General features: G+C 40.4%; 42 protein-coding genes and 2 pseudogenes (2 of these 44 only partly in view). 21 read left to right on the forward strand and 23 right to left on the reverse strand.

The annotated features are described in order from the left end of the window. Positions 1-2,518, reverse strand: partial view of a SusC/RagA family TonB-linked outer membrane protein gene (locus tag ACGE0T_RS03080; RefSeq protein WP_459189075.1) — the 5' portion only. It extends 611 nt beyond the left edge of the window; 2,518 of the gene's 3,129 nt are visible here — the first part of the coding sequence; it begins with the start codon at positions 2,516-2,518; its stop codon lies beyond the left edge, outside the window. A gap of 1,444 nt (positions 2,519-3,962) precedes the next feature. Between ACGE0T_RS03080 and ACGE0T_RS03085 the strand changes: the two genes are divergently transcribed. The 3 genes from ACGE0T_RS03085 (at position 3,963) to ACGE0T_RS03095 (ending at position 9,159) form a co-directional block, all read left to right on the forward strand. Beyond that, positions 3,963-6,950, forward strand: a complete 2,988-nt coding sequence (locus tag ACGE0T_RS03085) for a SusC/RagA family TonB-linked outer membrane protein (RefSeq protein ID WP_459189076.1) — start codon at positions 3,963-3,965, stop codon at positions 6,948-6,950. Between the two features lie 22 nt (positions 6,951-6,972). Beyond that, positions 6,973-8,400 carry a RagB/SusD family nutrient uptake outer membrane protein gene (locus ACGE0T_RS03090; protein ID WP_459189077.1) on the forward strand — a complete coding sequence of 476 codons (1,428 nt, stop codon included), beginning with the start codon at positions 6,973-6,975 and terminating at the stop codon, positions 8,398-8,400. A gap of 69 nt (positions 8,401-8,469) precedes the next feature. Then, positions 8,470-9,159, forward strand: coding sequence for a hypothetical protein (locus tag ACGE0T_RS03095; RefSeq protein ID WP_459189078.1), 690 nt, complete (start codon positions 8,470-8,472; stop codon positions 9,157-9,159). Between the two features lie 88 nt (positions 9,160-9,247). Here ACGE0T_RS03095 and ACGE0T_RS03100 read toward each other — a convergent pair whose 3' ends face one another. The 9 genes from ACGE0T_RS03100 to ACGE0T_RS03140 all read right to left on the reverse strand — a co-directional run bounded on the left by ACGE0T_RS03100 (position 9,248) and on the right by ACGE0T_RS03140 (position 21,358). Then, positions 9,248-10,360, reverse strand: a complete 1,113-nt coding sequence (locus ACGE0T_RS03100; protein WP_459189079.1) for a glycoside hydrolase family 10 protein — start codon at positions 10,358-10,360, stop codon at positions 9,248-9,250. 202 nt (positions 10,361-10,562) lie between these two features. Next, positions 10,563-13,415: an aminomethyl-transferring glycine dehydrogenase gene (gene gcvP, locus ACGE0T_RS03105; RefSeq protein ID WP_459189080.1), complete on the reverse strand. Its 2,853-nt coding sequence runs from the start codon at positions 13,413-13,415 to the stop codon at positions 10,563-10,565. Between the two features lie 14 nt (positions 13,416-13,429). Beyond that, complete coding sequence (locus tag ACGE0T_RS03110; RefSeq protein WP_459189081.1) at positions 13,430-14,068, reverse strand: MBL fold metallo-hydrolase; 639 nt, start codon at positions 14,066-14,068, stop codon at positions 13,430-13,432. Next, positions 14,065-14,733 carry a 16S rRNA (guanine(527)-N(7))-methyltransferase RsmG gene (rsmG, locus tag ACGE0T_RS03115; protein WP_459189082.1) on the reverse strand — a complete coding sequence of 223 codons (669 nt, stop codon included), beginning with the start codon at positions 14,731-14,733 and terminating at the stop codon, positions 14,065-14,067. Before rsmG ends, ACGE0T_RS03110 begins: the two co-directional genes overlap by 4 nt. A 17-nt stretch (positions 14,734-14,750) precedes the next feature. Next, positions 14,751-15,602, reverse strand: a complete 852-nt coding sequence (locus ACGE0T_RS03120; RefSeq protein WP_459189083.1) for a DUF3298 and DUF4163 domain-containing protein — start codon at positions 15,600-15,602, stop codon at positions 14,751-14,753. A gap of 325 nt (positions 15,603-15,927) precedes the next feature. Next, positions 15,928-16,212, reverse strand: a complete 285-nt coding sequence (locus tag ACGE0T_RS03125) for an HU family DNA-binding protein (RefSeq protein WP_459189084.1) — start codon at positions 16,210-16,212, stop codon at positions 15,928-15,930. A 112-nt stretch (positions 16,213-16,324) separates the two neighbouring features. After that, on the reverse strand, positions 16,325-18,214 hold the full coding sequence (locus ACGE0T_RS03130; RefSeq protein WP_459189085.1) for an InlB B-repeat-containing protein: 1,890 nt from the start codon (positions 18,212-18,214) through the stop codon (positions 16,325-16,327). Positions 18,215-19,083: 869 nt separating this feature from the next. Then, a complete protein-coding gene (locus tag ACGE0T_RS03135) occupies positions 19,084-19,374 on the reverse strand; it encodes an HU family DNA-binding protein (RefSeq protein WP_459189086.1) in 291 nt (96 codons plus the stop codon). Positions 19,375-19,489: 115 nt separating this feature from the next. Beyond that, entirely contained in the window at positions 19,490-21,358 is a 1,869-nt protein-coding gene (locus tag ACGE0T_RS03140; protein WP_459189087.1) for an InlB B-repeat-containing protein, read from the reverse strand. Positions 21,359-22,473: 1,115 nt separating this feature from the next. Between ACGE0T_RS03140 and ACGE0T_RS03145 the strand changes: the two genes are divergently transcribed. The 6 genes from ACGE0T_RS03145 (at position 22,474) to ACGE0T_RS03170 (ending at position 28,571) form a co-directional block, all read left to right on the forward strand. Further along, positions 22,474-23,280: an FAD:protein FMN transferase gene (locus tag ACGE0T_RS03145; protein WP_459189088.1), complete on the forward strand. Its 807-nt coding sequence runs from the start codon at positions 22,474-22,476 to the stop codon at positions 23,278-23,280. Further along, complete coding sequence (locus ACGE0T_RS03150) at positions 23,277-24,599, forward strand: Gfo/Idh/MocA family protein (RefSeq protein WP_459189089.1); 1,323 nt, start codon at positions 23,277-23,279, stop codon at positions 24,597-24,599. Before ACGE0T_RS03145 ends, ACGE0T_RS03150 begins: the two co-directional genes overlap by 4 nt. Before the next feature lie 2 nt (positions 24,600-24,601). Then, on the forward strand, positions 24,602-24,832 hold the full coding sequence (locus tag ACGE0T_RS03155) for a hypothetical protein (protein ID WP_459189090.1): 231 nt from the start codon (positions 24,602-24,604) through the stop codon (positions 24,830-24,832). A 110-nt stretch (positions 24,833-24,942) separates the two neighbouring features. Further along, complete coding sequence (locus ACGE0T_RS03160; protein ID WP_459189091.1) at positions 24,943-25,494, forward strand: RNA polymerase sigma-70 factor; 552 nt, start codon at positions 24,943-24,945, stop codon at positions 25,492-25,494. An 83-nt stretch (positions 25,495-25,577) separates the two neighbouring features. After that, on the forward strand, positions 25,578-26,531 hold the full coding sequence (locus ACGE0T_RS03165; protein WP_459189092.1) for a glycoside hydrolase family 43 protein: 954 nt from the start codon (positions 25,578-25,580) through the stop codon (positions 26,529-26,531). Between the two features lie 51 nt (positions 26,532-26,582). Next, positions 26,583-28,571, forward strand: a complete 1,989-nt coding sequence (locus ACGE0T_RS03170; protein ID WP_459190410.1) for a beta-L-arabinofuranosidase domain-containing protein — start codon at positions 26,583-26,585, stop codon at positions 28,569-28,571. On the opposite strand, the gene ACGE0T_RS03175 is transcribed toward ACGE0T_RS03170, so the two are convergent. The 5 genes and pseudogenes from ACGE0T_RS03175 to ACGE0T_RS03195 form a co-directional block, all read right to left on the reverse strand. Next, complete coding sequence (locus ACGE0T_RS03175; protein ID WP_459189093.1) at positions 28,472-28,783, reverse strand: hypothetical protein; 312 nt, start codon at positions 28,781-28,783, stop codon at positions 28,472-28,474. The genes ACGE0T_RS03170 and ACGE0T_RS03175 overlap by 100 nt on opposite strands. Positions 28,784-29,090: 307 nt before the next feature. Next, a complete protein-coding gene (locus ACGE0T_RS03180) occupies positions 29,091-32,183 on the reverse strand; it encodes an FISUMP domain-containing protein (protein WP_459189094.1) in 3,093 nt (1,030 codons plus the stop codon). A gap of 452 nt (positions 32,184-32,635) precedes the next feature. Continuing rightward, positions 32,636-34,255, reverse strand: a complete 1,620-nt coding sequence (locus ACGE0T_RS03185; protein ID WP_459190411.1) for an RluA family pseudouridine synthase — start codon at positions 34,253-34,255, stop codon at positions 32,636-32,638. 21 nt (positions 34,256-34,276) lie between these two features. Continuing rightward, positions 34,277-34,741 carry a GNAT family N-acetyltransferase gene (locus ACGE0T_RS03190; protein WP_459190412.1) on the reverse strand — a complete coding sequence of 155 codons (465 nt, stop codon included), beginning with the start codon at positions 34,739-34,741 and terminating at the stop codon, positions 34,277-34,279. Continuing rightward, positions 34,718-35,158, reverse strand: a pseudogene (locus tag ACGE0T_RS03195) (GNAT family N-acetyltransferase); the annotation flags it as partial. The gene ACGE0T_RS03190 and the pseudogene ACGE0T_RS03195, both read right to left, overlap by 24 nt. Before the next feature lie 141 nt (positions 35,159-35,299). On the opposite strand from ACGE0T_RS03195, the gene ACGE0T_RS03200 reads away from it, so the two are divergent. Beyond that, complete coding sequence (locus tag ACGE0T_RS03200; RefSeq protein ID WP_459189095.1) at positions 35,300-36,061, forward strand: hypothetical protein; 762 nt, start codon at positions 35,300-35,302, stop codon at positions 36,059-36,061. A gap of 3 nt (positions 36,062-36,064) precedes the next feature. Here the strand turns inward: ACGE0T_RS03200 and ACGE0T_RS03205 are convergent, their stop codons facing one another. Next, positions 36,065-36,706, reverse strand: coding sequence for a DUF1847 domain-containing protein (locus ACGE0T_RS03205; protein ID WP_459189096.1), 642 nt, complete (start codon positions 36,704-36,706; stop codon positions 36,065-36,067). Between the two features lie 9 nt (positions 36,707-36,715). Further along, complete coding sequence (locus tag ACGE0T_RS03210; protein ID WP_459189097.1) at positions 36,716-37,588, reverse strand: SDR family NAD(P)-dependent oxidoreductase; 873 nt, start codon at positions 37,586-37,588, stop codon at positions 36,716-36,718. A 247-nt stretch (positions 37,589-37,835) separates the two neighbouring features. On the opposite strand from ACGE0T_RS03210, the gene ACGE0T_RS03215 reads away from it, so the two are divergent. The 11 genes from ACGE0T_RS03215 (at position 37,836) to ACGE0T_RS03265 (ending at position 51,491) form a co-directional block, all read left to right on the forward strand. Beyond that, the gene (locus tag ACGE0T_RS03215) at positions 37,836-38,531 is read left to right on the forward strand and encodes a hypothetical protein (protein WP_459189098.1); all 696 of its coding nucleotides are present in this window, start codon (positions 37,836-37,838) and stop codon (positions 38,529-38,531) included. A gap of 699 nt (positions 38,532-39,230) precedes the next feature. Further along, complete coding sequence (locus ACGE0T_RS03220; protein WP_459189099.1) at positions 39,231-39,551, forward strand: helix-turn-helix domain-containing protein; 321 nt, start codon at positions 39,231-39,233, stop codon at positions 39,549-39,551. A gap of 3 nt (positions 39,552-39,554) precedes the next feature. Beyond that, the gene (locus tag ACGE0T_RS03225) at positions 39,555-40,817 is read left to right on the forward strand and encodes a type II toxin-antitoxin system HipA family toxin (RefSeq protein WP_459189100.1); all 1,263 of its coding nucleotides are present in this window, start codon (positions 39,555-39,557) and stop codon (positions 40,815-40,817) included. A 158-nt stretch (positions 40,818-40,975) separates the two neighbouring features. Then, a complete protein-coding gene (locus tag ACGE0T_RS03230; RefSeq protein ID WP_459189101.1) occupies positions 40,976-41,101 on the forward strand; it encodes a hypothetical protein in 126 nt (41 codons plus the stop codon). 43 nt (positions 41,102-41,144) lie between these two features. Next, entirely contained in the window at positions 41,145-41,366 is a 222-nt protein-coding gene (locus tag ACGE0T_RS03235; protein ID WP_459189102.1) for a helix-turn-helix transcriptional regulator, read from the forward strand. 2 nt (positions 41,367-41,368) lie between these two features. Further along, a complete protein-coding gene (locus ACGE0T_RS03240) occupies positions 41,369-44,041 on the forward strand; it encodes a type I restriction-modification system subunit M (protein ID WP_459189103.1) in 2,673 nt (890 codons plus the stop codon). Beyond that, positions 44,038-45,303: a restriction endonuclease subunit S gene (locus ACGE0T_RS03245; protein WP_459189104.1), complete on the forward strand. Its 1,266-nt coding sequence runs from the start codon at positions 44,038-44,040 to the stop codon at positions 45,301-45,303. The genes ACGE0T_RS03240 and ACGE0T_RS03245 overlap by 4 nt, the downstream gene beginning before the upstream one ends. Next, complete coding sequence (locus ACGE0T_RS03250; RefSeq protein ID WP_459189105.1) at positions 45,300-48,494, forward strand: type I restriction endonuclease subunit R; 3,195 nt, start codon at positions 45,300-45,302, stop codon at positions 48,492-48,494. Before ACGE0T_RS03245 ends, ACGE0T_RS03250 begins: the two co-directional genes overlap by 4 nt. Next, on the forward strand, positions 48,494-49,204 hold the full coding sequence (locus ACGE0T_RS03255; protein ID WP_459189106.1) for a M48 family metallopeptidase: 711 nt from the start codon (positions 48,494-48,496) through the stop codon (positions 49,202-49,204). The genes ACGE0T_RS03250 and ACGE0T_RS03255 overlap by 1 nt, the downstream gene beginning before the upstream one ends. A 9-nt stretch (positions 49,205-49,213) precedes the next feature. Next, on the forward strand, positions 49,214-50,461 hold the full coding sequence (locus ACGE0T_RS03260) for an AbiH family protein (RefSeq protein WP_459189107.1): 1,248 nt from the start codon (positions 49,214-49,216) through the stop codon (positions 50,459-50,461). Positions 50,462-50,468: 7 nt separating this feature from the next. Continuing rightward, entirely contained in the window at positions 50,469-51,491 is a 1,023-nt protein-coding gene (locus ACGE0T_RS03265) for a virulence RhuM family protein (RefSeq protein WP_459189108.1), read from the forward strand. Positions 51,492-52,536: 1,045 nt separating this feature from the next. Here the strand turns inward: ACGE0T_RS03265 and ACGE0T_RS03270 are convergent. From ACGE0T_RS03270 to mnmE, 6 genes and pseudogenes are all read right to left on the reverse strand, one after another. Continuing rightward, positions 52,537-53,610 (reverse strand): AAA family ATPase, encoded by a 1,074-nt coding sequence (locus tag ACGE0T_RS03270; protein ID WP_459189109.1) that lies wholly within the window; start codon positions 53,608-53,610, stop codon positions 52,537-52,539. A 2-nt stretch (positions 53,611-53,612) separates the two neighbouring features. Further along, positions 53,613-53,990, reverse strand: coding sequence for a helix-turn-helix domain-containing protein (locus tag ACGE0T_RS03275; protein WP_459189110.1), 378 nt, complete (start codon positions 53,988-53,990; stop codon positions 53,613-53,615). 101 nt (positions 53,991-54,091) lie between these two features. Further along, positions 54,092-54,912, reverse strand: a pseudogene (locus ACGE0T_RS03280) (hypothetical protein). A gap of 174 nt (positions 54,913-55,086) precedes the next feature. Further along, a complete protein-coding gene (locus ACGE0T_RS03285; RefSeq protein WP_459189111.1) occupies positions 55,087-56,199 on the reverse strand; it encodes a tyrosine-type recombinase/integrase in 1,113 nt (370 codons plus the stop codon). A 115-nt stretch (positions 56,200-56,314) separates the two neighbouring features. Continuing rightward, positions 56,315-57,193: a helix-turn-helix domain-containing protein gene (locus tag ACGE0T_RS03290; RefSeq protein ID WP_459189112.1), complete on the reverse strand. Its 879-nt coding sequence runs from the start codon at positions 57,191-57,193 to the stop codon at positions 56,315-56,317. Between the two features lie 272 nt (positions 57,194-57,465). Next, positions 57,466-57,671 carry the end of a tRNA uridine-5-carboxymethylaminomethyl(34) synthesis GTPase MnmE gene (gene mnmE, locus ACGE0T_RS03295; protein WP_459189113.1) on the reverse strand. The gene runs 1,180 nt beyond the window's last position, so only the last 206 of its 1,386 coding nucleotides appear in the window; its start codon lies beyond the right edge, outside the window; it ends in the stop codon at positions 57,466-57,468.

Raw genomic sequence — 57,671 nt, forward strand, 5'->3', positions numbered from 1 at the left:
CTGCATCTACAATTACTTTTCCATCCGGACTGCGTTTCCAGTCAGAACCTTTAATCATAGGATATTTTTCACCTACAATAGCATAGCCGCCATCACCCAGGGAAAGTTCCTTTTCATCACCTGCCAATGCGACAACCCGTGTATCGATGAGAGTCAGATTACCGCTTACATTCCAGTAGAAGTCACCAAATCTTAAAAGCGGGGTCAGATGTAAATCAAATTCCAAGCCTTTACCACGCATGGTACCGGCGTTGATGTAACGAGAACTAAAACCAGTAGAGTAGGGAATGCTGACGTTTGTTGTTTGGTCCGTAGTTGTTTGTGTATAAGCGGCGGCTTCCAGTGTGATACGGTTATTCAAAAATCCGAATTCTGCACCAACTTCATATTCGGTCGTGAACTCTGGCTTAATATCGCGTGTGCGTAAATTCGGGCTTAAAGAGAATGCGGTCAATGTTCCATAAGGGAAATAGTCTGCTTTATTCACAATATTCTCCAAATTGTAGGCTCCGACATTCACAGTTCCGACTTTGGCGGCCGAAGCACGCAATTTCAGGTGATTCATAATATCGCTCTTTATTGCAGGGATGGCATCTGTTAATACTACAGACAGATTGGCTCCGGGATAAAAGAAAGACCAATGTGAGGGATCGAGCAATGAAGTCCAGTCATTACGTCCGGTGATTTGCAGGAAAGCCCAATCTCTGAAACTTAAATCCAAACTGCCATATACGCCAAGTTTACGGGTACGGGTCCAACTATTCGAACCGCCTAATTCGCCTGCACGGTTGGCTACATTGAAAACGTCGTCAACAATCAAACTGCCTGCACTAACCGTTTTAGTTTCATAATAGTATTCGTTGAGAGAATAACCAACCATTGCTTTCATTGCAAAATCATCATTGAATTTATGTTCTCCAAAGGCCATAAAATCAAGGTTTAATGTACTGCTTAAAGTACTGTATGTAGAGAAGCTTCCAATTTCATCGCTGGAAGCATATACATAATATTTCTTAGCCCAATCAGTGTAGTGATAAGCATTAGCCTTAGTATTGCCATGCGTATTATTCACATTTATACCTGCACGTCCCATGAAGCGTAACCATTTTGTAGCTTGATATTCAAAATCGGCAGAACCGGTTATGCGGTCTTGACGTGCGCTACGACGATAAAGATCAACAGAGTGCCATGGGTTTTTATAATAACTGTTCACCCATTCGTTCGGTGATGCGCCGGTCCCTATTTCAGTTGTATTCCAGTCTTTATAATCTGCCATATCTATATTTCCGGATACGTTGAGCAAGTCCTGAATACCATTCTGAGTATCATTAGTCAAGTCGAAAGAAGTGTTGATATAAGATAGCCTGGCGCTCACTTTGAGGTTCTTGTAATTTCTGCTGGCATTGAAACGAACCGTTTGACGCGTTCTTTCATCATGAATTGTTGTACCAGTCTGATCCAGGCGCTGGTAGGATAAATACATGCTGCCCCGGTCATCGGCAGAAGAATAAGAAATATCATTTTGTATACTTGCGCCGGTTTGATAGAAATTCTTACGACCATTTTTTACATAGGTGTATGGTAATTGTCGATAGTAGCCATCCTCTGTTCCATCGTTAATCGGATTTCCGACGTTGACCATTTCTCCATTGAACTCTGGTCCATATTGTTGATTCTCATCAGACACATATCCGCTCCAAAGCGGGAGCCCGCTTAGTGCATCCGGTTGGCCGGCACCGAAACGTGTCTGATATTTGGGAAAATAAGCTGCATTATCAAATGTTGTGGTCAATGAATAAGTAATACTGGGCTTACCTTTTGTACCACTTTTGGTGGTTACGATTAATACGCCGTTAGCTGCATCCGAACCATAAAGTGCAGCAGCCGAAGCTCCTTTTAAAACGGAAATGTTGTCAATATCATTCGGGTTCATTGCTTGTAAAACATTAGTAGGGGTCGGCACTCCGTCCAGAACCAACAAGGCTTGATTGTCCCCTTTAAAAGATCGTGCTCCACGCAGGGTAATGCGGGTTGTTTGATCCAATCTTGGAGAGGTGATATTAATAGACAGACCGGATACTTTTCCACTTAATGCTGCGGTGGCGTCCGAACCTTTTGCCATAGTCAACTGCTCTGCGTCCACTTTAGCGGTGGCATAACCAATAGCTTTTGCCTGCCGCTGGATACCCAAAGCCGTAACAACAACTTCGTCTATCAATTGTGCGTCTGCTTTCAGGCTAACCTTTAGATTCTCCACAGCTCTCACTACCTGCGGAATCATTCCCACAAATGAAATTTTCAATTGTGCACCTTGCGGAACATTGTCAAGTACGAATTTACCTTCTATATCGGTAATCGTTCCTTTAGATGTACCCACAATTAATACAGAAGCGCCAATAACAGCTTCATTGTTATCGGACGATAACACAGTACCTGCAACGGTAATTGTCTGTTGCGCAAAGACAACCCCAACTCCCATAAGGAGGAAAGTGATTAAGGCGAAGAATCTGTTTTTCATAAATCCTTGTTTCGTTTGTTCTTTACTATTTTGCTACTCTCTGTTACATAAACTTTTTATCATAGTATATAGGTTGGTTTGTTACCTGCCCATGTTGCACAATTCAGAAAGGTTTGATTGTTGCATTCCGGCTATCCATTCCTACAAATGAAATCATCATAGTCTTTGCAGAACTTGGTATATAAGGAATTACTTATAATAGTTTATCTTTGATTTTCAGGTTAATAAGATATTTCTTTCTATGAGAATCATGCTTGAATCTATCAATTGGTAGAAAATGAATTGTGTAAGTCCTGTTTATAGCTATCATCGAGCACTGTTAGTAGTCAAGTTTTTATATAAAGATTTATTGTCAAAAAGATTATTTTTTCTTGAGTAGTATAACAATATTTTAGAATAGTGCTATGTTTACTTACTTATAAAAAGATAGATACTGTAATTAAGATTTATTTGTAATATAATGATAAAATAAACCTTTCACTGTGATCGTTTCTTTAGTAAAACTAATCCGTTCGTAAGGTTGAAAAAGTTCTTTTGGTAAGATAACGGAATTTTAAAAGAAACATATATCGTTTTTCTGAAAAATCAACCATCATACTATCATTTTTTTATTAAATATCATTTAATCAGTATATTACGCTATGATAGTTCCCTTTTTGACTGTCATAGCATCTATCATAACTGTCATTTTATATTAAGATAGCATATCTATGTTTTTTAATCGATATACTGTTATATATTAATAGTATAACGACTAAACCTTCTTTGCACCCGGGTGTTGGAAGTATGAACACCCGGGTGTTCGTATCATCCAGACGGGGGTGTGAAATGTCTTTATACCTGCATTCCGACAACAAAAGTAAGTGCCCCCGTAAAATAATAGAGCAGCCTTTAAATAAATAGTATAGAGATGTATTGAATAAATATAGTAAGCTCTTTATAACTACTTCTTCTTTGCAGTGAAAAGAACGATATTTTAGGGGAAAAATCACATTATGATGGTTATAATGATAGTTCAAAAAACGACTATCATAATATATAACATTGATTCTTTGATGGTTAGCAAAGATATGATAGTATGATAGTTGATTAGTGAATAACTTTATATAGATATGTCGTATATATGCTATCAGTGCATTTTTCTGTCATCACTTCGTTAAAATCCATATATTGCGTAATTTTATATTTTGATTATATATATTATATGTATTCAAAAAAGGTGAATTTCAGATTTGCTCATTGAATATCATTTTATAAAGGATGCTGGAATATCCTGATTGTTTCATTTTCGACCATAGAAAGTCATGGATATTTTAGATATCAATGTTTATTTTTAATTATAACTTCATTTTTTTATAAATATATGCACTGAATTAAAATATTTTTGTATAAATTGCGCCGTGTCTAAAAACAAAGCTGTTATAATTAATTTAAAAATGTGTTTATGGAAAGGAAATTAGTGTTGTTGTTGGTCTACCTATTAGTAGGTATAGGCATTTTGACGGCTCAAACCTCCCAAGTAACAGGTATGGTAAAATCTTCAGAAGATGGATTACCTATTATTGGAGCCACAGTATTGATACAAGGGACATCACAGGGAACTGTAACTGATGCCGATGGTAAATTTGTTATCACAAATGTACCAAGTTCTGCAAAGACTCTGATGATTTCATTTGTTGGAATGATAACTCAGGAAGTGCAAATAAAACCTGGGTTTATGACGATAACCTTAAGTGGTGATAATAGAATTCTGGATGAAGTTGTTGTTGTAGGTTATGGAACAACACGCCGTGAAGCTAAGACCGGCTCTATTGTGTCTGTAAAGAGTGATGAACTTGCAGAGTTGTCTGCTACATCATTTGATAAAATGTTGTCAGGTAAAATGGCGGGTGTGCAGATTACTTCCAATACCGGTCAGCCTGGTGGAAATTCACAAATACGTATTCGTGGTATCAGTTCTATCAACGCCAAGAACGATCCGTTGTATGTAGTGGATGGTGTAGCTGTAATGTCCGGAGACCAGAGCTACTTTACCAACAGTAACAACGCGATAGCTATGATTAACCCGAATGATATCGAAAGTATTACTGTATTGAAAGATGCCGCAGCTGCTTCCGTTTATGGTTCACGTGCAGCTAATGGGGTAATCTTGGTTACTACAAAATCAGGAAAAGAAGGAAAAAGCCGCTTTACGGCTCGTGCTAAGTTCGGTTTTTCCAATTTGGCAAACGATAATGATTTCGGATACATGAACGGTGAAGAATTATTAAGCTACCGTCGTCAGGCTGTAAGAAATGCAGGCTATGATCCGGATGATCCAAATGCAATGAAAGGTGCTTATTATTTCCCGGAAAGTATTTTACAACGCGAAATGACTGATTGGATTAAGTTGTTAACACGTACAGGTAAAACCCAGGAATATGAAATTTCAGCAACCGGAGGAAGTAATAAAACTTCATATTTCAGTTCTTTCTCTTATCATAAAACAGAAGGTATTTTTGAAGGTGTCGATTTTCAAAGAATGCAAGGCCGTGTAAATGTGGACCATGAGTTGAATAAATATTTAAAGACAGGTGTTCGTATCAATGTAGGTTATATGAATAACAATGACGTGCCGATGCAGTCTTTGTACTATGCAAACCCAATGTGGGGTGGTGCTATTCTTCAGCCTTGGACTCCTCTGTATAATGAAGATGGTTCATATAATATGAAGATGTCGGAAAATGGTAATACAAATCCCGTGGCTACTTCTATTTATGATAAACAATGGGAAAAACAATATCGTTTCAACGGTAGTATGTATTTGCAATGGACTCCGATTAAAGGATTAGTTATCAAAACAACTAATGCTGCTGAAATGAATTTCACCGAAGGTTTACGTTATTGGGATGCCATTACCAATTCAGGCGTGGCAACTTATCAGGGTTCAAATCGCCAGTATCGTTTACTTACTACATCAAATACAATTACTTATGAAAATAAATTCCTCGAAGACCATAACTATCGCGTATTAGTTGGTCAGGAAGCAACTCATCAGACAAACCATTATACTTATCTTTCTGCCAGAAATGTAGACCCGGCTATTCCTTATCCAAATACTGCTCCGGACGGTGAAACTTCCGCTGAATATGGAATTTATACCAATACATTGATGTCATTCTTCGGTATATTGGATTATAATTATGCCGGCCGGTATTACTTACAGGCATCAGTCCGTGGTGATGGTAGCTCTCGTTTCGGTAAAAACAGCGTTTGGGGAGCATTCTATTCTATCGGTGCTTCTTGGAATGCACATAATGAAGCCTTTATGGAAGATGTGGATTGGGTGGATTTGCTGAAAGTACGTGCCAGCTATGGTGTGAACGGTAATAATAATATTGATGATTACAAACAGTACGCAGTATACGAACCTTCTACTTATAACGGTTATCCGGGGTATCGTCCTTCTACTCCAGTTAATGATGATTTGTCATGGGAAAGAAACGGTGCTTGGAATATCGGTATCGACTATAGCTTCTTACAACGTTTTAGCGGTAGTATTGATTTTTATTCCCGTAAAACAACAGATATGTTGCTTGACAGACCTTTGTCCAGTACTTCCGGATTTACAAAACAGATGCAGAACGTAGGTTCTTTGCGGAATAGCGGTTTTGAATTCCAGTTTGATGCAAATATTATTAATACGAAAGCTGTTCAATGGAATGCCGGTATTAATCTCTCTACCAATAAGAGTAAAATTCTTGATTTGGATGGCGACGAAATGATTGCTAACGCTGATTATAGCGCACTACGACATATCAAGGGGGAAAGATTGTTTAGCTTCTATTTACGTGAATATGCCGGTGTAAATCCGGATAACGGTGAAGCTCTTTGGGTAGCGGAAGATGGTTCTATTACAAATAACTTTAATAAAGCTCGTTATATCAACGCCGGCAGTCCTGAACCTACAGTTACAGGTGGTTTGCATACAGATATAACCTGGAACGGTATTTCTTTAGGCGTTCAGTTTGAAGGTAAATTCGGTAATAAAGTCCTGATATTCGAAAACCGCTATTCTCATTCTGATGGAAACCAAATGGCGATGAATCAGGCTAAGAGCGCATTGAATTATTGGAAACAGCCGGGTGATACGGATTGTAATCCGAAACCGGTAGCAGGTAATACCAGCAGTTCTTATGATGGATATTCAACCCGTTTCCTTGAAAATGGCAGCTATGTACGTATTAAAGACATTACATTATCTTATACATTACCTAAAAAATGGTTGAATCCGATAGGATTGAACAATCTGAAGGTTTATGCAAGCGGTTCGAATGTTTATACATTCCATAATGTTGATTTCTGGGATCCTGAACGTGGTGTTGAAGGTGTTGGCAATGGTATTTATCCGATGACCCGTTCATTTGTGTTTGGTATTGATTTGTCATTTTAATTAACTTAACTAATAAGAGTATATGAAAAATATATTGATATATGGTTTAACAGCATTGGCAATAGGCTGTGTTTCCTGCAATGACTTTTTGACGGAGGAACCGGTTGTTAAATTGAAAACAGAAACCATGTTGTCTAATTATGATGGTTTGAGAAAAGCTACTCAAGGTGCTTATACTTATCTCTATGATGGTACATGGTATGGTTCGGAATTTGTTCTGAGCTGTGAATTGAGATCCGGTAATGCAAAGAACCCTACTAATACGAATTTTACTTCAGGACGTTTGACGAAAGAATATAGTTGGAACTATGTTCCGAGTTCAACTTCCAACTTGTGGAATTATGCTTATTATACAATTGCAGCAGCCAATAATGTGCTTAATAATGCAGACGGTAAAGAATCTACAGATGTAACGACTCAGGATTTGAATGATTTGAAAGCAGAATGTTTATTCTTGCGTGCTTTAAGTTATTTTGATTTGGTTCGTACGTATTCACAACCTTATACCTCTGACCCGAATAGTTTAGGTGTTCCTCTTGTTTTTGTTACAGAAAACGGACTTCCGGCACGTAATACAGTAAAAGAGGTATATGACCAGGTTGAGAAAGACTTGCTGAATGCGGAAACATTGATAGCTTCCGGCCGCTATAATCGTTCTGAAATAACGGACTCATTTGCAATGGCAAGTAAACCGGCTATTCAGGCTTTGTTGTCGAGAGTTTATTTATACATGGGCGAATGGCAGAAATCAGCAGACTATGCGACTAAAGTGATAAACGATTATCATTTTACGCTGTATACGAAGGAAGAGTTTACTAAATTCTGGGGACGGGAAGTTGCAGAAGATGGTAAAGAAGTGATTTTTGAAGTTTATGGTTCTTTGAATAATGAATACAATGAATATTGGGAAGAAATTTCCTGGATGACGAATCCGGATGGTTATGCAGATGCCGCATCCAGTGCTGATTTGCGCGATCTTTATGAACCGGGAGATGTACGTGGTACATTATTTAAGAATCATGAAAATGCGAAAGATCATTATTGGACAACAAAGTATCCTGGTAAAAACAATAACAGACCGACTGCTAATAATATCATCGTACTTCGTTTCGCTGAAATGTATTTAAACCGTGCGGAAGCAATCGTTCGCGGTGCTACAGTTGCAGGTGTTACTGCTGCTAGTGATTTGTTGCAAATCACATCAAATCGTGGTGCATCTACAGTTCCTGCAACATTGGAAAATATATTGTTGGAACGTCGCAAAGAGTTGGCATTTGAAGGTCACTTGATTTATGATATGGCAAGAACCGGTACTGCTCTTCACCGTGTGGATTATCAGGGCTCTGCTACTGCAAAAGACATACCTTTCCCGGATTACAGATGGGCATTGCCTATTCCGAAACGTGAAATGGATGCCAACCCGAATATGGTACAAAATCCTGAATATTAATTTTACAGGAAGGCTTACATTTTCCGTTATCCGGGAAGGTAAGCCTTCTTATTTATAAAACATATGAATATGAAGTCAATCATTCGGTTTTTATTTTGTTTCATATGGATGTCGTATGTTACTGTTTCAACGGCTTTGGCTTATACTCCGACAACAAAGTGGCCTTATTTGTATGAGAATTTCCAAGAGGGGGTGGTCTTTTTTTCTCAAGGTGAAAAAACAAGCCATCTTAAATTGAACATACATCTTCAAAATGCCACACTTCATCATCTGGACGGAGATAATATTATTCAGGTAAACCCTTCACGTATTACAAAAGTCGAAATCGGAAACGATACTTTTATCTATATGAACGGAGTTCTTGTCCAGGTAATAAAATCAGATAATGATCATATGCTGGTGAAGCTTGTAAAGGCTGATTTTAAGGCCTTGACAAAAGGTGGAACCGGGGCTTATGGCATGACGACAGAAGTTTCAGCTACTGACGATTTAAGTTCTTTTCGATTAGGGGAAGGTAGCACTACGAACCTGAACTATAGCCAAATGAAATTGGAACAGAGTGATGGCAAAGAATTGCCTTTAATTAAAGAATACTATTTTATTTTAGGAGATAAAATTATTGAGGCAACCCGGAAAGATGTAACGAAATCGCTTACGGAAGCGGGGCAGGCACAATTAAAAGCCTTTATCAAACAGCATAAAATAAAATGGAAAGACGAGTCCGGTTTGATTAAACTATTGGATTTCTATAAGAGATAAAAATATTTCCAGTCTTAAATAGACACACACACTTAGACTTAAGGCCAGGATTTGTAGTGATTACAAAGCCTGGCCGTTTTTTGTATGTCTATTTCTTAACCTGATAAGATTGGTGGATTGCCTTGTCAAATGCGGCCCAATGTTCATCCGTCATACTGTTAGGTGTGAACAGGCAAACACCGGCAGCACCGCTTTCCATAGAGCCTTTTACCGCTTCTTCTATTTCAGAAGGCAACAGTCCATGTCCTTCCGGGTCTTTAATCTGAGCTTTGTTTTTCCAATCATGGCAGATGAATAAACCGCTGTAAACCGGTTTTTCTCCGTTCACGGAATTTACTTCTTCCTCAACAACTTTCCCAACCCATTCAGGACCTTCTAAGTAAAAGTCGTTATAGTTCATTGGGAATATAGCATCTATATTCCATTTGTTCCATTCCTGGCGTACCATCTTTTTTGCATATGAGTCCGGACCAGGGAATACTGCAGCACTGATTTTTTTGCCTTTTGCATGTACGGAATCCGCAATACGGTTTACCAGTTTGGTAATCAGGTCACAACGGAACTGTGCCCATTCTTTGCATTTGGAAGGATCTTCCACGCTTTTAATATCGATACCTGTCGCAGCTTTAAAATCTGCAACGCATTTGTCGCAATAGCAATAATCGGCTACAGGATATTCTTCATTCATAATAAGCCCGTATTTATCCCATAAGCCCCGAGCCAGTATAACGTCTACGAAACGGATATAATCGAGATGTACATAATCGACTTCGGGAATATCTGCTACTTTTCCATACATGTCAACCAAATAGTTGGCAACCTCTTCACGATTGGGACACATGAATTTGTAGTAAGGTACATAAGCCTGTACGTTGTAGGTGGATTCACCGTTACGGTTTACAGCATACCAGGTGGAATCCACATCACCCTGGACCATTGCCGGTATCCATCCGTGATATTCCAATCCGTTTGCATGGGCTACTTTAGCTGCACGGCGATGTTTTTCCACATCATGTCCGGCGTTATAACAAACGCCATCCAGTCCGTGCGCTTTCCATTTGCTGAAATCAGCTTGTAAAGTTTCTTCGGTGGTATTTTGTCCTTCACCTTGCCACCCGTAAGCTTTGATTTTTGTTTCCGGCGTTTTCGAGCAGGCTGTCATCAGGGCAACTGTTGTAAAAGCAAGTAATAATTTGTTCATCAGATATTTTTTAGTTGTGTTTTTTTAGATGTTCCAGAGAAAAAAGGGGAGTGTGTCGAGAGTCGAAATTAAGGAACGCAGACTACGCAGACGGAGCGCAGAAGAACGCAGACCTTATTATTAATAAAATAAGTCCGCGTTTCTCTGCGTGTCTTGCGTCATCTGCGTTCGGCAATAGCTTCTTGACACAAAAACAAGAATATTACAGTTCGCAAGCGCAAAGAGAAGGTATCAGGTTGCGATCGCCATATGCGTTGTCTACGCGGGCGACATTAATCCAGAATTTACCTTCATGCAACCATTCCAGCGGGAAGGCGGCTTTACTGCGAGGATATTCATGTTTCCATTCATCAGCAGTGATTTCGTATTCAGGATGAGGAGCATTTTTCAGCACGTTATCTTCTTTAGAAGCTTTACCTTCTTCCACCTCTTTGATTTCCTTCCAGATACATTCCAATACCTCAACAAAACGGTCAAGTTCCGCTTTGCTCTCACTTTCGGTAGGTTCTACCATTAAGGTACCGTGAACCGGGAATGAAAGAGTCGGTGCATGATAGCCGAAATCCATCAGACGTTTTGCTACATCACCTTCATCGATACCGGAACGTTCTTTAATTGTACGGCATTCCAGTATAAGTTCGTGACCTACGCGGCCTGTAGCACCTGTATAAACGATGCCATATGTATCTTTCAGCTTAGCAGCCAGATAATTGGCATTCAGGATAGCTGTTTTTGTAACAGTTTCCAGTCCTTCCGCACCTAACATACGAATGTAAGCATAGGTAATCGGTAAGATACCTGCACTGCCATAAGGAGCGGCAGACACCGTATTCAAATCACTGCCCCATGTTACCGGATGAGAAGGCAGGAACGGAACCAGATGAGCGGCTACGCAAATCGGACCTACACCGGGACCACCACCACCGTGAGGGGAAGCAAATGTTTTGTGAAGGTTCAGGTGACAAACATCGGCACCAATTGTGCCCGGATTTGTCAAACCGACCTGTGCATTCATATTGGCACCGTCCATATAAACTTGTCCGCCACATGCATGAACAATATCACACATCTCTTTGATGTCTACTTCAAAAATACCGTGAGTAGACGGATAAGTAATCATGGTTGCTGCAAGATTATCCTTGTTTGCTTCTGCTTTTTCGCGGAAGTCAGCCAGATCGATATTACCATTGTCATCACATTTAACTGTTACAGTAGAGAAACCGCACTGGATAGCACTTGCCGGATTTGTACCGTGTGCAGATGACGGTAAAAGGACGATACTACGATGTCCCTGACCGATACTTTCCAGATAAGTACGGATTACACGTAAACCGGTATATTCTCCGGCGGCACCTGAGTTCGGTTGTAAAGTAACCCCCTTAAATCCTGTGATTTCAGCCAGATAGCAGCACAGGTTTTCAATTAGTTCTTTATATCCTTCAACTTGTTCTTCCGGAGCGTACGGATGGATGTTCTGGAATTCCGGACGGCTCAATGGCAGCATTTCAGATGCGGCATTCAGTTTCATTGTACAAGAACCCAAAGAAATCATGGACTGAGCCAATGAAATATCTTTGCGTCCCAAGCGAGTGATATAGCGCATCAATTCGGTTTCCGTATGGTATTTTTTGAATACGTCTTCCTGTAAGAAATCAGATGTACGCGCAAATTTCGCATCAAAATAAGTTTTTTCAGGCACGGCTTCTTTCAGCATATAATCTTTACCGGCAGCACCTGCAAAGATATATAGCAATACGCCTATGTCGGTTGGTTGTGTTGTTTCGTCTACACTGATACCAACCTGTCCGCCTTCAAAGTAGCGCAGATTCACTTTACATTCCAATGCAATTTCACGCAAAGCATTAATGGACACATGAGACGGCAGTTCGATTTTCAGTGTATCGAAATAATCTTTGTTGAGCTGTCTGTAACCCAGTTTTTCAAGTTCGGAAGCCAGGAAGCCGGCAGAAGCATGGATACGCCCTGCTATGTTCTTCAGTCCTTCAGCACCATGGTATACAGCATAGAAACCAGCCATTGTTGCCAATAAAGCCTGAGCCGTACAAATATTGGATGTTGCTTTTTCACGTTTGATGTGCTGTTCGCGGGTTTGCAGAGCTAAGCGGTAAGCAGCATGGCCGTAAGCATCTTTGGAGATACCGATAATACGTCCCGGAATCGTACGTTTATAATCCGCTTTAGTTGCGAAAAAGGCTGCGGACGGACCTCCGTAAAACATCGGGATACCGAACCGTTGGCTGCTTCCGAATACAACATCTGCACCCCATTCTCCCGGAGGTGTAAGCAATACCAGGCTCATCAGGTCTGCTGCAACAGCAACACGGGTTTCGTTCGCATTTGCACGAGAGATAAATTCTTTATAATCTTCAATAGAACCGTCTGCATTCGGATATTGTACAATAGCACCGAATACTTCCGGTGTGAATTCAAATGTCTTATAGTTACCAACAACCACCTTGATACCTTGGGGAACCATGCGTGTATTGATTACTGCCAAAGTGGAAGCAAATACATTTTCGTCTACAAATAATACATTGGCTCCGGCTTTTGCCTGTGCACGGCTCCGGCTTCCGAAGAACATCGTTGCAGCTTCGGCGGCGGCAGTTGCTTCATCCAGCAATGAGCAGTTTGCAAGAGGCAGTCCTGTCAGTTCACAAATAACAGTCTGGAAATTCAGTAACGCTTCCAGACGTCCTTGCGAGATTTCAGCCTGATAAGGAGTATAAGAAGTATACCAGACCGGGTTTTCAAAAACATTACGCTGGATAGGAGCCGGGCAAACAGTGTCGTACCATCCCATTCCAATGTAGGAAGTAAATACTTCGTTTTTTGAAGCCAGTTCGGCAATGTGTTCTGCGAACTCACGTTCAGTCATGGGTTCAGGAAGATTCAAAGGCTCTTTTAAGCGGATGTTCGACGGAATTGTCTGGTTAATCAATTCGTCTACCGATTCCACGCCAATAGCTTGCAACATAGAAGGAATATCTTCTGTTGCGACGCCTACATGACGGTTTACAAATTTATTTGTATCCATAATATTAATGTAGTTTATAAATAGGGATTATTTAATTTTTCATCAATGATACGTGTTTCCGGTCCATGTCCGGGATATACCACAGTTTCGTCCGGTAATGCCATCAGTTTGTCGTTGATAGCTGCTATCAGAATATCATGATTGCCTTCCCAAAGGTCCGTACGTCCGATGCTTCCTGCAAATAAGGCATCCCCGACAATGACAAAACCATTTTTTTCATTATAAAAGGCAACACTTCCGGGGGAATGTCCCGGTACTGTTAAAACTTTTAATTCGGATTTGCCGAACTTGATAATTTCGTTACCGACTAATAGCTTTTCTACCGGAATATTCTCTATATGAAAACTTAGTCCGAACAACTTGGCTTGTGCATCCGGTGACGGAAGAAGTTCCACATCCAGCCTATGTGCCTGCGGTTTTAATCCATATTTCTTATATACAAACGGATTTCCGAAGATATGGTCCAGATGGAGATGGGTACAAAGGAGATGTTTTACTATCAGATTATTCTCTGTGATAAAGTTTTCCAATTCAATTTCTTCTTCCCGCCGGCAACAACCACAGTCAATGATTACCGCTTCACGGGTCTCATCGTAAAGTACAAATGTGTTTTCCTGGAAGTAGTTAAATTCAAATGCTTTTATTGATATCATAATGGCACGTATACTACTTTTTTAGTTTTGAAAAATTCTTCTTTGAAATAGTCTCCCAATTCGATGGTAACAGCTTGGTTGCGAAAAGGAAATACTTCACTTTGCAATTCTCCGCCCTTCAAACAGATTAAACCGTTCGGCAACGCGTTGTGTTGCTGTTTTTTTATGTTTTTACGAGCTATCTTTACCAGATCGGAGAGGGGCATTACAGCGCGGCTGACAACGAAATCGAATAATTGTTTTTCTTCTTCGGCCCGGCAATGGCGGAATGTTACATTTTTCAGTCCGATGGCCTCTGCTACTGCTTGCCCGACTTTTATTTTCTTCCCTATGCTGTCTACCAAATGGAAATTTACTTCCGGGAATAATATGGCAAGAGGAATACCGGGAAAACCGCCTCCTGTACCGATATCCATGACAGACGAGCCTTCTTTGAACTTCAACATCCGGGCAATTCCCAGAGAATGAAGCACATGATTCAGGTATAGATTGACAATATCTTTGCGTGAAATCACATTTATTTTGGCATTCCAGTCGGCATACAGGTCATAAAGAGCATCTATCTGCGTTCTTTGTTGTTCTGTAAGCTCCGGAAAATAAGATTTAATCGCTTCTAACTGGGAATGGATAATAGACAAATCACTATCAGTATCTTTCACTTCCATGCGTTTGAGATGTTGTTTCAATTATTAATAAACGGAGCGATAATGCTATCCTTTTTCAACAAATGCTGTATATCCTTATAAGGAAGGAACACATTGATTGTTCCCACTACATAAGCGGCAATTTCATATTCGTTGAAAGTATAGTTAATACCGTCTTCCTCAATTAATATATTTCCGTTGGGGAAAATTTCATCCACACTGAAGAATCCCAGATTTTCCAGATCTTTGGGATTTTCCACCTCATTTTGCTTGGCAATATGATCGGTCAATATTTTAGCCAGTTCATCCTGGTAGTTTTCTACGAAAATCTCTTCCTCTGTAATCGGGTCGCCGGTATTCAGGTTGATAGAATGATTATTGGCAGAATGTGAACCATGCGCTCCACCTGTATAGTTTTCGAAATATACAGTAAAACTGAGGATATCGTTTTTATTGAGTGCAATTTTGTCGGACGACATTTCATAGTAGGAATACCAGGCTTCTACCGGGGCATCTTCTTTCTTTGTCAGTTCATCCTTGAAATCTTTTTCCAGGTCTTTGTATGCATTCAGGTAATCTTCCGTGTATTTAGCAATTGCATCTGCAGGAGCTAAAGTCTCATAAGTCTCTCCGAAATAAGCCAGTACAAACTGTTTTTGAACATTCTTCAGTACCTCTTTATTCGTATATTTAACAGGATATACGAAATTCATTTGGAGGTTGCAGTTCGGGTTGTCCTGATTTTCCAATAAATGGTAGGTTTTATCTACCTGGATTGAATCGAACGTAATATTGTTTTCAGCCACTTGTTTCGTTTTCGGGTTACAGCCTGCCGCAAATATTCCAATAAGAAAAACTGCGATAACAGCTTTGTACAATTGTGTATTCATCGTAATTACGGATTTAATATTTATGATGCAAAGATAAAAACATATTATTTAGGAAAACGCGATTTGCCAAAAATAATGCAAATAGCATAGGCCTAAATATTTATGTTTTTTAGATGCAAATGAGATAAAGTAGAATTTACTAAGTATGAACATCTTTCCGGTCAAAGTATATAAAGGATTCGTCAGCCCCCTATAAACGGAAAATGGCAACCATCCATACAGATAGCTGCCATTTAACACTGATTGTGAAAATGTGGAAATACCCGGACTTCACAGTCGGGGCACTTTCCTTTTATTTGGTAATGTGATATCGTTAAAGCTCTGGTTAACTTTTGTCCTGATTCAGTTTCCCAAGAAGGATTTTTCCCGGTCGGAACTTGATACTCATTTTTGATGGTATCATACATTTCTCCCCCGTCTTGGGATTGTGTCCTTTCCGCTCTGTCCGTTTATATAGATAATAGGAGCCGAAGCCTTGCATAATCAAGCGGTCGTCTTCCTTGAATACATTGGCAAGTTCCTCATTAAACGCATTGAGGAAATATGAAATTGTATGGGGAGGAAGAGACATATGCTTTGACATCCGTTTTATGAATTCTGTTTTGTTCATATTAATCCCTTAATTTTTTTAAGCTCCATTTTCTAATGAAATTGGAACAATTATAACTGAAAATGGAGCATATCAAATCGATATAATTTGATGGGCTATTTGCCGATCTTTTTTATTCTTGAATACACCGAACAGAACCACCTAGGCCACGGGATTCCTTGTCAAAAATAGGGTTAGCAGTAGATATAAATACCTTTGTTGCATAAGTAGAGTTTAACCAAACTGATGATGTCCAATAGTAGCCACGTTCCCCCTGTTTATTGGAACTGCCGTTAGAAAAGAGGCGGTGGCCCGCAGCAGACAAAACGAACTTCTGTTCACTTTCTGTATCTGCACCATCGATAGCCAGTAATTTATTTGTATCATCCCAATTCTTAGTTACAGCAGTGTTTCCTATACCGATTACCTCCCATTCAGAGTGTGTCGGAACACGCCAACCTTCAGGACAAGGATCGGTCTCCGTTTTAACAGGATTTTCCTCAGTGCCACTATTCCATAACTTCTGATACCAAGCATCAGCATCAGCTACCATTTCTTCAGCAGAAGGATTATCCTCATCTTCTGCGAACCTCAACCAATTGTTTTGGAGATTAGGATTAGAAGAACTAGTTACAATAAACTTATCGTTCAACAGATTCATATCGCTTAAATAACCTTCACCTGTAGGGAAAACATTTCCTGTATAATTCTCACTATCTAATGTCTCTTGTTTGTTGGTAGCCCTCACACCTGACTTACGTCCCCACTGGAATAACTGACCGCAAGACTCGGTGACATCTGTATCTGCAGTATTTGGTACTGATTCCGGCATTTTAGTCGCACCCACATTTAGCGGAGCCCAAAAGACTGTTTTACCATCAGTCGTCTTCATCATTACCGGTTTGTACTCTGTATTATAATAGTTCGGACGGCTCTTGATGGTTATTACTTCTGCATCTTCAGGATTGCTGATATCGCTAATGCTTACATAAATATCCAAGGGGACATTCAGAGTCTGAACAGGCGTTTTGATATCCACTCCTATTTTATTATTACTTACGGCAGCACCCGCAACCAGGATTTCATTCAGTTTATCTTCACCTCCAATGGATTTGGCATGTTTGTCGTGTGCAACCATCACACTGTTGGGGGTTATGGTATTTGCACCTAATACGTCAAATGAAAGAGTACCGCTCTTTTTTGCGTTTGTAATGTCCAACGTTTTAGTTTCTGGATACCATATGACGCCGGTTCCTGCCAAGGCTGATGTACTGAAGTTCTCCAAAGCAATTTCAGACTTTATCCATTTCGCATAAAGGGTTATATCACCGGTAACCGGAGAATTAAAATCATATACTACCTGTTTTTCCGCATCGGAATACCAGCCTCTGAACTTAAAGCCTAATTTTTGAGGATTGGCCGGCATAGTCAATTTCTCGTTGGCTTTAACAGAAGTGTGTTCCATTTCATTACCACCATCGGTATCGAATGTTACGGTATATACAGCTTCACCGGGATTGGACCAACGGGCATACAATGTGATGTCTCCATTCACTACGTCTGTTGCAAATTCCCATGCGCTTGTATAAGCGGCATCTTTATACCAACCTAAGAAACTACAATCTTCTTTGATTGGGTTGGTCGGTTTCGCCAATTTGTCTCCTTTATTAACAGTCAAGGGTTCCACCTCGCTTCCTCCCTGTGCGTCAAAGGTTACGACACAAGCCTGAGCCGCTTCAACCCATTTGGCATAAATCGTTACATTACCCATTACAGTTTCCTTGTTAAAGTCCCAAATCGTTGTACAAGCAGCTTCCTTGTACCAACCGGAGAAGATATAATTCTCTTTTGTCGGGTCTTGCGGTTTTGTTACCTTTTGGCCTTCCACCACCTTCAAGGCATCGATATTACTTCCTCCCTGTGTGTTGAATGTTACGATGTACTCTGAGATGACTGGATCATCCTTTTTACAGCCTATGACGATTACCATCATAAGCAACATCAATGAAATTAATTTTCTCATGATTTAAAATAATTAGTTTGTTAATTAATGAATATAAAGTATACATGATACAATCGTATTTTTTTTATTGTATAGGCACGTAAGTAACACCTCTTCAATCAGGGTGTAATATAGATTTATATGTAGTATAAGAACTGCATACGTGGTATATATCTTGTTATTAATATCCCTTACTCCCTTTAGTTTGTTGTTGTAATATTTATAAATTCCCTTTGTATAATACAAGTTATTAAAACGACTTAGTTCTATCTGAACTTTAATAAAATGAACTAATTAACATTGAATATTAAGGAGTATAATAAAATGAATAAAATTAAATGTTTGATATTTCAGTATAAATAAACATCTTGTATATATCATAATGATGGTTAACACAAGGTGTTAAATATAAAATATGTAGTAAATAAAACTGTTAAATTGTTTGGATTAAAAAAATATCATATATCTTTGCAATGTGAATTAATAAGTAGGGAATTAGTTCAGATAGAACTATGGAAAAAATCTCGTTTAATCATTCTTATTACTTCTATTAAATCTTTTGATTTTCAATAATAATACATAAAACAGTTCTGTCCACTTAAACTGTTTATCATCTTTTTAACTCTACAATCACTTCATTTTTCATACCTCTGGAGATCAAGGCAATCATTACATTTCGTCAATCTCTGTAAACATAAAATGGCAACCACCCTACAGATAGCTGCCATTTAATACTGATTGCGAGATTTTGGAAATACCCGGGCTTCACAGCCGGGGCGCTTCCCTTTTATTTGGTAATGTGATATCGTTAAAGTTTCGGTTAGCTTTATTAATCAACAAACTTTATTTCAATTCTTTTTTGGGTGCATTCCCGATATAAGAAATATTCTTCATAGAGAATTCTTGTCCTGATTCAATTTCTCAAGAAGAGTTTTCCCCGATCGGAACTTGATACTTGTTTTAGATGGTATCACGCATTTCTCTCCGGTCTTCGGATTATGCCCTTTACGCTCTGTCCGTTTATATAGATAATAGGAGCCGAAGCCCTGCATGACCAAGCGGTCGTCTTCCTTAAATACATTGACGAGTTCCTCGTTAAATACATTGAGGAAACAGGAAATCGTATGGGGAGGAAGAGACATACGCTTTGACATCCGTTTTATGAATTCTGTTTTGTTCATATAGATTTTTTGCTATAAAATCTCCACCTTTCTACTAATAGTAAGAAAGGTGGAGTATAATTAAATCAACTGGTCGGCAATCGAAGAATAACCTTAGTTAATTCGCCGACCTTTTTTATTCTTGGATGCAACGCACCGAGCGCCCGCCGGTACGGATGTCCGTGTTTGTGGTCAGCGTGGCATCACTGAAGCGCACGCTGTTACACTTGATATCGCCTGACCGAACCGATGATGACCAGAAGGCGCCGCCTTTACCCTGATTGCCGGGAATGCCGGTATCACCGCCACGGCCGCCCGTAGCAGGCAAAACGAGCTTCTGCTCACCTTCCGCATCTGCACCAGCGATAGTCAGTAATTTATTTGTAGAATCCCAATTAGTTACAGCAGTATTGATTGCCTTCCACTCGGAGATTGTCGGAACACGCCAACCATCAGGACAAGGATCTGAATCGGTTTTAATAGGATTTTCTTCAGTGCCACTATTCCACAACTTCTGATACCAAGCATCAAGCAGCATATCTTTTCCTTCAGGATTATCCTCATTTGCAACAAACCTCAACCAATTACCTTGGAGATTAGGCTCAGAAGAACTAGTTAGAATAAACTTACCATCCCACCAATCCATATTGTTTAAATAACCTTCACCTGTAGGAAAAACATTTCCTGTAGTATTCTCTTTATCTAATATCTCTTGTTTGTTGGTCGCCCTCACACCCGATTTACGTCCCCACTGGAATAACTGACCGCAAGACTCGGTGACATCTGTATCTGCTGCATTTGGTACTGATTCCGGCATTTTAGTTGCCCCCACATTTAGCGGAGCCCAAAAGACTGTTTTACCATCAGTCGTCTTCATCATTACAGGTTTGTACTCTGTATTATAATAGTTCGGACGGCTCTTGATGGTTATTACTTCTGCATCTTCAGGATTACTGATATCGCTAATGCTCACATAAATATCCAAGGGAACACTCAGAGTCTGAACAGGAATCTTGACATCCACGCCCATTTTATTCTCTACAGCAGCACCCGCTACCAGGATTTCATTTAGTTTATCTTTGCCACCAATGGATTTAGCATGTTTGTCGTATACTGCCACCACACTGTTAGGGGTTATGGTATTTACACCTAATACGTCAAATGAAATAGTTCCACTCTTTGTTGCGTTTGTAATGTCCAATGTTTTAGTTTCAGGATACCATATGATGCCGGTTCCTGCCAAGGCTGATGTACTGAAGTTTTCCAAAGCAATTTCAGACTTCATCCATTTGGCATAAAGGGTTATATCACCGGTAACCGGAGTATTGAAATTATATACTACCTGTTTTTCCGCATCGGAATACCAGCCTCTGAACTTAAAGCCTAATTTTTGTGGATTGGCAGGCATTGTCAATTTCTCATTGGCTTTAACGGAAGCAGGTTCCATTTCATTGCCTCCATCCGTATCAAACGTTACGGTATATACAGCTTCACCGGGATTAGACCAACGCGCATATAAAGTGATGTCTTCATTCACTACGTCTGTTGCAAACTCCCATGCACTTGTATAAGCGGCATCTTTATACCAACCTAAGAAACTGCAATTTTCTTTTGTAGGGTTGGTCGGTTTTGCCAACTTTTCGCCCTTATTAACAGTCAAGGGGGCTACCTCGCTTCCTCCTTGTGCGTCAAAGGTTACGACACAAGCCTGAGCGGCTTCAACCCATTTGGCATAAATCGTTACATTACCCATTACGGTTTCCTTCTCAAAATCCCACACTGTTGTACAAGCAGCTTCCTTGTACCAACCGGAGAAGATGTAATTCTCTTTTGTAGGGTCTTGCGGTTTTGTTACTTTTTGTCCTTCCACCACCTTCAAGGCGTCAATGTTACTACCTCCCTGCGTGTTGAACGTTACGATGTACTCTGAGATGACGGGGTCATCTTTCTTGCAGCCTACGACGATTACCATCATAAGCAGCATCAATGAAAGTAATTTTCTCATGTTTTTTAATAACTTAGTTTATAAATTGTATGAATATAAAGTATACATAATACAATCGCTTTTGCTTTATTACTCATCATATGTGGATATGTGAATAACAATTCTTTCATCAGGGTAAAAATAGCTTTTCATGTGGCATGAGAACTATATGTATAATATAGAGTTTGCTATTTAATTATCCCCTTGTTTCTTTATGTTTGTTACTATATTGTTTATAAAACCCTTTAGTTAATACGGGTTATTAAAACGACTTAGTTCTACTAGAACTTTTATTAAACAAATCTATTATCATTGATTATCAACGTGAATAGATATGAAAATAGAATTAAATATTTGATATTTCAGTATAAATGAACTTCTTATAAATATTATAATGCTGGTTAATGCAAAGCATTAAATACAAAATATATAGTAAATAAATTCACCAAATTGTTTGGATTTATAAAATATTATATATCTTTGCATCAAGAATTAAAAAATAGGAGATTAGTTCTAGTAGAACTATGGGATTTCTTTCTATTAAAAACCATATTTTTTAATATCAAATTGTCTGATTTTCAAAAATAATAGACGAGGTGTTGTTATTGCTTTTAAAATTATTATTCTCATTGAAATTTCATTCAGGCATTATTTTTTCATAAGACAGACGGAATTGTTATATACAAAGCCACTCCACCTTCACAGGCAGAGTGGCACAATAACAAATTTTACAATTAATGTATAACTACTATTTCTTTCTCTATGCGTAGCAAGTCAGTAGGTTGAGATAAGACCTTTGGTCACTAAGAACCAATACACTCATGTATCATTTTAGGGAAGGGTGTCGTCTAACAGAATGATACCTGCATATATATGCTGTCCCGGAATATTCATAGTTATGGTTTTCCAAAATCATAACTATGAATTGGAAAAACCATAACTATGAACGCAAAAAACGGACTTCTTTTAATAGTGTGTGGCGTTAACAATGAAACTATTGATGAAATAATATAAAAATAAAGCATATCCTGTTTTTTTCAATTACTTAATGCGCTATCTTTGTCGCGAATAAAATGAAAATCTGATATCATGTGTACGCACACCTGATTCAGTAAGGTATCAAAAGAATCTAATTTATGTCTTATTCTAACTATTATGCTGTCTCCGGGCTTTTTCACGGGGCAATGTCGTCAGCCATGGGAACACAGTTGGATGTATTGCTTTTAGGGAAGGAACCAAAGTTGTTGGGAGAAGCATGGAATGAGGTGGAAACCGAAGTCAGGCGGTTGGACAGGATGTTAAGCCGTTTTGTTGCAGATGGCGAAGTTGCGTTGGTGAACAGGGATGCCGGACATTTTCCTGTATCTGTAAGCGATGAACTTTGGGCTATTTTGCAGGAATGCCGCCGGTATTATGAGTGGACAAACGGTTGTTTTGATATTACGATGCAGGATTTCAGCCGGATACTCTTGTCGGATGCCGATAAAAGTGTTTTTTTCTTTTCGGAAACCATGCAGATAGATTTGGGAGGATATGGGAAAGGCTATGCACTGCAAAAAATACAAACGGTGTTGAAGCGGAAAGGAGTGACGGATGCGCTTGTTAATTTTGGTAACAGTTCGGTGCTTGCCTTGGGCAGTCATCCTTGCGGAGCGTATTGGCCGGTCAGTATAAATAATCCTTATACGCAAAAATGGCTCGCCGATTTTAAGTTGAAAGACTGCTCCCTGTCTACTTCAGGGAACATGCCTTCAAATCCCAGGCATATCATTAATCCGCATACCGGTTTATATGTGGAAGATAAACGAATGGTTTCGGTGATTGCTGATGACCCGCTTGTTGCAGAAGTGCTGACAACGGCTTTTATGATACTGCCCGACGAGCAGGTGGATACGGTCGCCGGGAAATTTGATATTTATGAGAAACATCTATATACATTATGAGTAATGAAGATATTTCAGCCGGCTTAAGCCGCCGGGATTTTTTTAAAAACATAGGAATGATAGGAGGGGGAGGACTTCTTTTGTCTTCGTTCCCCTGGCTTCAGTCATGTAATGCCGATGATAAAAAACGGGTAGCAAAAGAGAAGGTACGGATTGGCTTTATCGGGACAGGTTCGCGCGGGCAATATCACCTGAATAATATGAAGGAAATTCCAAATGCCGATGTTGTGGCTCTCTGCGACAATTACGAACCGAACCTAAGAGCGGCATCAGCCATTTACCCGAAAGCAAAAACGTTCGATGATTACCGGAGAATTCTCGAAATGCCGGAGGTTCAGGCTGTAATGATAGCTGTACCCTTATATGAACATGCCCGTTTAACGATAGATGCCTTGCAGGCAGGTAAGCATGTATTTTGTGAAAAGTCGATGTCTACAACACCCCAGGGATGCCTGGATATGTATAATGCGTTTAAACAATCCGGTAAAGTAATGTTCATCGGACAACAACGCTTGTATGACCCCAAATATATCCGTGCGATGGAAATGATACATTCCGGTGTTATCGGGGAAATCGGAGCGGTCCGTGCTTATTGGTTCAGGAATAATGACTGGCGCCGTCCTGTCCCTTCTCCGGATTTGGAACGGAAAATAAACTGGCGTCTGTATAAGGAATATTCCGGAGGATTGATGACGGAACTTGCCACTCATCAGTTGCAGGTTGGCAACTGGGCGTTGAAAATGATACCCGAAACAGTAATGGGTTCCGGTGATATTGTTTATTGGAAAGACGGGCGTGAAGTGTATGACAATGTGAGCCTGATCTACCGGTATCCCAATGGGGTGAAGATGAATTACGAGTCTGTCATTTCCAATAAATTCTATGGACTGGAAGAGGAACTGCTTGGCAGTAAAGGGACTATGGAACCGGAAAAAGGCAAGTATTATTTCGAAGAGGTGAAACCGGCGCCGGGTATCCAGCAACTTATCAACCAGATTGAACATAAGGTATTTGATAATGTTTCCTTTGCCGGACCGAGCTGGGTTCCTGAAACGGCATCCGTAAATAAAGGGGAAATGATTATGGATCATGTTACTACTCATAGCGGGGAATCTTCTGTAGGTGCAGTAGGCGACGGCTCGATGGAATTGGTAACGGCTTTCTGTGAAGCGGCTATAACCGGAAAACCTGCCCCTAATCTGGTAGAGGAAGCCTATTACTCCTCCGTTCTGGCCTTATTGGGCTTGCAAGCGATGGAGGAAGAGCGGGTTATTCATTTCCCGGACGAATATAAAATACCTTATTTAAATTTTGCATAAATATGAAAGATATCCATATATCGGTCAAAAGGCAGAAGCTGGAAATAAAGATATTCTGTGCTTGTATCCTTCTTGCCTGTCTGATGAATATTATATCCATTTTGTCCTATCAGACCGAATGGTCCGAATTGTGGACACAATCTCTCTGGATGCTGGTGATAGCCTGCATTCTTTATGGTTTGTCCATCTTATTGCGTTTGCTGTATTATGGGGTACGCAGCCTGAAACATTAGCACCTGAAGAGTTTGCAGTTGGAAACTAAATGATACATATTTTAATTAATATAAAATATTTGTCTATCTTTGGGGCGGAGAATTAGATATAATCAGGTTAAGAAATGTAGATGGCGTCCAATAATGATGACATATTATTGTTAAAACTGATAAAGCAAGGAGATGAACTGGCATTTAAGCATTTGTTTTATCAATATGTGGATTCACTGGAACGTTTTGTGATGTATTATATTCACGACAGGGAGAAGTCTCAGGATTTTGTACTGGACATTTTTACTTATATCTGGGAGAACCGTAAAGATTTTGAGATCAAGCTGACTTTGAAAGCTTATCTTTTCCAGGCTGCACGGAATAAGGCTTTTACATATATCCGGGATAAGAAAGTACCGGTTTATCTGGAAGATGTAGGAATATCGGAAGTATCCCAGGATTATAATCCGGATATAGAAGTGCAGGAATTGCACCGTCTTATACAGGAAGCTGTTAATCTTCTGCCGGAAAAGTGCCGGGAAATTTTTAAGAAAAGCCGTGAAGAGAGTTTTACCAACAAGGAAATAGCCGAACAACTCCATATTTCAGAAAAGACGGTTGAGGGACAAATAACTATCGCGCTACGGAAAATCAGAACCCATTTAGGAGATTCTTATTCTTATTTGTGGTAAAAAATGCTTGCGGATTAGGGGATACGTACCTTTTTTGCGTCTATCTTTGTAATGGAAATCAGTATAATTTAATTCTCAATACCATGAAAAAGTATTTACTATCTTTTTGTGTCGCTTTTCTATTGTTGTTATCTTTCCCTGCTGCCGGGCAAAATATTTTTATGGCAGACCCTACCATTTTTGTAGACAACGGAACTTATTATTTATATGGTACGGGAGGAAACTCTAACGAAGGATTTCAGGTTTATACATCCAAAGATTTGAAAACATGGGAGGGACCTTGTGGTGCTTCCGACGGATATGCGTTGAAAAAAGGGGATGCATTCGGAACGAAAGGATTCTGGGCTCCTCAGGTTTTCCGTTATAACGGGAAGTATTATATGGCTTATACAGCGGATGAATTTATAGCCATTGCTTCATCCGATAGCCCGTTAGGTCCTTTCCGTCAGAAAAAAATCGCCAAATTGCCAGCGGATACCAAACAGATAGATCCCTACGTGTTTTTTGATAAGGACGGAAAAATCTATTTATACCATGTACGGCTGACAAAAGGAAATCGTTTGTTTGTAGCTGAAATGAATAAAGACCTTACGGGTATTAAGAAAGGGACTTTAACCGAATGTATTGCTGCCGTAGACGATTGGGAAAATACCCAGCGTGTAGAATGGCCTGTTTCGGAAGGCCCTACCGTTATTCGTGAAAAGGATACGTATTATTTTTTCTATTCAGCAAATGATTTCCGCAATATTGATTATGCTGTAGGTTATGCCACCTCCGATTCTCCCTATGGCCCTTGGAAAAAACAGGAAGGAAACCCTATTATCAGCCGCCGGCTATTGGGACATAACGGAACAGGACATGGTGACATTTTTATTGATAATGACGGTGTTATGAAATATGTATTCCATACACACAATTCAAATAGCGTAGTAGGGCCGAGGCGTACTGCAATTATAACAATGAAAGCAACTGAAAAAGACGGCAAACAAGTATATAGTGTATTGCCTGAAACTTTCTATTTCCCTCATAGCAAGTAAAAAAATCAGAATATAAATAAACGTATGAAAAATGTACTTGTCTTCTGTACAATGGCTTTAGTGGCATGTACCGGACCGAAAAGTAATGAAGTAGAGGTGGTGGACCGTCCTTCGACGGCTACCCGCAATGAATTTTATGTAAGCAACCGCGCTCCCTTGCAGCCGCAGCAGTTTATTAAACTACCTGCCGGGACAATCCAGCCGGAAGGTTGGCTGAAACGCCAGCTGGAACTGCAGAAGGAGGGTTTGAACGGTCATTTGGGCGAGATTAGCGCCTGGTTGCAGAAAGAAGATAATGCCTGGCTGAAGACCGGCGGTAAATGGGGATGGGAAGAAGTCCCTTACTGGCTACGTGGCTATTCGAACCTGGCTTATATCATGCAGGATAACCTGATGCTGAATGAGTCAAAGTTCTGGATAGAGAATATTCTGAAGAGCCAGCGGGAAGACGGTAACTTTGGCCCTGTCCACCTGAATGATGGCAAACAGGATTTCTGGCCGAATATGATTGTTCTTTGGATTATGCAGTCTTATTATGAATATTCCAACGATCCGCGTATTCTTGATTTTATGACACGTTATTGTGATTATTTGCTTACAGTTCCGGATGAAAATTTCCTGTCCAGTTATTGGGAAAACAGCCGTGGCGGCGATAATCTGTGGAGTGTCGCCTGGTTATATAACCATACCGGTAATGAAAAATTATTGTCGTTGGCAGAAAAAATACACCGTAATACTGCAGACTGGACCAAATCTACCCAACTGCCTAACTGGCATAACGTAAATATAGCCCAGTGTTTCCGTGAGCCGGCTACTTATTATATGTTTACCGGTGATTCGGCAATGCTTGCCGCCAGCTATAATGTACAGAGCCTGGCGCGTCGTACTTTCGGACAGGTTCCGGGTGGCATGTTCGGAGCTGACGAAAATGCCCGTACCGGCTTCTTTGACCCTCGTCAGGGAACGGAAACTTGTGGTTTTGTAGAACAAATGGCCTCGGATGAAATCATGTTGCAGATATCCGGTGACCCGTATTGGGCCGAGAATTGTGAGGATGTGGCTTTCAATAGTTTTCCGGCTGCTTTGATGCCGGACTATAAGGCGTTGCGTTATATCACAAGCCCGAATCATGTATTGAGTGATTCAAAGAACCATCATCCGGGTATAGACAACAGGGGGCCGTTCCTGTCCATGAATCCGTTTAGTAGCCGTTGTTGCCAGCATAACCATGGCTTCGGATGGCCTTATTATGCAGAGAACCTGATATTGGCAACCCCGGACAATGGTATGGCTGCCGTATTGTATAGCGCTTGCAATGCAAAAGTAAAGGTAGGTAATGGCACTGAAGTTTCCATCCGGGAACAAACAAATTATCCGTTTGAAGAAACGATTCGTTTTACATTGCGAACTTCGGAAAAAGTGGATTTCCCTCTTTATCTGCGTATCCCTGCCTGGTGCAAGCATGCTTCTGTTTCTGTAAACGGAAAGAATCTGAATGCGGATTTGGTTGCCGGTAAATATGCCAAAATCTCCCGTGAGTGGGAAGATGGGGATGAAGTGGAGCTGGCAGTTCCGATGGAAATCGGTTATCGCCAGTGGCAGGTGAATAAAAATAGTGTCAGTGTGGATTATGGCCCTTTGACATTGTCGTTAAAGATAAAAGAAGATTACCAACAAAAAGACAGTAAAGAAACTGCAATCGGCGATTCCAAATGGCAGGAGGGAGCTGACGCCTCTGCATGGCCTACTTATGAAATTTATCCGGGTAGCCCATGGAATTATGCGCTACAGTTAGGAACTCCTATCACTGTTGAACGTAAAGACTGGCCTACCGATAACAATCCGTTTACTTTGGAAAATGTTCCATTGGAATTTAAGGCGAAAGGTCGTCTTGTACCGGAATGGAAAGTTGACGAGTATGATTTATGCGGCGTATTGCCTTATGAAGATGCCCGCAAATCCGACCGGTTGGATGAATTGACTTTGGTGCCGATGGGGGCGGCACGTTTGCGAATATCCTCTTTCCCAACAACGGAATAAAAAATAAAAACGGTATAAATCTGATGGGATATTGGTAACCGTCCGCAATAACGTATTGAAGCCTGCAATGCCTTTTGAAAACCTTCAAAAGAGACGGTTACGCCTAAAGCGTCTGCACCTGCTGTTTGGATTTGCAGTTCGATGGCGCGTCCTGCCGCCAGCCATTCGTTGTTTCGTAGCCTTGATTTGTTAATCGTTTGAATTTTTGCCATGTGAATCATGTTTTAAATGGATGTTGAATAAAAAAATAGTTCCGCTTGCGAGCGAAATGGTTTTACAGTGCTGTTTGGTGTCTCCGCCGACGAGCGAAGTGGTTTTGCAGCACTGTTTGAAGCGTCTGCTGATGCGCGAATCGATTTTACATCACTGTTTTATGGCTTCGCTGGCGAGCGGAGGTATCAAACAGTGATGTGTACCACTTTCGCTCGCCAGCGGAATGGAAATACAGTACTGTTTTTTGCTATCAATCGAATGCGGTCGGCAATCGCAGATCAGCCTTAGCTAATTCGCCGACCTTTTTTATTCTTGGAGACACCTAACCGAGAACCCGCTCGCCCTGAGGCTTACGTCCTGGCCGAACGTAGCACTGCCGAAGTACACGTTACGGGCGCTCGTACTACTGGACGGCACTGACGACGACCAGTAGTAGCCGTAGGAATCCTGATCGTAGGACGAACCACTACTGAGGCTCCGATAGCCCGCAGCAGGCAAAAGCAACTCAAGGTTGTTCGCTGCACTTATTTTCAGGATATTATTACTATAACTTTTACCGGAACTGGAATTATCTGCACCTATAGCTACCCATTCAGCCATAGTAGGAACACGCCAACCGGCAGGGCAAGGGTCAGAAGGTGTCTTACGGGCAGTCTTTGTAGCATCGACAGTTGTACTGGCTACCTCATCCAGATTCCATAATTTCTGATACCAGGCACTGGCCTGCATGCTACTGCCTGACGGGTTATCCGTACCCTCGGTGAAAAGCAACCAATTATACTGCGTATTTGGATTAGAAGAACTATTCACGATAAACTTCTTATCCCACGGGCTCATATCGGCAAGGGCGCCCTCACCAGTTGGGAAACCTAACGGGTCGGTTTTACCGTCAAACTTTTCCTCATTGGTGATATCGCTATTGTTGGTATTTGTGAATCCATATTGACGCCCCCACTGGTATAATTTACCACAAGTGGTTGTAATGTCATTTGTACCACCGGCTGTTGAAGAAGCGGCTGGTACGGTAGTAGGTATTTCGGTAGCACCCAAATTTACAGGAGACCAATAATACGTTTTCCCGTCTTTTCCCGTCATTTGGATGGCGGTATAACGTTTCATATCGCTGACTGGATAAGTGACCGTATTGGCACTGCGGTAAAAGTCATATTGTTTTACTGTGGTACTTCCGCTTTGAATATTGAGCACAGCTTTGTTCGCCTGATAAAGCTTATCATCACCGTTACAAGCGCTAACTTCTGCTTTCACATCATAAACGCGCCGGTTATTGCCAACTGTAGGGGTTGCCACTTCGGTTGTAAACCAGGATAAATCACCACCAAAAGCAACATCACCCGATGTTTGGACAGAGGGAGAAAACAAAGACGCGACTTTTACCGTCACAGTTCCACCGGCTGTTCCTATTCGCAAGGCGCTGCGGCTGCCGATTGTTTTGGATTCAAAATCAGAGATTGTACAAGAAGGGGTAAATGAGGGTTCATCTTCTATCGACAGGGTTACTGGCAATTCTTTCAATGCATCCAGTTTATGTTGGAACTTAAAGGTTATTTCGCCCGGATTGGCAGTCGGGAAGCCGTCCTTATCCACTTTCACTTCAAACTTATACGTATCTTCATCATTACTGCTTTCCGTTTTATCCACGGTCATCCATTTGGGGAAATCAGCCAGTTTGCTGCCACCCTGACAATTGACGGTAAGCGTTACGGAAGGTGTTGCAACAGAGGATGTTGCTTTCAAGGTCAACTTGTTATCTGCAAAGCTACTGCCGGTAGAAGGTGTACCGGATAGGCTCAGTTCAGGTGTAAAAGATAGTGCTTCGACAAGCAGCGTATTGCTCTTTCCGGTAGCGTCATCGATAAAACGGATGATTCCCCGTGGATAAATGCCTCCGGTATAATCCGCCTTCATGGAGATAATATACTTATGTTCCGTGCCGGAGATGGTGGAAGCGGTTACAGCTTTTGTTGCCGGGTCTTCTTTTACTTCCAGCCAGTCGCAGTTTTTATTGTTTCCGGCATAACGGATGGCACAAGACATGGTAGAGTTGGCGGTTGTGGAAAGGGAAAACTTGCTGTTATCAGCAAGAAGCATCGTTACCGTTTTGTTAGTTTCATCAAAAGTCGTTGCGGCGTTTGCTATCCCGTCCGGGTCGAAAGCAAAGTCACCGGAACCAGCTGTAGGGTCGAGGCCGTCTATCTCGCCGCCTTCATCCCATTCGGCTACATTCAGTGTGAAGTCCAAGTGGTATTCATCCGCTTTGGTAATGCCGATGGTGTATCTATGGTTATTGTTTATTTCAAGCGCAACCGAGCCGCCGTCGGCTGTAGGCTGTTCAAAAGGTATCCGGTAGGTTACGTCTTTCGTCTCTGTCAGGTTTACCTGATACGTCCCTTTCAGTATCAGGTAACCTTTATCTTCCGAAGGGCTTGGATAGCTGTAGAAAGCAGATACTTGCAGGCCTTCATTGGCTTTGTCGCCTTCAAAAGCACGTTCAGGATAAGCGATTAAATCATCATCATCCGCAGGAGACGTGCCATATACTTTGACGGGGAAGAAAGAAACTCCCTTCCGTCCGTTACCCATCGAAATGGATTCCAAGTGAAATTTGGAATCAGTCTCTATATTGCTCACATCAAAGCGGGCCATCGTGCGTGTCAGTTTAAACCCGGTCTGTACGCGTGCGGAAGAACCGAAGTCGGTCAGGTCGATGGGAACGGTTTGCGAACCGACCATCGGAAGGGGTAGGTTTAATGCCGTGCCTGTCGCTGAAAGCAATGGGGAATGGAGCTTCTGAAAGTCTGTTTCGGAGGGTGTCCCTTCGACAAGGTTTCCGGTTTCCATCGTGTATTCGAGTGGCTGGAAGTAAGCGTCCTCCACTTTATCGCCTGCCGTATTCACCAGTTCGGTTTGGTTGGCAAGGCAGTAAAGGCGTACGAACATGCCTTTTTGGAGTTCAAGCAGGGCGGTGGAGGTAGCGTCGTCCGTACCGACAGCGAGGTTCAGTTTATTGGCTCCTGCCGGCAGAGCTATTCCTTCCGGGCGGTAAGCGAAGCGTTCGCGGTAGGTGTAAGTGCCTGCCTCGTCCGTAGAAGCGAACACGTAAATATCCAGCGTGGAGATTGCGTTCTCTTCTTTGGTGGCAATGGGTGCATCTGCTTTTGTTTCCGATTTGGTTGTGGCTACGGTAAGTTTGTTCTTAAAGGAAAGAAGCACTTCGCGTTTGTTTTCACTGCCGGTTCCGTCTGCCGGGGTACGGTCTGTCTTATCGGACTCAGCCGTACAGGAAGAAGCAAGCAGCACGGCGGCAAGCAGATATGCACTTGCCGCAAGTGCCTGTAGAGGTCTGCATGAGGGACATAGACCTTGTTGTTTTGTTTTCATATTCAATCTATTTATAGTTTATGTTTGTTATTACCCTATCCCTGTAGTCTTTAATCCGCGTTTTTCTCGCCATCCGTGTTAAAAATCAATTTGCGTCTGAGAACTATCCAATCGGATGGTTTTTATAAAAAATAGAACCGGCAGTTCAATTAAGACTACGTTAAAAATTAGGATATCTTAATAAATTTCATGCCGTGAAAGTTGTTGAGATTCATAAATTCTCAGGATTTTGAGAATTTTCTATAATCAATAAGCATTAATAATCAAAGGCTTATAGCATTAATATGTAGTAATATCTTTATACATTTGTGAAATCTTAACGTAGTCTTAATTGGACTAAACAATCTATTTTTAGCGTTTCAAGCCGTAATTGTGCATAAACAAACTCATAGTAATGATTTCGGGAAACCATTACTATGAACTAACAGATATCATTTAAATAGACCTTTATTTTAAAACGGAGCGTTCTTTTCTATCCGGATAATTTTACCGCTTGCAGGATGTACAAACTCGATGGCTTCCGCATGCAGATAAAGCCTTTCCGCTTTTTTTCCGTAAAGTTCATCCCCGACAATGGGACAGTTCAGCCCTTCCGGATGGGCGGAATGGACACGTAGTTGATGGGTTCTTCCGGTAAGCGGGTGAAAAGCAATGCGCGTTTGGGTTTCTGTATGGCTTATGACCTGATAATTGGTAATGGTTGTTTTGCCTTGTTCCCTGTCTGCAATTTGGCGTGGTCTGTCGTGCAGGTCAGGACGAAGCGGCAAGTTAATTGTTCCTTTTTTCTCTGCAGGTATGCCGTCAAGCAAAGCGATATATCGTTTTTTTATGGTACGGTTTTCAAATTGGGCTTGCAGATGTTGGTGAGCCTCCTTTGTTTTGGCAACAAGCAACAGACCGGAAGTAGCCATATCGAGCCTATGCACAATCATTGGGCCTGTTGCATCAGGGTACATGGAGTGCATGCGTTGCTCTATCGAGTCTATGTCTGTCTTTCCGGGAACCGAAAGCATGCCCGCCGGTTTGTTCACTATCAGCAACCATTCGTCTTCATACACAATTTCAAGCTCCGTATCTTTATAAACATCTTTGGCCAGAGGATTTTCTTCCACATCCAATCCTTGCAGCATATGTTTCAGGATAGGCTCGCATTTCCCTTTGCAAGCCGGATAAAAGTATCCGTGTTTACGAATCTCACCGACAGGCGAATTACCCCACCAGAACTCAGCCATGGCAACCGGTTTTAATTGGTGTAAGTAAGCATATTGCAATAGTTTCGGAGCGGCACATTCTCCGGCTCCGGCAGGAGGGGCCCGATGGACGGTTTGCTCGAAAATATCACAGAGGCTCTCTATTTCTTCACGGGCATTGAACAGATGGTACTGGTCGAACAGTCTTTGTTGCAGCTCAATCGACCTGTCTTTGCGTACTTCTTTAAAATAGGCTATCTCGTTCGTGAAAACGTCTATTTCGCGCTGTATGGCTGCAATACGGTTTTTCCACTCACGTTCCATCCGTTTGAGTTCGGCTTTCTGGAATTGGCTCTCTTTAATTAAGGCGGCCAGTTCCGTTTCATCCGGATTATTTTGGCGGCGGCTTTCCCGGGCTGCTTTTGCCGCTTTCATCGCCTCTTTTGCTTCTGCCAGGGCTTTTTCGGCTTTCTCTGTTTCTTCTTTAAGAAGTTGTTTGTTGAGCAGTAAAGAGGGGTGATTCTGTAGCATTTCAATCCGGTCGTTGATTATCGATATGTATTTTTCAACGGGCTTGAAAAATCCGTCTGGTTCCGATAAGTCATAGATGGGAGGGACGAAATAAGAATGGCAACTCTTTCCGGCGATATTACCGGAGAAAGCGGCAAGATAGCCTATTCCGCCTGTTGTATCCTTTACGATCAGGACTCCGAACATTTTTCCCTGTTGCAGTTCTTCCTGCCACATTTCTTGTGTTCGGATATACTCCTGAATCTCATCTGCTGCGATAACACATAACGGATGAGGGGTATAATGGAATGGATAGGTAAACTTTTCCGGTAAGCTCAGGTGCGAAACCGGGGTACTGAAACGGTGTAGTATATCGGTAGTTTTATTCATAGGTTATGTCTCTTTTGTCATATGTAAAATGGGAAACGGTTTCCCCATAGGGTCCATCGCATCACGTCCGGTTATTTTAAATCCCCGTTGCAGGTAAAAACGGAGTGCCTGTTCGTTTTGCTCGTTTACATCTACACGACGGATATGCTTTTCATTCAGGGCGAAATCAATCAATCGCTTGCCGTATCCTTTTCCCTGTTCGCCGGGATGTACAAAGAGCATTTCGATAAGGTCATCGCTTAAACCTGTGAATGCGACAATCCTGTTTTGTTCGTTCCGGATGATATAGAGATGGACCGCTTTGAAGTACTCATTACGGACCAGCGGTTTGTAAAACAGGATATCATCTTCCGTCAGGAAATGGTGCGAACTGCGAACGGATGCTTCCCAAAGGGTAGCCAATTCGTCATAGTCTGTTTCCTGAGCCGGTTCGATAGCTTGGAAAAAATCTTTTCTCAGGTAAATCATATCGATAAGCTGTTTGCCCGCTTCAAACATCGGGTGGTCGTAATTGTCTGTGAAGAAGTTCGGGATGCGGTGTGAGTAAACAAATCCGCAATCTTCGTAAAAAGATAGCGTCAGCGGACTGTCGCCGGTTCCGACCAGCATTGTTTTGCTTTTCCCTTTATAATAATCGAACAGGTAGTGTATCATTTGTCTGCCATATCCCTGTCGTTGGTATTGTGGATAAACGGCAATGTTTTTCAGTTCGTATACGCCGTTTCCTTCATGAGTAACTACACAAGTACATTTCAGGTCGTCTTTATAAAGTGCGAACATTTCTCCCCGTTCCAAATAAAGGTCTATCATGGATTCCTGTTCGTCGGCAAGCAATAGCAGGTCGAGGAATTGTTTTTTATTCCCAGTAACGGGGATGATTTTTATATCTGTAGGTTGCATCATAAATGACTCTTTTTTGTTAGACAGGCAAAGAACCGAATTGGTATTTTCAGTTTTGCCTGCAAAGTAATCATTTTTCCCGGGAACTCCGGTTATCTTTGCGGTTCATTTTAATCGTATCGGGGTATGCAGTATGCAGAGCTATTATATCGTTTGACAGTGGATTGCAAAGATAACGGGAAACGTTTTCAGGTAAAGGACAGAATACGGGAAATCAAATCACTTTTGGCACAATCGGATTACCTGCTATTATTTGAAGGTGATTTATCTTTGATTTACGGTAAAGCGCTACCGGAGACGGATGAATATAAAGTGCTTGTTTCTTCACACATCGATTGTGTGTATGAAAACTGTTTTGCAGAGGAAGTCGGGGAATGCTGGAAAGGCACTTTTGACAATAGCGCCACGAACGCAGCTGTTATCGATTTGATGTTGAGGGGTGAGTTAGGCAGTTCCGTCTTGGTTGCTTTTACCGGTGATGAAGAAAAAGACGATGGAGGAGCAATAGAAGTGCTGCAATTTCTCCATGAAAAGGAATGTTGCCCTGAACGGGTTATTGTTCTTGATGTTACGAATGAAGGTGAAGAGGAAGAAGTTGCATTCTCTATGGAAAACGACCGGAATTTTGACCTGCTAACCGGATACCAGCTTATCGGCCTGTTACAATCAGAAGAGGTCGTATGGGTTTTTGCCCATGATGCGGAACCGGATGAGACATGGGTATATGGAAAGGCTACCGGAAACGGCTTTCCGGGCATACCTTGCCTGAGTTTATGTCTACCGGTTGTTGGCGATATGCATGCGGAGGCAGGGGTTTATTTATATAAATCCAAAATCGAACCTTATAAAGGCATTTTGAGTAAACTGGCAAACTGTGCGTTCGGATAACGGCTATTTGTTATCCGGCACCAATTTCTTCCGGTAATACGAGTTTGCCGTATAGAGTGCGGCTGCCGGGTTGTTGCCTGTGATACGGTCTTTCGTAACCAGGGTGGTAACATACGCATCCGAATATTTATAAAACAGGCTGTCGTGCCCAACACACAGTCCGATTACGACATTCAGGTCGGTATGTGCTTCATTTAGCAGGCGCGCCTGAAGAATGGGGTTACACATGGCTGCTCCGATATTTTCACATTCCTGGGGAATGCCGATGGATGACTTGGATTTCCCGGCTACTTTGCATAGTACGGAATAGGGTTCGAAGCCATTGGCCCGCAGGATACGGGTAAAGATACGTGCTTCATTGAGAAGCCCGATACAGTTGGCGATACCTATCCGGTGTGCATTGATTTTACGGGCGAAGGCCATGATTTCTTCCACGCGTGTCCATTGGCAGTAGCCTTCATATTCCACTTCTGCACTGGCAACCATGATGTCGTGGTTGCGCCCTTCTTCATAACGTTCCAAGGCCCATTCCATATCTTCCGGTTTCAGGTGGGTTGTCAGGCAAAAATCCGGATAGGTACGGTCTTTGAATTTACAGTTCTGTGTCCCGCAGTCGGTGCAGGTAAGCGTTGTATCTTTTTGCATACTTCTTTTTTATTCGAGATAAATCATTCTTTTTGTCATACCTCCGTCGATGGTGATGTTTTCACCATTGATAAAGTCGTTTTCTTTCTGGCAAAGGAACAGGCACATACGGGCGATATCTTCCGGTTTGCCTACTCGGCGTGATGGGTGCTGGTCGTGGTCTTCCTGCCGGAGTTGTTCGTAGTCATGGTTCTGTATCCATCCGGGAGCAATGGAGTTGACACAAATGTGCCATTCTGCCAAAGACAGAGCCAGCGCATGCGTCAGTGAATAGATACCTCCCTTAGAGGCTGCGTAACCTTCGCTTCCCGGTTCGCTCATCAGGTAACGGGTGGAACAGATATTGATGATTCGCCCGTATGGATTAGGCATAGGTAGCGATTTACGGTGAATAGCCAGTTGTCTGGAGGTGATAAACACCGGACGGAGATTGATGGATAAGATACGGTCGAAATCTTCCACTTCCGTTTCTGTAATGGGTGAGAATCGGCTTACTCCCGCATTGTTGATAAGTACATCGATATCTCCCCAATCTTTAAAAACTTGTTGCATGCATTTTTCAAGGGCCTCTTTGTCACTTACGTCGACCGGATAGAAAATTGCACCGGTTTCTTGGCTTGTTTGCTCTCCCAATGTCGCATTACAGTCGCAGAAGGCTACAAGGCAGCCTGTCTCTGAAAAGGCTTTGACGATAGCTTTCCCGATTCCGTCAGCCCCTCCGGTTATAAAAACTCTTTTCTTGTCCAGTCCGGCAACCGGTTGCTCCGGCTTGACAGGATGAGTTATTGTTGTGGGTTTCTTCCCGTATTTACGGGCTTTTTCCCAAGCGGCCTTCTTTGCGTTATATTGTTCGTATTGTCTTTCGATGTAATTGTCTGCCATAGATTTCGCTTTTAAATGGTAAACAAATGTAATCAAAATTTGCAGAATGGAAACGGATATATATAGTAGTTGTGGGATTGAAATTAGGTTTGGGAAATATTGACGTAATTTGCAGAGTGAAATAATTGTACTTGATAAAATGTCATATCTTTGCTGCAAACATATATTTTGCTTATCGTAGATTTTTGATTATAAGTAGGTATATGAGTTTTACTTAAAGATAATATGTAGATAAACATTTAAGGGCATGGGATATTTTGCAGGAGGGGGTTCTGGCAAGGGATGGAATTTGTTTTATTTCATTTTGACACCGGATGAGTTTAAAGAGCTATTCGATGGACTGTCTTATTCGTTTATAGAGACGGGTTCGCGCGTTGAAATGAATTATCGGGAAACTTCTAAAAAAGATGTATTTCAAGCATATGAAGAGTTTTTTGAACGGATTCTTATAGGAGAAGATAGTTTAAGCAGAGAACAACTTTGGAAAATAGAACGCCCTGTTAGAACTTCTGTAATAGATGATATAAACAAGATTTCTTTTGTTGATATAAAAGATGAAAAAGGGAATCCCATACCTTTTAAACTTGTAGACCCCCAAGAACCTGTAATTAATATTGATCCCTTTTATTTATTTTGGTCGGCAGAACGGGAAAAACTGAGTGTTGTCTATATGAATGAACCGGGGATTATCGGTTTAAGACTCTCTTTCCCTAAATATATTACTTGGTACAATCAGGATAGTTCCGATACACGAGATACTACTTCGTATGAAAGTGCTTTATTGTTCGAAACTTTAGTGAAACGCATAAAGTCTGTTTCAAAAAAAGCAAAGGTCGAATGGTCTGGAAAATTGTTTAAACCAAACTTCTGGGTGAGTCCGAAAGTGTTGGAATTTATTAATAGAAATAAGTATTTACAGGCAAACGGATTAGTTATCAGATAGCAATTAGTTTTATTCATGTTGCTGATTCTGTAAATCATAAGTAACTTATTATTACTTTCGATGCAGCATACATAGCTGCTTGAATGATAGGTTATTGCAATTTAATCGGTAGAAAAGTTGTTTTTGAGACCTCTGAGACTTGTTTTTGAGGCTGTTTTACACTCTTTTCTCAATGAATCAGAACCATGAGGAAATATTGTATCCTCAATGAAGTTCACCTATCTTCTATCCGACTACAAAAGTACAAAATTCCGTGATGTTTTCACCGATAATGTCAACTAAATGCAATAGATTTTCATGGATATTGTTTGCTGACCAAAAGAGAAAAAATCAGTCGAAGCCTTTTTATTTCCTTCCCCTTTGTTTGACTTAACTTTATTACCCGTGTATATAATAACGGTCATTAAAGTCAAGTTGAGAATGGAATTATATCTTTTTCTTTTGGCAAGCAAAATAGTTCTTTGATATGATTGAGTGTATGAGGACTAATTTACATTCTATGTAACGAATAACATATTGTTTGTTTACAGGTGTATATAGTGCTTATAAATTAACATTATGGCATTTAGTTTTTTGAGTTTCTGCTCAAAATGGGTTATGTGTATGGTTAATTATGCAATGATGTGCATTTTTCTATGTGTAATATATCATTAAATAAACAAAAAGTACTACCTTTGCATATTATATGATAGATTGATTATGGCGAAGAATACAATGGGTACAAAGTTGCCTCGAAAATTGGAGCAGAAGATGCAAGTTGTGGGCGAACAGATTAAATTAGCTCGCTTGCGTAGGAATCTGAGTATTGCTCAGGTGGCAGAACGTGCAACTTGTTCTCCGCTTACTATTTCCCGAATCGAAAAAGGTGCTCCTACTGTTGCAATGGGAATTTATCTTCGTGTATTGTATGCTTTGCAACTGGATGATGATATACTATTGCTCGCCAAAGAAGATAAAATGGGAAAAGCTTTGCAAGATTTGAGTTTGAAAACAAGAGAACGTGCTTCTAAAAAGGAATAAGCGATGAGAAAGTTGTACGTATATGCCGATTTCGATTGGCTCAAAGAAGTGGAACTCATAGGCGAATTGGGCTATGAGTCTCTCCGTGGTACGGATAGCTATAGCTTTACATTCAATAATGAGTGGTTGAAAAAGCACAGCGATCTGTTTTTGAGTGACGACCTGAACAATTATCCCGGTCAGCAATATACACAACCGGACAAGGATATATTCGGATGTTTTTCTGATGCCTTGCCGGATCGTTGGGGACGAACTTTGTTGTTGCGTCGTGAGCAAATTGCGGCAGCGGAAGAAAAGCGACCTGTAAGGAGATTGTCATCTTTCGATTTCTTGACCGGTATCGATGATTTCTCTCGAATGGGTGGATTCCGTTTTAAAGAAACCCCTGATGGTGAATTTATAAATGTAAGTGAATCGTTGAAAATCCCACCTCTGACAGATATTCGGGAGTTGATTGCTGCCAGTGCTGAGATTGAGAAAAGCGAAGAAAATAATATGCTTCCTGATAGGAAATGGATTGCACAACTTGTGCAACCTGGGACATCATTAGGAGGAGCACGTCCTAAAGCCAATGTTGTAGATACGGATAAAACTCTTTATGTGGCTAAGTTCCCGTCGCGCAAGGATGACTATGATGTCGGACTTTGGGAGCATTTCAGCCACTTGCTTGCTACAAAAGCAGGAGTAAACGTAGCAAAAACCAAAGTGCTGGCAACTGGAGAAAAATATCATACATTGCTGTCACAACGTTTCGATAGAACAAACGATAGCAAACGTATTCATTTTGCATCCGCAATGACCTTGTTGGGATTAAGTGATGGAGATAATGCAACTACTGGACACGGCTATTTGGATATAGTTGACTTCATTATTCAGAACTGTACCGATGTAGAGCGAAACCTGCAGGAACTCTTCCGTCGTGTAGCCTTCAATATCTGCATTGGTAACAGCGATGACCATTTCCGCAATCATGGTTTCCTGTTGACTGCAAAAGGGTGGATATTGTCTCCAGCATATGACATGAATCCCACGCTGAGTGAGTATCAAAGTTTGCTTGTTTCATTAACTTCTAATAAAGCAGAGCTGAGTATTTTGCTGGATGCTTGCGAAGACTACATGCTAAACCGTAAAACAGCAGAAAAGATTATTTCGGAGGTTATTGAAGCTGTAAAAGGATGGCGCGAATTGGCAACACGATTAAGTATTTCCAAGAGAGAAGCGGATATGTTTGCCGGAGTGTTGGATGGGCGATATAAGGTGGAATGACTATTATAGTGTGCCAAATTACCAAGCAAAAATGCGCCAAATTGCCAAACGATACGAGATAGATGGTTGATTTGTATGTGATTGAATAATAAGATGCGATTGAAGTTTTGTGTTATGCTGAGCGAACATAATGTTTGTGTAGCATAATTTTTTGAAAGATGAAATTCATTGATGAAATAGATAAAAGCGGTAAATGTGTTTTTGTGCATAGCTTGATGCCAATTGTAGTCATTCCTTTAAATGATGTTTTTGTTGCTTATATACTTGGCTATATGAAGAATTAGATGTATTTTTGTTTGTAATTTAACGAGGATAATTTAAATACTAATGTCGAATAATCAACAAATGATGCTGAATAGAATAAAAGTGGTACTTGCAGAAAAGCAAAGAACCAATAGATGGTTGGCAGAGCAAATAGGTAAGTCCGAGAATACAATTTCAAGATGGTGTTCCAATAAGTCACAACCATCCCTTGATATGCTGGTTAAAGTTGCAGAATTACTTAATATTGACCCTCGTCAGCTCATAAATGGTGAGACAAAAATTTAGTTATGGCAATAAAGAAAACTCAATTATATAGCATACTTTGGGAAAGTTGCAATATCCTACGCGGAAGCATGGACGCGAGTCAATACAAGAACTATGTATTGACTATGCTGTTCTTGAAGTATATCAGCGACAAAGTTAAATCTGATTCAGATATATTCTTTGACCTTCCAGAAGGATGCTCTTTCAATGACATCGTTGCCCTTAAGGGGAAAACCAATATAGGCGAGGAGATTCAGAAGAAACTCCATGCCATAGCTCGAGCGAATCCTCGATTGGATCACATTATCAACGAAGCTGATTTTGATGACTCAACTAAACTTGGAACAGGGAAAGCTAAGGTTGATACATTGACAAGCCTCATTTCTGTTTTTCAGCGAGATTTTCTTGATTTTAGTAAGAACCGTGCTGGCGATGACGATCTTATCGGAGATGCGTATGAATTTCTGATGAAGAATTTTGCCGCAGAGAGTGGTAAAAAGAAAGGTCAGTTTTATACTCCTGCTGAGGTTTCTCGTTTAATGGCTCGTCTGATTGGCATACATAAAGACAATCGGCCGCAGATTTCCATATATGATCCGACTTGCGGCTCGGGATCATTGTTGCTTCGTGCTGCTGCGGAATATTCCAAGCATCGCGATGGTGTTTCTATATTTGGTCAGGAACTAGATGGTGCAACACGAGGTATGGCGGTTATGAATATGTATCTTCATGGCTATGACGACCCGGAGTTAGAAGTCGGAGATACTATTGAAAAGCCATTCTTCAAATCAACATCAAATCAACTGGAAACATTCAACTATGTCGTTGCCAATCCTCCATTTTCTCAGAAAGGATGGATAAAAGGAGAAATTAAGACTAATGACACCTTTGGCCGATGGGGAAACTCCGACAATCTACCGCCCATTCCACCGGTTGGCTATGAAGATTATGCATTTTTGCTCCACATTATCAAGTCTATCAATTCCCAAGGACGGGGAGCTTGTATATTGCCAAACGGAGTTCTGTTTCGTGGTAATGAAGAGGAGGCTGTTAGGCGGAAAATTATTGAGAAACGGTATATCAGAGGTATTATAAGTCTGCCTGCAAACTTGTTTTTTGGTACTGGAATACCAGCTTGTATTATCATTATTGACAAAGCTAAGACTTCGACATCAAAAGGCATTTTTATGATTGATGCTCGCTCTGGATTCGCAAAAGATGGAGCAAAGAATCGACTTCGTGAACAGGATATTCGTCGTGTATTTGATGCATGGGAAACTCTTGAAAATCTCGAAGCAAATGGTAACCTTGATGATAAAGAGGAAACCATACCTCATTTTGCTCGATTCGTACCTTACACCGAAATTACCAACGAGCGAAATGACTGCAATCTCAATGTGTCACGTTATATAACACCAGTCGATACTGAAATTCAGCAAGATCTTTATGCTCACCTCAAACTAAACGGAGGATTACCTGCCAAGGATGTAGAAGATGGATTTTCCTATCTTTGGCGCCACTGTCCGACACTCAAAGACGAGCTGTTTGAGCCATTGGAGAAAAATTATTATAAACTGTGCGTCGGACGTAACGAGATTCCAAAAACTATTACACACAATAAGGAATTCAGTACTTTAAGTGGATTCTTTTCGGAAGCAGTAGAAGAATGGTATAAACTTGTGTCACAACAGATGTTTGCGCTTGCTCTCGGATGCCAGCCTAAAAAAATTATAGCAGACTGGAGTGAGTCACTCCTGGAAATGCTCTCCGAAATCGATGGTCTCGTTGACAAATACACGATATATGACATATTGCTAAACTATTGGAATTCAGCCATGCAAGATGATTGTTATCTGATTTCTCGTTATGGTTGGACGGTGGAATTGTCGTGTGATGTTCTTACGACCGATAAAAAATCTAAAGAGGTAAGGTTCGTTTCTAAAAAGAATCCTACCTTCAGGGATTATAATTGCGATTTGTTGCCAGTTCATGTTGTTATCAATCGATATTTCAAAGAAGAGAACGAGGCGGTCAATAAAGCTGAAGAGCGTGTGTTACAACTCAAAGGAGAGATAGAACAGATGGAGGAGGAATACTCTGAGGAACTTAATGATACTGTTAACGAAATTACAAGCAAATATCTTTACGCTATATGCCCGAAACCATTGGAGGGAGAAAAAGAAGTTTTAGAGTCATATCTTGCTATTAACGAAAAAGGAAAGATTGGCAAAGAGAAACGCGAAGCTATTATCGTCAAAAATCGGAATGTATTCGATTGTCTTAGCGACATGAGTGTAAGTGCAATTAAATATCGATTGAAGGAAGTTGTTAATTATGCGGCATTGCCAGATGATACCATTAAGTTATATAAAAAATATATTGACTTTAACAGAGAGTTGGCTGATGCTAAGACAGATGTTAAACAAAAGATATCAAAGTTGACCAAACTTGTTGTTGCAAAATATCCTACTTTACAAGAATCGGAAATTAAGGGTATGGTTGTCAACGACAAATGGCATACTGCTATAGTTGGAGGAGCAATTAGTGCGGCTTTCGATGTAACCGTGGATATTGAACAACAAGTTACTGCTCTTGTTGATCGTTATGCTCACCGCTTATCCGACATTGACGCTTCAGTACGAGATCTTGAAGAAAAAGTAAATTCTCACCTCGCTAAAATGGGTTTTGAATTATGATTGAAACTAAATTCAAACAAACAGAGTTGGGATTGATTCCTATGGACTGGGCGGTTTTCCGTTTAGGAACTATAAGCGACATTAAAACAGGTCCCTTTGGTTCTTCATTACACGCATCTGATTATGTTCGTTATGGTACACCAATTATTACTGTCGAACATTTAGGTGAACCGTACATACTTCATGCTACGAACACACCATTGGTTGGGGAAAGAGATAAGAAACGTTTGGCTCAATATTCTTTACGGATAGGCGATATAGTATATAGTAGAGTCGGTTCTGTTGACAGAAATAGTGTTGTAACCGAACAAGAAGAAGGTTGGTTATTCTCTGGACGATTATTAAGAGTCCGAAATACTTTTGGTTATAACGCATCTTATTTAGGCTATCATTTAAATAGTTATTCAGCAAAACAGCGTATCATTTCTGCTGCTGTTGGATTGGGAATGCCATCAATTAATACAAAAATATTAGGAGAACATTCTGTTATTCTACCAAAAGACGTTAACGAACAAACGAGAATTGCAGAAGCATTGAGCGATGTAGATAAGTTAATTCGTGAACTTGATACTCTGATTGAAAAGAAACGGTCTATAATGCAGGGGACAATGCAAGATCTTCTAACCGCTCGTCGTCGACTTCCTGGTTTCGATGAACCATGGGAAGAAATGGCGTTTAAGGATTTGGGATATACTTATAACGGACTTTCAGGGAAAACTGATTTTGATTTCGGACATGGCGATTCTAAATTCATTATGTTCGTAAATGTAATTTATAAATATACTATATCTCCAAATTATTTTGAGCATGTCAATGTTTCCAAAGGCGAAAAACAAAATAAGGTTCAAAAAAATGACCTTATATTTAACACGTCTTCTGAGACCCCGGATGAGGTCGGAATGTGTTCATGTGTAACGGAAGAATATGATGATTTGTATCTTAATAGTTTCTGTTTTGGCTTAAGATTTTATAAGCCCAATATCAATCCAAGATTTCTAACATTTCTTCTTCGCAGCAAAATTGGGAGAGATTTAATGATGGAATTAGCACAAGGATCTACTCGATACAATCTTCCTAAACGAAGATTTTTAACTTCGAAAATTCGACTTCCTAAAGATATACATGAGCAGAATGAAATAGCATCAGTTCTCTCTGATATGAATGACGAAATTGAAGAAATTGAGGTGAAAAGGGATAAATATATTGCAGTCCGTCAAGGTATGATGCAGCAGTTATTAACAGGAAAAATTCGTTTGATATGAACACGATACCATTAGTAGATTCAGAACGCGTAACCCAAAACCGTGTTGTTAATCTCCTCCACAATTACTGTGGTTATCAGTATCTTGGATATAAGCAAGATGCCGATAACCTTCCAATTATCCCCGAAATTCTTGGAAAGTTTATAAAAGATACACAACATGCCTCGAATACCGAGATTGATAAAGTACTTCGCTTGCTCGATTTGGAGATAAGCCGATGCCATGACAAGGATACGCTGTTTCAGAGCAATCTGAACTTTTATAGCTATCTGCGCTATGGAGTAAATATTCAAGGTGATGACGGACAAAGTAAAACTATTAAGATTATCGAGTGGCTAGAGGATAATGTGGCCGATAATATCTTTTCTTTGGCAGAGGAAGTAACTGTCCGCCGTAATATAGAAGAATACCATACACGTCGTCCAGACATAGTCGTATATGTCAATGGAATGGCACTTGGAGTTATTGAATTGAAGAAATCAACTGTTAGTGTTAAGGACGGTGTACGCCAACAGATTCGTAATAATGGTAAAGATAACGAGATATGTCACTTTTTCGTGCCTGCCCAATTTCTTTTTGCCGGAAACGATAGTGAAGGAGTGCATTATGGTACAATACTAACTCCGGAAAAATTTTGGTTACGCTGGAAAGAACCGACAGGTCAAAGCTATCCTAATGATACACCCACTCCCGAACCAATTCCTGAGTTATTTTCAAGAGCAGAATTTCCTAATGAACTTGATCGTTCATTGCTTCAGATGCTTGAACCGAAAAGAATTTTGCGTCTTATCCATGACTGCGTTGTATATGACGGAGGTATTAAAAAAGTTTGTCGTCCAAACCAATATTTTGCATTCGAGGCAGCAAAACCACGCATCCGCAATAAGCAAAGTGGTATTATCTGGCACTCGCAAGGTGCCGGCAAAAGTTTGATGATGGTATGGCTGGCTCAATGGATATTGGAGAATATCCCAAATGACCCGCGTGTTGTCATTATCACGGATCGTGATGAACTCGACAAGCAAATTGAGAATGGATTTAAAGATGCCGGTCATAAACCAATTCGTGCCAAAAGCGGAAATCATCTTCTTTTGATGCTGTCAGAAGTTGAACCGAATTTGATTTGTACCCTTATCCATAAATTCGGTATTGCAGGACAGGAGGAATCTGCTTTTTCTCCAAAAGAGAAGAAACTCCGAGGAAAGCGCTCACCGGAACAGTATATGGCTGCACTTGCCGAAAAATTGCCTCAAGGGTTTAAGGCTAAAGGCAATATATTTGTCTTTGTTGATGAATGCCATCGTACACAAGGTGGTATACTCAACAAAGCTATGAAAAAAATCATGGGCGATGATGTTATGCTCATTGGTTTTACTGGGACTCCATTGCTGAAACAACAAAAGAGTAAACTTACATCGAGAGAAAACTTTGGCAATTATATCCACACATATAAATTTAATGAGGCGGTTAAGGATCAGGTGATTCTCGACCTACGTTATGAAGCTCGCGAAATAGAGCAGAATCTTGAAAGCGAGCAGGCCGTTGACCAACTTTTTGAACACATTACACGCAATCTTAGTCCGAAAGCAAAAGAGGAGTTAAAAAGCAGATGGGCTGTGATGAAGAATCTTTTTTCGAGTCGTGACCGCGTGCGTAAGATTGTAGCTGACATTGTAAAGGATATGCAACTCATATCATGCCTTCGTGAAGGTTGGGGTAATGCAATGCTGGTTTGCGATAGCATTTATCAGGCTTATCGTTGTTGGGAGGTCTTTCAGGAAACACAACTTAAAGGACATTGTGCAGTCGTTTCAAGTTTTAACGGTAAAGATGCGAGTCCGGAAGAATCATCTTCGGGCGAAACACAAAGCGAGGCTGAATATAAAGCAGAGATGGCTAAAAAGATGTTTAAGGACAGCACTCCCGAAGAATTTGAGGAATGGGCTAAGACTCAATTTGTCGACCATCCGGGTGACATGAAACTTCTGATTGTGGTAAGTAAACTACTTACTGGTTTTGATGCTCCATCGGCTACCTATCTCTACCTTGATAAGAAAATGGAGGGGCATGATTTATTTCAAGCTATCTGTCGCGTAAATCGTACAAACAACGAGCATGAAGAAAAAGAGTTCGGGTATATAGTCGACTACAAACAGCTTTTTAAGAATATTGAAGATGCGGTCAATGATTATACTACTGGAGCATTTTCAGATTACGACAAGGAAGATGTGGAAGGATTGTTAACGGATCGATTTGAGAATGCCAAGCGCGATTTGGACACGGCACTTGAACGTGTAGAGCATCTTTGTGAGCCTGTTGCTTATCCAAAAACGACCAACGAATTTTTTGATTACTTTGTATTCGACCAACGCAGCACGGAACCTGATGAAGAAGAAGCTGCAACTATCCGAAGTGCCCCCATACGCGAAGCCTTCTATAATGCTGTAAAAATTCTTGTGACCCGTTATTCTGCAATTGCGCTTGAAATGGAGAGAGCTGGTTATACGACTGAAGAGGCGCAGACTATATTTGAGTGTATCAAGAATTTTGATAATATTCGGAATGCCATAATGCGCCGTGCCGGAGATATTGTTGACATGAAGCTGTATGATCAGCAGATGAGAAACATACTTGATATGTATATAGATGCCAAGCCCTCAAAGGTACTCGTCATGCTTGAAGACTTTTCATTTCTTGACCTTGTGCTTGACGGTAACTCAGAGGAAGCAGAACATGAGGCTGAGGAAGCACTTGGAGGAAAGGATGGTGTCGCTTCAACGATTACTGCCAATGTTCGTCGTGTAGTTAACCGTAAACGTGAGAGTAATCCAGAAGAATATAGAAAATTCTCAGAACGCATAAATCGACTGCTCGCAGAGTATCGCCAAGGAGTTCTTGACTATAAGGAATATCTCAAAGCAATAGCTGAGTTAGCTCGTGAACTTGGGAATCGTATATTTGACCCTAGACTCGACACTCAAGGCAAACAAGCATTATTTGATAATCTAGGCGAAGATGTTGCATTAACTTTGGAAGTCTATCAACTTATCAAAGTTAATGCTAAGCAAGGATTTAGGACGAATGATGTAAAGAAAGCTAAACTTCGTAGGGTCTTAGAATCATTTACTGCATCTAAACCATTTGATGTAGATGGCATCCTCCGTATTGCAATAAACAATCCTGAGTTTTAATGCACACCATAAAAGTAGCAGATATCGAAATTGAGGTTGAACGCAAATCTATTAAAAATTTGCATTTGGCTGTCTATCCTCCAGATGCGAGGGTGCATATCTCTATGCCTGATTATCTGACAGATGATGATGCTAGAAATTTTGTCTTGCAAAAATTGGAATGGCTTCGAACTCAGATAGAGGAAGTTCTTGCCCAGCCTCGACAAACGAAACGGCAATTCGTATCGGGCGAGAGTCATTATTTATTTGGTCAACGGTATCAACTTATTGTAGAAGAGTTGCCTCACTATGCAAATAGTATGGAACTTAAAGGTAACAAACTTTATATGTTTTTGAAACCTGGCACTTCTATTGAAACAAGAGCAGAACTAATGCGTACTTGGTATAGATCGCATCTTAAAAAGGAACTGACATCAATGCTCCAATATTGGGCTAATAAACTTGAAGAGAATCCTTTTGAATGGCAGGTCAAGCAGATGAAAACTGAATGGGGCAGTTGTATTCCTTCAAAACGTCTGCTTATCTTTAATCTTGAACTTGCCCGAGTACCACGTGAGTGCATTGAGTTTGTGATTGTGCATGAGTTCTGTCATTTTAAAGTCGATAATCATAACAAAATTTTTGAGATGTTGATGACCAAACGTCTTCCGAATTGGCGCACTTTGCGCCAAAAACTGAATGCATTTGTAGCACTACCATACAAAGAATAACGCACACTTATGAATCGAATTATACTTATCGGCAACGGCTTTGACTTGGCACATGGGCTTCCTACTAGATATGAAGATTTCATAAACTGGTATTGGGAAAAACGAGTTGACTCTTTTACAGGAAATATTACATCTATATCAGAGGACTGTCTTTGTTCTATCAAAATTACTTCAGACAACTACAATCGCTGTTGGAATGTCTTTGCATTTTATCTTCCTAAGTATTTTAATAAACCGTCCGGTAAAGAGATAATTGATTGTATTGCCAATGATTCTAAGTCCTTTGAATTTTCATTGTCTCCATTTTTTAAGAGTATATGCACTTCTATTGAGGCCAAAGGATGGGTTGACATAGAAAAGGAATATTATGATTTATTGCGAAATTCAATTATAAATCCAGACAACTGTGATTATACAATTTCTGAACTCAACAAGCAATTACATTATACTCAGGAACTTTTAGCTCAATATCTTTCTTCTATCACAACTGATAATATAAAGTGCAATAAGGAGATACAACGTCAAATTTATGGAAATATTCGTAAAGACGATGTTAGTATTTCACAATTACAGGTTTACTATGACTATGTAGATTATTTAATCCAACAAGACAATGCGTACCAACAGTTACTCTGTAGATATGGTTATGAAGGTTCCGATAGGCACTTTACGGCAGAGGATATCAAACAGCTCAGAAAGCAGTTTATAGGTTCGTCAGAGATAGAAGAAATTTACCTAAAGGATTTAATAATTCCTGAGAATATTATGTTACTTAATTTTAATTATACTGAAGTAGCAGACAAATATGGGGGGCTGAAAGTTGCAGCTATAAATCATATTCATGGAGACTTGAATAATCCTAATAGCATAATATTTGGTTATGGTGATGAGCTTGATGAGGATTATAAAGATTCCCTTAAACAATCAGATAATGAGTGTTTAAGAAACATCAAATCTATAAAGTATTTAGAGTCGGGAAAATATCGTAATTTACTTCAGTTCATTGAATCTGCTCCATATCAAGTTTATATCATGGGGCATTCTTGTGGTAACTCGGACAGAACGCTGCTAAACACCTTGTTTGAACATAAAAACTGTGTTTCAATAAAGCCATATTATTATCAAAAAGATGATGGCTCAGATAACTATCTGGAAATAGCACAAAATATATGTCGTAATTTTACGGACATGAAGCTAATGCGTGATAGGGTCGTAAATAAAATGTTTTGTGAACCATTACCACAATATATTAAATGATTTTGTTATGGCAAAAAATATAGAAATACGAAATAGTACAGCAGAGTTTCTCATATTTATGCTTGAAGGCAAAGAGGGTGGGATTCAAGTGATGTATAAGAATGAAACCATTTGGGCAACCCAAAAGGCGATGGCACAGCTTTTTGATGTAGGAGTACCTGCAATCAGCAAGCATCTTAAAAATATTTTTGAGAGTGGTGAGTTGGACGAATATTCAGTTATTTCCAAAATGGAAACAACTGCTTCGGATGGCAAGAATTACAACACGACTTTCTATAATCTCGATGCTATTATCAGTGTCGGATATCGTGTTAATTCTGTTCGTGCCACTCAGTTCCGGCAGTGGTGTACGTTTGTCCTCCGGCAGTTTGCCATCCGTGGATATGTGCTTGACCATAAGCGAATGGAGAACGGGGCTTTCTTAGGTGTGGATTACTTTGAGCATTTGCTTGCCGAAATAAGGGAGATAAGGCTGAGTGAGCGTCGTTTTTATCAGAAACTCACGGATATCTATGCTACGGCAATAGACTATAACAAAGATGCTCCGACAACTCGTCTATTTTTCAAGAAGGTGCAGAACAAAATACACTATGCCGTACATGGGCATACAGCAGCGGAGTTGATAGTTGAACGAGCCGATGCGAATAAGGAGCACATGGGATTGAACACTTGGGAAAATGCTCCGAATGGAAAAATTGTCAAAACAGATGTGTCTGTGGCTAAGAACTATTTGCGAGAAAAAGAATTGGAGGAAATGGGCAGAATAGTCAATGCATCGCTTGATATGGCAGAGAGTATGGCTATGCGTCATATACCTATGACAATGGAAGATTGGGCAAAGCGAATAGACAAATTCATTAATCTATTTGATAGTCCGATATTGCAGGATAGTGGAAAGGTTTCTGCCGAATATGCCAAAGAGTTTGCTGAATCTGAGTTTGAAAAGTACAGGATTATTCAAGACCGTCTTTTCCAATCTGACTTTGATAGATTTGAAGATAATAGTCTTCCTGCATCGGATGTTGAATAATTATAATGTCATTTTGAGGTTGGCAAAATCGCCTTTGGGATATGGCAGATTCATGTCGTTAAATTGGCAAGCGTTCGGACAATAGTTCTGTGTTCATCATCTAGTATCTGCATTTATGGTGGCCGACGTTACTCCAGGATACCACTTAAAAGCAAGAAAAGAGTTCACATAAGAGTTCATAAAAGAACCAGTAGGGTTCATAAAAGAGTTCGTAAAAGCACTACTGAAATACGCTTGCCGATGGTAATTGTCAAACAGAGGCTACAAGGGTATTACAAGCCCATCCAAAACATGATTGCGTGGAGAGTTAAGGTATTCTATAATCGCAATAAAGCCATATCCTGCTTGCCTGGGATTGGCAACTTCTCACGAGCGATTTATCTCTTGGGGTATTAGGCTCCCCATACAAGATAATGTCTGTACAACGGGCAAGCCCGTGGCTTAAAAAAGACGTGCTTTGAAGTAAAATGTTTGATATTTATGGCTTTGATTGACTGTCAAAGACGATTAAGAGAGAACAATTGTCGTATAAATGTGTATTTATATGGCAACTTAAATGGCATTAATGTCACATTTGGTGTTACAGTAGTGCCGATTCAGAACTTCTAAATTGTATCAGAACATTTGACCAACAGAGAAAGTGAGCAAAAGGCCGAAATTAGTTTGGCATTTGGCATATCGTTTTGCCGGTACTCGAATATGAATTGTTCCAGCAGGTTTGCCGAAATATAACAGAGGCCTCATATTGAAAAAACAACGAAAATAGAAATTATTTTGTCAGTAAAGTGTCATTTTATATGCCAATACAAAGATTGCTGTTTTGTCATAACCTTAATTGTACAGGCGTCAAAATCTACAAATGGTAGAAGAGGAACAATCTTTCCATACTGATTGCCACAATCTATTCCAAAGGAATTATACACAAGGGCGTTGGTAAATAAAAATGGCAACGACCAGTTCCGTGGATTATCATGAAACTAGTCGTTGCATTTAAACTTTGACTTATATACGAATGGACACTTTTAGAATAAAGTCAAGTGGAGAGTCAATAATGGTAATCCGGCATGAACCGATAAATGCCGCGGCTTTCCTGAACCACCATCCGTTTGTTCGTGAGAAACTTAATTATCTTCACAATCTTGTTGTGATTAAATTTCGTTCCTGCCAGTTCGTAGGCAGTGGTCAGTTCTTCTTCCAAAGCCTTATATCCCGAAATAGTTTCTCTTCCCTCAAAAGCCAGTTCGAGAGCCTTGCGATGGATTGTTTCGTGGATGTCCCTATAAGGGGAGAAGGGTTCCTGTTTGGGACGACCTGCGCTTTTCTTGGTCGGCACATAGTCCGGCAGAGGTTCGGGAAGTGATTGGTCATTGATGCAGAAGGCGAATGGCAGAAAGTCTTTGGAACGGGTATGCACACTTTCCACTTTGCTGATGTTGTTGTCGTCCTTGTCTTTTTCGATTTGGATGACAGTCTCAGCCTTGTTGTTGATTTCCGTGCCAATGTGTCCACGGGCATTTTCATCGCTTTTGTTCTGATGAAGGATGGTGTGAAGATGAATCTGGTATTCGTCAGTCCACTGCATGAGTTTGGAGATTACGCATGTGGCTTCACACGGTGAATTGATGTCATATACCAAGTCACGGATTCCATCAATCACCACAAAACCGAGACCTTCAATATGACTGATGGCATCGTCTATGATAGCCAAACGCTCCTTCGGATTGAACTTGCGCAAAGCGAGAAAATAGAAACGGTCGCAATCCTCATTAGCCGGCAACTCTGCCAGTTTCATGATACGATGCATTACAATCATACAATGGTTTTGACTTTGCTCTGTGTCGATGTAAAGGATGCGGTTCTTTCCTTCAGGGAAGTCCGTTGTGTAGTTAAGAACTTCCTTCCCTGACAAAGCTGCTGCCACCATAGCCGACACATTGAAAGTCTTTTTGCTTTTAGCCTTGCCTATAGATGCACTGAAATTTCCCAATGTCCCGATAGCCACTTCGCCTATTTTCAGAACTTCCGGCTCCTGTTCGTATTCCTTTTCCAAGCTGAGCATTGTATCTTGCCATCTTGTAGCGACCTGAGCAAGATCTTCAATGGGTGCTACCGTTTCCATACTCACCAGCTTTTAGGATTGGCTTTGCGACGTGTAGTTGCAAGCATTCGGGCGTGTTCTTCCTCTATGCTTATAGGCGTTTCTCCTTTTCTTCCGCTTTCCAACCATTTGTCCAATTCATCACGATAGACAAACAGGTGCTTGCCTTGTTTAATGATTGGAATACCTCCATGTTTGGCTTTGTAATAAAAGGATGATTTCGAGATATCTAAATATTCGCAGACTTCATCAACGGTCATTGGAACATGGGTATCCTTTTTTACCTCGTTATGCTGCTGATGAAGTTTTTCTGTCAGCAGGTTTTCCATACTTGAGATTCTCTCGCATAGTTCGCCTACCACTTCCGGTAGGTCATTGAAGGTTAATTTGTTTCTTTGCATGATATAACATTGTTTTTGTTAAACATGCTGCAAACCAATACAATGATGTAATGCTGACAAACCTCAGAAAGCAATAATATTTCGGTCTGCGTTGAATAACCCTAATTGATTGAATCTAAGTCCGATTCAGAGTCGTTCTTCATACATTTGAAGTGATAATCTCCGGTTTTAGGAATATCAAGTGCTATTTTGCAAACTCCGCTTGTCCGAAGATTTTTAGCCAGATATTTAATCGAAGCATCTTTCAGTTCATGTGTGAACATCGTATGTATGAATGTAGCTCTGTCTATAAGGGAAATGTTCAATCTCTCTCCGATGTTCCACACAAAGTGCATCAGGTCGATAGAACGGAGGGGATTATCTAATCTTGAACGGATTGGCTTGTATAATTCAGATTGTCCGTGTGCGAAATACTCTATGTTTTCATGCAGAATTTCAAGATTTTCTTTTGAGAGAAATTCAGTCATTACAAAGGTGGTGTATTCATGAATGACACGTTTAATGTCTGCCTGTCTTTCGGATTTTTTACGTTCAATTTCGGCGACACGCATTTCATAATTATCCATATAGTCGTGTTTTACACAGTTTTCTACAACTGGCTTTTCCAAATTTATCTCCCAGCCCTCAGAATATGTGGATTCAATCTCCTTAATCTGTTCTGTCCGTTCAATATGGAAAGGTTTTACTTGCTTGCCAAAAGACAAACTCAATTCATTCTTTGTTATGAATCGGAAGAAGAAATGCTTAAGTACTCCACAGGCGAGTATCATTGCCGTAATATATAGAATAACTGGAGTGGAATATTCCATCATGTCGATATGGCAATTAAGATATAAATAGGAGTCTGTTGCCCAGTAAAGGATGACACTTACTGAAAGTATGAACTGGTTCTTTGAGGAGAGATTTTAATACTATTCGTCATAAACTGATACTGTTTGAGTTTTACAATAAGACAAATGTATATGTAGATTTCCAAATAGTTGCTGTTTGTAATGGATAATCGTTCAGGATTTAAGAAAAAATATGCTCAGAGTATGATTTAGAGCAAAATATCATACTCTGAGCAATAAAAACGGGATTATTTGAACCTTAACTCTTACTTGCGGATTAAAGAGATTCTGTTGCTGGCTTCACGCTTGTTACTGTCCACAACTTTCATGTACCGTTGTGTCGTGGTGATACTTTTATGTGCCATATTACTTTGAATGGTACGTATGTCTGTGCCGGCTGCTCCTTGAAGTGTTGCATATGTTCTTCGGTAGGAGTGGAAAGTGATATTCTTGGTAATACCGGCTTCGCGAATCCACTCTTTCATAGGTTGCTGTGTCCAACTTCGTTTCAATCCTTTAAATACTAATCCGGTTTTTTCTGGAGAATAGCCAATCAATTGCAGGGCTTCGTCGCTGATTGGAATGATGTCCTCTGTTTTGGTCTTTTGGGTAATTGTATGGACACATTTTCCTCCAGCTGCAAAGTCAACGATCTCATGCCATTGTAACGATAGTATATCGCTGATTCTGAGACTGGTCAAACATGAGAACAATGCTGCTGTCTTCAGAATCGGCTTTTTGCAAGGTGTTTCTGCCAATTTGTATAGTTCTTCCACACTTAGATACTCTTTTGGAGTATCTTCTGTTTCAATTTTATCCAAAAAGTCATTGATATTGGTCTTGATTAGCCGATTGCGATAAAGGATTTTCAAAAGTCCCCTGAATGTTGACCAATAGCCGGAAGCAGAGTTCTTTGAAATGCGACCGTCACGCCTGAGTTGCTTGGCATTTAGCAGATACTCACGAAACTTATTACAAAGGTCAATATCAATTTCTTCAAAAGTACATTTGCCATGAACGAAGTTGTAGAAATGGTGGTACACAAATTCCCACTTTTGGTCATGCTTGCGAAGCTGCTTGCGGTAGTATTCCAGAAAATCCGCTTTGAGTTTGTGCCTGTCAAAGAAATCATACCTGTCATTAACGATAGATTCAAAGCGTCGGCATCGGATGGCTTCCGCCTTTTCCGACATAATTGCATTGAAGTTGCGTTCACGTTCATTCTTAGGATTGGCATAAATATAAATGTTCAATCCTTCGTAACGGATGGTTTTCATTGTTTCCTGGTCACGATACCCCGGATAATAATCCAGATAGAAAGAAAGCATCCCATGTTTTAAAGGACGTGTTCTCAATGTTACTGTTTTACATTCTAACATAGTTACAATTATTATTGGTTTATACTTGATTTGCTGCAAATGTCCGTAATGGCTTGACACAGACAATGCTCATTTTTAGAATCATTTTCTGGTCTGCATAAATTCAGGATTAGTCTTATTTTCGGGCTCCCATTACATGGTCAAATTCCACTTTCAGGAATCTCACGAAACGACCTTTCTTTTCACGTTTGATTTCGTGGAATTGTAAAACTCCATAAACAGAATCTCTGGAAAGGCTATATTTCTTCATGGCTTCCTGTACGGTATAGTATTCCGATGAATCATCTTCTGTTGTTTTCTTCGACAGATCAAAGTGTAGTTTGGAATAGAATATCTGACCATGTTCTTTCTTTGAAGGGATGTTGTTCCGATAGACATGGGAACGGATGGCTACACGTGTCATTCCGTACTTTTCCTCGATTTCTTCCGGTGTGTACCATTCTGTTAATGCATCATCCGTCTTGTATTTGGCAAAGACAGCATCAATATGCTTCTTGCTATAATAGTTGAACTGCCGGATACGGATTTTTGGGATATTGTTCTCTCTTGTATATGCCCAAATCCATTTTTGCGATACTTTGTACTTTTCGGAAATTTGCTCGGCAGTGTAGTACTCAGTTATATCAAGGTCATCTTTAATTCTTCTTCGTTCATAGGGGCGCGTTTTAAGCATCAGCTCAATGTCGGCTCTGCGAATAATTGACATCCTTGCACTGATTCTTGATGCTCTCAGCTTATCCTCCTTGACGAGCTTATAGATGTATTGACGAGAAACGCCCATCAATTGTGCTGCTTGTGCGAAAGTAAAGTAATCTTGATGGTCTAACTTACTTTTGACTTCTATCAATTCTTGTAATTCACGAAGTTCGATTCTTCGTTCTTTCATACGGTGTTTGTAGCCTTGACTGGCACATTGATGGCTACAATAATTCGTAGTTGTTTTCTTCGCAATGAATGGCTTGCCACACCATTGACAAATTCTTTTTACTTCCATGTTGTTTTCTCCATATTTTTAATGAAACCATATAGTTTTAATTTCGCTTTTTGTCTACCTATGTAAACCATTGTCAACACATGTTGTGGACTACCTCGCTGTGACATCGTGGTTTTTGGTTCACTTGTTACGCGGTAGAAATACGGTAGAAAAATATGGTGAACAACACTATCCAATCGCTATGAACTGGATTTTTGGAAAATAAAAAAGTCGCTGAATTTCAGCGACTTCATTATAGTTGGTTCTAATTCGTTGCGGTTAATTGCGATATATCATTTCCCGATGCAGAACCTCTCAAAAATATTACCCAGTACTTGGTCTGTAGTTACTTCCCCTACGATATCCGAAAGGTGGTAAATACATTCACGCAAATCCTGTGATATGAAATCTCCGGATAAGTCAACGTCTAATCCTTCTTGTACCCGGCGGATGGATTCAAGGGCACGGGTCAGGGCCTCATAATGACGTACATTGGTTA

It is taken from the genome of Parabacteroides sp. APC149_11_2_Y6, assembly GCF_054506995.1.

Excerpts from the sequence above, each read along its gene's own strand:
- ACGE0T_RS03085 (WP_459189076.1), top strand. The coding sequence starts at position 3,963 with ATGGAAAGGAAATTAGTGTTGTTGTTGGTCTACCTATTAGTAGGTATA.
- ACGE0T_RS03090 (WP_459189077.1), top strand. The coding sequence starts at position 6,973 with ATGAAAAATATATTGATATATGGTTTAACAGCATTGGCAATAGGCTGT.
- ACGE0T_RS03095 (WP_459189078.1), top strand. The coding sequence starts at position 8,470 with ATGAAGTCAATCATTCGGTTTTTATTTTGTTTCATATGGATGTCGTAT.
- ACGE0T_RS03100 (WP_459189079.1), bottom strand. The coding sequence starts at position 10,360 with ATGAACAAATTATTACTTGCTTTTACAACAGTTGCCCTGATGACAGCC.
- gcvP (WP_459189080.1), bottom strand. The coding sequence starts at position 13,415 with ATGGATACAAATAAATTTGTAAACCGTCATGTAGGCGTCGCAACAGAA.
- ACGE0T_RS03110 (WP_459189081.1), bottom strand. The coding sequence starts at position 14,068 with ATGATATCAATAAAAGCATTTGAATTTAACTACTTCCAGGAAAACACA.
- rsmG (WP_459189082.1), bottom strand. The coding sequence starts at position 14,733 with ATGGAAGTGAAAGATACTGATAGTGATTTGTCTATTATCCATTCCCAG.
- ACGE0T_RS03120 (WP_459189083.1), bottom strand. The coding sequence starts at position 15,602 with ATGAATACACAATTGTACAAAGCTGTTATCGCAGTTTTTCTTATTGGA.
- ACGE0T_RS03125 (WP_459189084.1), bottom strand. The coding sequence starts at position 16,212 with ATGAACAAAACAGAATTCATAAAACGGATGTCAAAGCATATGTCTCTT.
- ACGE0T_RS03130 (WP_459189085.1), bottom strand. The coding sequence starts at position 18,214 with ATGAGAAAATTAATTTCATTGATGTTGCTTATGATGGTAATCGTCATA.
- ACGE0T_RS03135 (WP_459189086.1), bottom strand. The coding sequence starts at position 19,374 with ATGAACAAAACAGAATTCATAAAACGGATGTCAAAGCGTATGTCTCTT.
- ACGE0T_RS03140 (WP_459189087.1), bottom strand. The coding sequence starts at position 21,358 with ATGAGAAAATTACTTTCATTGATGCTGCTTATGATGGTAATCGTCGTA.
- ACGE0T_RS03145 (WP_459189088.1), top strand. The coding sequence starts at position 22,474 with ATGTCTTATTCTAACTATTATGCTGTCTCCGGGCTTTTTCACGGGGCA.
- ACGE0T_RS03150 (WP_459189089.1), top strand. The coding sequence starts at position 23,277 with ATGAGTAATGAAGATATTTCAGCCGGCTTAAGCCGCCGGGATTTTTTT.
- ACGE0T_RS03155 (WP_459189090.1), top strand. The coding sequence starts at position 24,602 with ATGAAAGATATCCATATATCGGTCAAAAGGCAGAAGCTGGAAATAAAG.
- ACGE0T_RS03160 (WP_459189091.1), top strand. The coding sequence starts at position 24,943 with ATGGCGTCCAATAATGATGACATATTATTGTTAAAACTGATAAAGCAA.
- ACGE0T_RS03165 (WP_459189092.1), top strand. The coding sequence starts at position 25,578 with ATGAAAAAGTATTTACTATCTTTTTGTGTCGCTTTTCTATTGTTGTTA.
- ACGE0T_RS03170 (WP_459190410.1), top strand. The coding sequence starts at position 26,583 with ATGGCTTTAGTGGCATGTACCGGACCGAAAAGTAATGAAGTAGAGGTG.
- ACGE0T_RS03175 (WP_459189093.1), bottom strand. The coding sequence starts at position 28,783 with ATGGCAAAAATTCAAACGATTAACAAATCAAGGCTACGAAACAACGAA.
- ACGE0T_RS03180 (WP_459189094.1), bottom strand. The coding sequence starts at position 32,183 with ATGAAAACAAAACAACAAGGTCTATGTCCCTCATGCAGACCTCTACAG.
- ACGE0T_RS03190 (WP_459190412.1), bottom strand. The coding sequence starts at position 34,741 with ATGATTTACCTGAGAAAAGATTTTTTCCAAGCTATCGAACCGGCTCAG.
- ACGE0T_RS03200 (WP_459189095.1), top strand. The coding sequence starts at position 35,300 with ATGCAGTATGCAGAGCTATTATATCGTTTGACAGTGGATTGCAAAGAT.
- ACGE0T_RS03205 (WP_459189096.1), bottom strand. The coding sequence starts at position 36,706 with ATGCAAAAAGATACAACGCTTACCTGCACCGACTGCGGGACACAGAAC.
- ACGE0T_RS03210 (WP_459189097.1), bottom strand. The coding sequence starts at position 37,588 with ATGGCAGACAATTACATCGAAAGACAATACGAACAATATAACGCAAAG.
- ACGE0T_RS03215 (WP_459189098.1), top strand. The coding sequence starts at position 37,836 with ATGGGATATTTTGCAGGAGGGGGTTCTGGCAAGGGATGGAATTTGTTT.
- ACGE0T_RS03220 (WP_459189099.1), top strand. The coding sequence starts at position 39,231 with ATGGCGAAGAATACAATGGGTACAAAGTTGCCTCGAAAATTGGAGCAG.
- ACGE0T_RS03225 (WP_459189100.1), top strand. The coding sequence starts at position 39,555 with ATGAGAAAGTTGTACGTATATGCCGATTTCGATTGGCTCAAAGAAGTG.
- ACGE0T_RS03230 (WP_459189101.1), top strand. The coding sequence starts at position 40,976 with ATGAAATTCATTGATGAAATAGATAAAAGCGGTAAATGTGTTTTTGTG.
- ACGE0T_RS03235 (WP_459189102.1), top strand. The coding sequence starts at position 41,145 with ATGTCGAATAATCAACAAATGATGCTGAATAGAATAAAAGTGGTACTT.
- ACGE0T_RS03240 (WP_459189103.1), top strand. The coding sequence starts at position 41,369 with ATGGCAATAAAGAAAACTCAATTATATAGCATACTTTGGGAAAGTTGC.
- ACGE0T_RS03245 (WP_459189104.1), top strand. The coding sequence starts at position 44,038 with ATGATTGAAACTAAATTCAAACAAACAGAGTTGGGATTGATTCCTATG.
- ACGE0T_RS03250 (WP_459189105.1), top strand. The coding sequence starts at position 45,300 with ATGAACACGATACCATTAGTAGATTCAGAACGCGTAACCCAAAACCGT.
- ACGE0T_RS03255 (WP_459189106.1), top strand. The coding sequence starts at position 48,494 with ATGCACACCATAAAAGTAGCAGATATCGAAATTGAGGTTGAACGCAAA.
- ACGE0T_RS03260 (WP_459189107.1), top strand. The coding sequence starts at position 49,214 with ATGAATCGAATTATACTTATCGGCAACGGCTTTGACTTGGCACATGGG.
- ACGE0T_RS03265 (WP_459189108.1), top strand. The coding sequence starts at position 50,469 with ATGGCAAAAAATATAGAAATACGAAATAGTACAGCAGAGTTTCTCATA.
- ACGE0T_RS03270 (WP_459189109.1), bottom strand. The coding sequence starts at position 53,610 with ATGGAAACGGTAGCACCCATTGAAGATCTTGCTCAGGTCGCTACAAGA.
- ACGE0T_RS03275 (WP_459189110.1), bottom strand. The coding sequence starts at position 53,990 with ATGCAAAGAAACAAATTAACCTTCAATGACCTACCGGAAGTGGTAGGC.
- ACGE0T_RS03285 (WP_459189111.1), bottom strand. The coding sequence starts at position 56,199 with ATGTTAGAATGTAAAACAGTAACATTGAGAACACGTCCTTTAAAACAT.
- ACGE0T_RS03290 (WP_459189112.1), bottom strand. The coding sequence starts at position 57,193 with ATGGAAGTAAAAAGAATTTGTCAATGGTGTGGCAAGCCATTCATTGCG.